General features: G+C 70.1%; 37 protein-coding genes, 6 pseudogenes and 2 CRISPR repeat arrays. Of the genes and pseudogenes, 12 read left to right on the forward strand and 31 right to left on the reverse strand.

Going from position 1 to position 42,199, the window contains the following annotated elements; all coding sequences use genetic code 11:
- Nucleotides 1–205 (reverse strand): annotated as a pseudogene (locus ABZ117_RS32360) (hypothetical protein); the annotation flags it as partial.
- Nucleotides 206–432: 227 nt separating this feature from the next.
- Entirely contained in the window at nt 433–666 is a 234-nt protein-coding gene (locus tag ABZ117_RS32365) for a hypothetical protein (protein WP_356826026.1), read from the reverse strand.
- Nucleotides 667–974: 308 nt separating this feature from the next.
- Between ABZ117_RS32365 and ABZ117_RS32370 the strand changes: the two genes are divergently transcribed.
- The 3 genes from ABZ117_RS32370 to ABZ117_RS32380 all read left to right on the forward strand — a co-directional run bounded on the left by ABZ117_RS32370 (nt 975) and on the right by ABZ117_RS32380 (nt 2,771).
- Complete coding sequence (locus ABZ117_RS32370) at nt 975–1,142, forward strand: hypothetical protein (protein ID WP_356826028.1); 168 nt, start codon at nt 975–977, stop codon at nt 1,140–1,142.
- Between the two features lie 373 nt (nt 1,143–1,515).
- Nucleotides 1,516–1,650 (forward strand): hypothetical protein, encoded by a 135-nt coding sequence (locus ABZ117_RS32375; RefSeq protein ID WP_356826030.1) that lies wholly within the window; start codon nt 1,516–1,518, stop codon nt 1,648–1,650.
- A gap of 368 nt (nt 1,651–2,018) precedes the next feature.
- The gene (locus ABZ117_RS32380; protein WP_356826032.1) at nt 2,019–2,771 is read left to right on the forward strand and encodes a hypothetical protein; all 753 of its coding nucleotides are present in this window, start codon (nt 2,019–2,021) and stop codon (nt 2,769–2,771) included.
- Between the two features lie 265 nt (nt 2,772–3,036).
- Nucleotides 3,037–3,431: direct repeats of the CRISPR family, unit length 29 nt; unit sequence GGGACCATCCCCGCGGGCGCGGGGAGCAC.
- Between the two features lie 97 nt (nt 3,432–3,528).
- Here the strand turns inward: ABZ117_RS32380 and cas2e are convergent.
- The 12 genes and pseudogenes from cas2e to ABZ117_RS32440 form a co-directional block, all read right to left on the reverse strand.
- Nucleotides 3,529–3,879, reverse strand: coding sequence for a type I-E CRISPR-associated endoribonuclease Cas2e (gene cas2e, locus ABZ117_RS32385; protein ID WP_356826034.1), 351 nt, complete (start codon nt 3,877–3,879; stop codon nt 3,529–3,531).
- On the reverse strand, nt 3,876–4,862 hold the full coding sequence (gene cas1e, locus ABZ117_RS32390; RefSeq protein ID WP_356826036.1) for a type I-E CRISPR-associated endonuclease Cas1e: 987 nt from the start codon (nt 4,860–4,862) through the stop codon (nt 3,876–3,878). Before cas1e ends, cas2e begins: the two co-directional genes overlap by 4 nt.
- Nucleotides 4,863–4,866: 4 nt before the next feature.
- Nucleotides 4,867–5,643: a type I-E CRISPR-associated protein Cas6/Cse3/CasE gene (gene cas6e, locus ABZ117_RS32395; RefSeq protein ID WP_356826038.1), complete on the reverse strand. Its 777-nt coding sequence runs from the start codon at nt 5,641–5,643 to the stop codon at nt 4,867–4,869.
- A complete protein-coding gene (gene cas5e / locus ABZ117_RS32400; protein WP_356826040.1) occupies nt 5,643–6,368 on the reverse strand; it encodes a type I-E CRISPR-associated protein Cas5/CasD in 726 nt (241 codons plus the stop codon). The genes cas6e and cas5e overlap by 1 nt, the downstream gene beginning before the upstream one ends.
- Nucleotides 6,365–7,557, reverse strand: a pseudogene (gene cas7e, locus ABZ117_RS32405) (type I-E CRISPR-associated protein Cas7/Cse4/CasC). Before cas7e ends, cas5e begins: the two are co-directional and overlap by 4 nt.
- Nucleotides 7,554–8,078 (reverse strand): type I-E CRISPR-associated protein Cse2/CasB, encoded by a 525-nt coding sequence (gene casB, locus ABZ117_RS32410; RefSeq protein ID WP_356826042.1) that lies wholly within the window; start codon nt 8,076–8,078, stop codon nt 7,554–7,556. The pseudogene cas7e and the gene casB overlap by 4 nt, the downstream one beginning before the upstream one ends.
- 172 nt (nt 8,079–8,250) lie before the next feature.
- Nucleotides 8,251–9,954, reverse strand: coding sequence for a type I-E CRISPR-associated protein Cse1/CasA (gene casA, locus ABZ117_RS32415; protein ID WP_356826044.1), 1,704 nt, complete (start codon nt 9,952–9,954; stop codon nt 8,251–8,253).
- Nucleotides 9,947–12,760, reverse strand: a complete 2,814-nt coding sequence (gene cas3 / locus ABZ117_RS32420; protein WP_356826098.1) for a CRISPR-associated helicase Cas3' — start codon at nt 12,758–12,760, stop codon at nt 9,947–9,949. The genes casA and cas3 overlap by 8 nt, the downstream gene beginning before the upstream one ends.
- 337 nt (nt 12,761–13,097) lie before the next feature.
- Nucleotides 13,098–13,611: a CRISPR direct-repeat array (repeat unit 29 nt; unit sequence GTGCTCCCCGCACCCGCGGGGATGGTCCC).
- Nucleotides 13,612–13,916: 305 nt separating this feature from the next.
- Nucleotides 13,917–14,078: pseudogene (locus ABZ117_RS32425) on the reverse strand (sigma-70 family RNA polymerase sigma factor); the annotation flags it as partial.
- Between the two features lie 644 nt (nt 14,079–14,722).
- Nucleotides 14,723–14,815, reverse strand: a pseudogene (locus tag ABZ117_RS32430) (IS5/IS1182 family transposase); the annotation flags it as partial.
- A 281-nt stretch (nt 14,816–15,096) separates the two neighbouring features.
- Nucleotides 15,097–15,600, reverse strand: a complete 504-nt coding sequence (locus tag ABZ117_RS32435; RefSeq protein ID WP_356826046.1) for a hypothetical protein — start codon at nt 15,598–15,600, stop codon at nt 15,097–15,099.
- A 27-nt stretch (nt 15,601–15,627) separates the two neighbouring features.
- Nucleotides 15,628–15,897 carry a NucA/NucB deoxyribonuclease domain-containing protein gene (locus tag ABZ117_RS32440; RefSeq protein ID WP_356826048.1) on the reverse strand — a complete coding sequence of 90 codons (270 nt, stop codon included), beginning with the start codon at nt 15,895–15,897 and terminating at the stop codon, nt 15,628–15,630.
- A 415-nt stretch (nt 15,898–16,312) separates the two neighbouring features.
- Between ABZ117_RS32440 and ABZ117_RS32445 the strand changes: the two genes are divergently transcribed.
- Nucleotides 16,313–17,065 carry an ASCH domain-containing protein gene (locus tag ABZ117_RS32445; RefSeq protein WP_356826050.1) on the forward strand — a complete coding sequence of 251 codons (753 nt, stop codon included), beginning with the start codon at nt 16,313–16,315 and terminating at the stop codon, nt 17,063–17,065.
- Between the two features lie 395 nt (nt 17,066–17,460).
- Here the strand turns inward: ABZ117_RS32445 and ABZ117_RS32450 are convergent, their stop codons facing one another.
- From ABZ117_RS32450 to ABZ117_RS32485, 8 genes and pseudogenes are all read right to left on the reverse strand, one after another.
- Nucleotides 17,461–17,841, reverse strand: coding sequence for a recombinase family protein (locus ABZ117_RS32450; protein WP_356826052.1), 381 nt, complete (start codon nt 17,839–17,841; stop codon nt 17,461–17,463).
- A 681-nt stretch (nt 17,842–18,522) separates the two neighbouring features.
- Nucleotides 18,523–18,794: pseudogene (locus ABZ117_RS32455) on the reverse strand (hypothetical protein).
- On the reverse strand, nt 18,794–19,024 hold the full coding sequence (locus ABZ117_RS32460; protein ID WP_356826054.1) for a hypothetical protein: 231 nt from the start codon (nt 19,022–19,024) through the stop codon (nt 18,794–18,796). The pseudogene ABZ117_RS32455 and the gene ABZ117_RS32460 overlap by 1 nt, the downstream one beginning before the upstream one ends.
- A gap of 114 nt (nt 19,025–19,138) precedes the next feature.
- The gene (locus ABZ117_RS32465) at nt 19,139–20,206 is read right to left on the reverse strand and encodes a cation diffusion facilitator family transporter (protein ID WP_356826056.1); all 1,068 of its coding nucleotides are present in this window, start codon (nt 20,204–20,206) and stop codon (nt 19,139–19,141) included.
- 141 nt (nt 20,207–20,347) lie between these two features.
- The gene (locus ABZ117_RS32470) at nt 20,348–20,608 is read right to left on the reverse strand and encodes a hypothetical protein (RefSeq protein ID WP_356826058.1); all 261 of its coding nucleotides are present in this window, start codon (nt 20,606–20,608) and stop codon (nt 20,348–20,350) included.
- A 249-nt stretch (nt 20,609–20,857) separates the two neighbouring features.
- The gene (locus ABZ117_RS32475) at nt 20,858–21,226 is read right to left on the reverse strand and encodes an STAS domain-containing protein (protein ID WP_356826060.1); all 369 of its coding nucleotides are present in this window, start codon (nt 21,224–21,226) and stop codon (nt 20,858–20,860) included.
- Nucleotides 21,223–22,647, reverse strand: coding sequence for a SpoIIE family protein phosphatase (locus tag ABZ117_RS32480; RefSeq protein ID WP_356826062.1), 1,425 nt, complete (start codon nt 22,645–22,647; stop codon nt 21,223–21,225). Before ABZ117_RS32480 ends, ABZ117_RS32475 begins: the two co-directional genes overlap by 4 nt.
- A gap of 275 nt (nt 22,648–22,922) precedes the next feature.
- Complete coding sequence (locus ABZ117_RS32485; RefSeq protein ID WP_356826064.1) at nt 22,923–23,570, reverse strand: hypothetical protein; 648 nt, start codon at nt 23,568–23,570, stop codon at nt 22,923–22,925.
- 157 nt (nt 23,571–23,727) lie between these two features.
- Between ABZ117_RS32485 and ABZ117_RS32490 the strand changes: the two genes are divergently transcribed.
- From ABZ117_RS32490 to ABZ117_RS32505, 4 genes and pseudogenes are all read left to right on the forward strand, one after another.
- Nucleotides 23,728–24,132 carry an ATP-binding protein gene (locus ABZ117_RS32490; RefSeq protein WP_356826066.1) on the forward strand — a complete coding sequence of 135 codons (405 nt, stop codon included), beginning with the start codon at nt 23,728–23,730 and terminating at the stop codon, nt 24,130–24,132.
- Between the two features lie 559 nt (nt 24,133–24,691).
- Nucleotides 24,692–25,426 (forward strand): dienelactone hydrolase family protein, encoded by a 735-nt coding sequence (locus ABZ117_RS32495; RefSeq protein ID WP_356826068.1) that lies wholly within the window; start codon nt 24,692–24,694, stop codon nt 25,424–25,426.
- Between the two features lie 545 nt (nt 25,427–25,971).
- Nucleotides 25,972–26,693: pseudogene (locus tag ABZ117_RS32500) on the forward strand (IS6 family transposase).
- Between the two features lie 114 nt (nt 26,694–26,807).
- Nucleotides 26,808–27,068: a hypothetical protein gene (locus tag ABZ117_RS32505; RefSeq protein WP_356826070.1), complete on the forward strand. Its 261-nt coding sequence runs from the start codon at nt 26,808–26,810 to the stop codon at nt 27,066–27,068.
- A 48-nt stretch (nt 27,069–27,116) separates the two neighbouring features.
- On the opposite strand, the gene ABZ117_RS32510 is transcribed toward ABZ117_RS32505, so the two are convergent.
- Nucleotides 27,117–28,298 carry an MFS transporter gene (locus ABZ117_RS32510; protein ID WP_356826072.1) on the reverse strand — a complete coding sequence of 394 codons (1,182 nt, stop codon included), beginning with the start codon at nt 28,296–28,298 and terminating at the stop codon, nt 27,117–27,119.
- Nucleotides 28,299–28,726: 428 nt separating this feature from the next.
- Here ABZ117_RS32510 and ABZ117_RS32515 point away from each other — a divergent pair, with 428 nt between their 5' ends.
- Nucleotides 28,727–29,557 carry a helix-turn-helix transcriptional regulator gene (locus ABZ117_RS32515; protein ID WP_356826074.1) on the forward strand — a complete coding sequence of 277 codons (831 nt, stop codon included), beginning with the start codon at nt 28,727–28,729 and terminating at the stop codon, nt 29,555–29,557.
- Nucleotides 29,558–29,672: 115 nt separating this feature from the next.
- Here the strand turns inward: ABZ117_RS32515 and ABZ117_RS32520 are convergent, their stop codons facing one another.
- On the reverse strand, nt 29,673–30,527 hold the full coding sequence (locus tag ABZ117_RS32520; RefSeq protein WP_356826076.1) for a zinc-binding dehydrogenase: 855 nt from the start codon (nt 30,525–30,527) through the stop codon (nt 29,673–29,675).
- 118 nt (nt 30,528–30,645) lie between these two features.
- On the opposite strand from ABZ117_RS32520, the gene ABZ117_RS32525 reads away from it, so the two are divergent.
- Complete coding sequence (locus ABZ117_RS32525; RefSeq protein WP_356826078.1) at nt 30,646–30,900, forward strand: hypothetical protein; 255 nt, start codon at nt 30,646–30,648, stop codon at nt 30,898–30,900.
- Nucleotides 30,901–31,018: 118 nt separating this feature from the next.
- Here the strand turns inward: ABZ117_RS32525 and ABZ117_RS32530 are convergent, their stop codons facing one another.
- The 4 genes from ABZ117_RS32530 to ABZ117_RS32545 form a co-directional block, all read right to left on the reverse strand.
- Entirely contained in the window at nt 31,019–31,396 is a 378-nt protein-coding gene (locus ABZ117_RS32530) for a fic family toxin-antitoxin system, toxin component (protein WP_356826080.1), read from the reverse strand.
- Complete coding sequence (locus ABZ117_RS32535; protein ID WP_356826082.1) at nt 31,396–31,635, reverse strand: hypothetical protein; 240 nt, start codon at nt 31,633–31,635, stop codon at nt 31,396–31,398. Before ABZ117_RS32535 ends, ABZ117_RS32530 begins: the two co-directional genes overlap by 1 nt.
- An 856-nt stretch (nt 31,636–32,491) precedes the next feature.
- Complete coding sequence (locus ABZ117_RS32540; RefSeq protein WP_356826084.1) at nt 32,492–32,983, reverse strand: DUF6174 domain-containing protein; 492 nt, start codon at nt 32,981–32,983, stop codon at nt 32,492–32,494.
- A 159-nt stretch (nt 32,984–33,142) separates the two neighbouring features.
- Nucleotides 33,143–34,549 (reverse strand): ankyrin repeat domain-containing protein, encoded by a 1,407-nt coding sequence (locus tag ABZ117_RS32545; protein WP_356826086.1) that lies wholly within the window; start codon nt 34,547–34,549, stop codon nt 33,143–33,145.
- 599 nt (nt 34,550–35,148) lie between these two features.
- Here ABZ117_RS32545 and ABZ117_RS32550 point away from each other — a divergent pair.
- Nucleotides 35,149–37,731 carry a matrixin family metalloprotease gene (locus ABZ117_RS32550; RefSeq protein WP_356826088.1) on the forward strand — a complete coding sequence of 861 codons (2,583 nt, stop codon included), beginning with the start codon at nt 35,149–35,151 and terminating at the stop codon, nt 37,729–37,731.
- A 611-nt stretch (nt 37,732–38,342) separates the two neighbouring features.
- Here the strand turns inward: ABZ117_RS32550 and ABZ117_RS32555 are convergent.
- The 3 genes from ABZ117_RS32555 to ABZ117_RS32565 form a co-directional block, all read right to left on the reverse strand.
- Entirely contained in the window at nt 38,343–38,747 is a 405-nt protein-coding gene (locus ABZ117_RS32555; protein WP_356826090.1) for an SMI1/KNR4 family protein, read from the reverse strand.
- 362 nt (nt 38,748–39,109) lie between these two features.
- Nucleotides 39,110–39,865, reverse strand: a complete 756-nt coding sequence (locus ABZ117_RS32560) for a leucine zipper domain-containing protein (RefSeq protein WP_356826092.1) — start codon at nt 39,863–39,865, stop codon at nt 39,110–39,112.
- Between the two features lie 370 nt (nt 39,866–40,235).
- On the reverse strand, nt 40,236–41,096 hold the full coding sequence (locus ABZ117_RS32565) for an SDR family oxidoreductase (RefSeq protein WP_356826094.1): 861 nt from the start codon (nt 41,094–41,096) through the stop codon (nt 40,236–40,238).
- A gap of 89 nt (nt 41,097–41,185) precedes the next feature.
- On the opposite strand from ABZ117_RS32565, the gene ABZ117_RS32570 reads away from it, so the two are divergent.
- The gene (locus ABZ117_RS32570) at nt 41,186–41,908 is read left to right on the forward strand and encodes a TetR/AcrR family transcriptional regulator (protein WP_356826096.1); all 723 of its coding nucleotides are present in this window, start codon (nt 41,186–41,188) and stop codon (nt 41,906–41,908) included.
- The last annotated feature ends 291 nt before the right edge of the window (nt 41,909–42,199 follow it).

Raw genomic sequence — 42,199 nt, forward strand, 5'->3', positions numbered from 1 at the left:
GGTCCTTGTACGACTCGCCCTCCTCGCTCAGCCCGAGCTTCACGGCGGCGGCGCTCATCAGGTTGACGGCGACCGTCACGATCACCTCGACGGCGTCGCCCGGCTCAGCGCCTGGATCGCGGACGGGGCGAGCAAGGCTCAGATCAGTCCCGAGCGCGCCGCGGACCTCCTCCTGGACGCCCTCACCGACGACACCTTCCAGCACTGGATCGCCGCCCGCCCGCGCCTGGACGTAGCGCCGACGCCCGCTACGGCTTCTCCAGGTCGCACCTCTGGTCGCGGCTCTGGTCGCAGCTCTGCTCGCGCCTCACGTCGCGCTCCTGGTCGCGGCTCTGGTCGCACCGACCCCCAGGCGCGGTGAGGGGAAAACAGCAGGCCGCAGGGCCCGTCACGCGCCGGGTGGCACGCCGACTACTTCCTGGGCAGGGGTTGTCAGGGCTGCTGGCGCACATGGCCGGTCCCCCGGTCGGGGCCGGCACCCGCCGAGCCGGCACCGACCGCGACGACAACGGCGAGGACTGCGGCGACCGCGGCGACCGTGGCGATGCCGGCCGTGACCGGGGTGCTGAGAGCTGGGCGGCGGTGAACCGCGTAGACCACGGCCCCGACGATGAGCGTGACGACCAGGACCAGGAGCACGACGACCAGCAGAGCGAGCGTGGACATGGTTTCCCCCTAGGGATCAGCACGCGGACGGTCCGCGTGGACGGGTGAAGGGCGAGCCCTCTTTGCCCTTGGGTCACGGGACGGCTCCCGGACAGGGCGGCCTCAGAGTCAGGGATGCGGGGGTTAGCCCCGCAAGGCCCTCTGACCAACTCCTGGACACCCCGTGTGCCTCGTCACGTGGTAGGCGTGGGGATGGGTGACGGCGCTGCGACGGATCCGACTCTGCCAGCACGCCTCGGGTCCCGTAAGAGGCCTCATGGGCCGAATGGGGAAACTGAGGAGTAACCACCACACGCGATGATCGGGCGATGACCGACCGCCGCCCGCTGGGCACCGGACCCGACCGCGCCACCACGTCCCGCACGCGAGACACCCATCCGGTGCTGGCGCCGCGCGCCCAGCTCGCCGCCGAACGCCTGCCCACCGCCCCAGCCGTCGCCGACCCGTGGAGCCGGCCCCACCGCACCCGGCAGTGACCGCGACGGCCAACCGGGCAGCAAGGACTCGGCACACCAACAAACCCCCCTCCAAGCATTATTCGCCTTGTGTCGGGTTTGGGGCCCGGGGGTGGCCACACCAAGCTGAGGGTGGAAGAGCATAAATCTGCTCAGTCACCCAGAAAGCTTAACTGAAATGGCGAGGCGAATGAAGCGTTGCTAGCTTCATCTCAAAATGGTCCGGATGGAAACAGCTGGATGCGGAGATCGCGCAGGCTCTCGACTTCGCCGACCACTTGGCGAGTGGTTCACGAGTTAGGTCACAACGCACCACCGCATCGCCTCGACGGGACGCCCGCAACCACGGGGGCAGCCTCGAATCAATCTAACGGACCGAATTAGGGAGACCGAGATGGTGATGAAGAAGATCGGCGAAGTGGGCGGATTCGCGAACAGCATGATTTCCCTTGACGATAAGTCGGATGCGGAGGTCGCCCAAGCTCTGGGGTTCGCTAACGACTGGGCGACGAGAGCGGGCAGCAGCTAGGCCGTCTGAGAGCGGCGCCCTGCCGCGCTGTCATGTGGCTGCGCCGGTACTTGGTGGGGGCCGGAGGCCCGGCAGACACGACGAGGCCCCAGGGGCCATCCTGAATCGGCGCATGCGGGGGCTGTCAGCCGGTGCTGTCGCGGCGTTGACGAGCGGCCGGCCGGCGCAGGGAAGGCCTCGCTCAGCTCCACAGCCCAAGGTCGCGGTACGGCAGCCGCTCCGGGCACAGCGGGAACGGGGAACCCTCAGGCGCTCCGCAGCTTCCGCTAATGCCTGGGCGATGTCAGTCTTCGGGCACCTTCGCCGCCGACCGAACACAATCAGTGCATCCGTACCTGCCGAACGTGTCCGAAAGAGAAGGAACGGAAATGACGGATTCTGAAAACTCCGCATCGGTGGTCGCGAACAAGAAGGGGAGCGAAGGGTCGGGAATCGTCTGGTGTTACGGAGAGGGAACTCGGTGCAGCGCACACGTCACTGACAAGGCGGAGCATCCGAGGTTCCTGTTCAACCGCAGGTCTCGGACCTTGCCGGAGTTCGACGCCGCTCTGGACGAACTCTCCGTCAGTCTCAATCGTGTGGCGGACGACACCCAGGTCACCGGACGGCAGAACCACGGCCGGGACGACATCCAGATCGGTCTCCTTCGGACCGGGTCCGGGTTCCTGCCAGTTTGGAAAAGAGACGTGCTCGACACCGAACGGCTCGAAGAACTGGTGGACGTCAACACCTTGACCGACCTGGACGTGATGTCGGACGACGAGCTCGGTTCGCACCTTCGCATCAATGAGGACGCGGGCGAGTGGCGGGCTTATACCACGTCGGGTGGCGTCTACGACTGCACTGGCGCGGGCATGGGCTGCTTCGTCACAGCCGTGGACGCCAAGGCGGGTGGCTCAGGCGGCTACTTCGCCACGGTCCAGGAGGAATCCCCCGTCTTTGATCCCGCTCTCCACGAGTTGGCCGGCAGATTGAACACCCTCGTCAGCGACACAGAGTCGCGGGAGAAGCAGAAGGGGACCAGAGATCCTCAGCAAAGGATCGGTATCGCAGTCACCAAGGACGGGTTGATCCCCGTGTGGAAGATCGTGGCGGCCCACGGGGGGCCGTCTGAGTCGTGAATATCCGCAGTCGCCGAAGAAGAGTGCCGTCGACCGACCGCCAGCCCGGCCCTGGTGGTCGGCCGACGCCCGGTCTGAGAACTCTCGGATCTGAGACAACATCAGCCGCCATGCAATAAAGCCCCACGACAGCGATCCCACCCCTCAACCTCTCACCTCATACAGCGGCCCACCCACCCACAAACACCCACTGAGCAGCCCCGTAACACGAACCCCTGGACCAGCGCGACCGACTCTCACCACCACTGACACCAACCCGAGAGATCGCACCATCCCCGCGGGCGCGGGGAGCACGTCTCGGAGTTCTCGGCCCTGCCGGACAGGACGGGACCATCCCCGCGGGCGCGGGAGGCACATGGTCGTCGGGATGCCGCCGGGCGTGGGCCCGGGACCATCCCCGCGGGCGCGGGGAGCACATCCTGGGGCAGCGCGAGGATCTCCAGCGCCAGGGACCATCCCCGCGGGCGCGGGGAGCACGACTCGACCACGCCGTCCCCGTCGCGGTCGTAGGGACCATCCCCGCGGGCGCGGGGAGCACTCGGTGACGCGGCTGTGGGTGCGGATGGTGGGGGGACCATCCCCGCGGGCGCGGGGAGCACTACCGGTGGATCGCGGACCCCCAGGCGCCCACGGGACCATCCCCGCGGGCGCGGGGAGCACTCTTCTTGACCTGCGGGTTTGTCACGGAGACAGGCCGTTGTGAGCCAGTTTCACCGATTCCGGCGAAGCTCCGTAAAAAGTAATAATGGGGACACTTCTACCTGCCGTATCGACGTCGTTTGGAGGCGTTGCTCCAGCCTTTCCGGGGAGCAGTCGTGGTGCTCGATGGAGTTTGGGTGTTGGGGCGGCGGATCAGGGTGAGGCCTTCTTGGTCGACTGGATGCCAGGCATGATCGTGGGTGCGGAAGGTGAAGCCCTGTTCGTTGTTGGTGGTGTGGGCAAGAAGGGCGCGGCCTTGGCCGGCGTACTGCTGGACTTCGTTCCAGAGCAGGTCGCGGATGCGTGCGGAGGGGTTGCCGATGAAGACGCCGGCGGAGATTTCGAGGAGCCATCGGGTGAGGAAGCCTCGTAGGCCGGGTGGGCAGTTGGTGAGGACGAGGACGGTCACCAGGTGATGTCCGTGTAGTCGTTGGCGTCGTGAGGGTCGGTTCCGTCGCCGTAGTTGCGGCCGGCGGGGACGGTGCGGCCGCCGTCGGTGTGGAGGGTGACGACGTCGTGGTCGTCGTTCGTGGCCTCGGTCGGGGGTGTTTCTGGTAGCAGAAGGCGTTTGATGTCGTTGACGCAGCGGTCGAGCAGGGATGTGTCGTTGATGCGGTCCCGCAGGGCGCGGCGGGTGCGGGGGCCGATGTCCTGTTCGTCCTGGGCGGCGATGTCGAAGGCGAGGGGGATGCCGATTTCGGTTTTGTACAGGTCGGCGATGTCGAGGACGAAGGAGAGTTCGTGGCCGGAGTGGACGAAGCCGAGGGCGGGGCTGCAGCCGAGGGAGGCGACGACGGCGTGGGCGATGCCGTACATGCATTGGGCGGCGGCGGTGATGGCCTGGTTGACCGGGTCGCCGCTGGTGAAGTCGCCGGGTGTGTAGCGGCGGCCGCGCCAGGGGACTCCGGTGCGGGCGGACTGGGCGCGGTAGCAGTCTTTGAGGCGGCTGCCTTCGCGGCCGAGGAGTTCTTTGCGGGTGAGGCCGGCGGGGTCCTCGTCGGGGAAGCGCAGCCGGTACATGGCGCGGGCGACGGCGAGGCGGTTGCGGGGGTTGGCCCATTGCACGGCTTGTGCTTCGGCGAGTGCGGAGGAGCGGGTCAGGGCGCGGCCGCCGGCGTAGTAGCGCACGCCTTGTTCTCCCACCCAGCAGACGGCGGCGCCGGTTTCACCGAGGACGCTCATGGCCTGGTGGGTGATGCGGGTGCCGGGGCCGAGGAGGAGGGTGCTGATGGTTGCTGAGGGGATGTGGGTGGTGCCGTCGGCGTCTTCGGCGGTGATGGCGTTGGCGTCGCGGTGGACGGTGCAGCGTTCGAGGTAGATGAAGGAGAGCCGTTCGCCGGTGCGGGTGAGGTGGCGTGGGGTGAGTGCGGGGCGTCGGGAGACGGTGGTCACCGGTTCACCTCGCCGTGGGCAGCGGGGCGAGGGTGAGCAGGCCGCAGCCGTAGGCCTTGGCTTTGCCGATGCCTTGGGTCAGGGCGCGGCGCAGCAGGTGGGGGTCGGTGATTTCGAGGCGGCCGTCGAAGGTGACGGTGACGAGGCTGACGGGCGGCCGGCGGCCGCCCTGGGGATGGGGGTGTTTGTCGAAGGCGAGGGTGCGTTTGTCGTGGACGGTGAGTTCGTAGCGGTCGCCGTGGTGGGGCTGGTTGGTGTGGGTGGTGCCGCGGGGGAGGAGGCGGGTGGCGTGTGTTTTCTCCAGTACGCGGAAGCCGCAGGTGTCCTGGCGTTTGAGGAGCCAGCCCATCTGGTGGGTGCCGGTGAGGTGGGCGGTGCGTTTGGTGGGTTCGTCGTCCTTGCGGCGGGCGTGGTGGACGGGGTTGGCGGTGAGGCGGAACGCCCAGCGCTGTCCGGTGGTGAGCCGGTCGAGGAGTGGGGCGTAGGGGCGGCTCTGCCAGCCCGGCTGGTTGGGGTCGGCGGCGGCTGCTGCGGGCCAGCCGGCCTGTTCGACGAGGTGGGTGAGGTCGGGCCGGTCGGGGCTGACGATGTGGAGCATGACTTCGGCGCGGGTGGTGTGGTCCAGCCGCCACAGCACGCGCGGGCCGTCTGGTGGGGGGGTGTCGGTGGGCAGCAGGGCCGGGAAGGACGACATGACGGCGGCGTGCATGGCCTGGGGGGAGGAGAGCAGGCGGCGGGCGCCGGAGCGCGCGGTGTTCACGCGGAAGCGGGTGAGGTGCATCAGGCGCTCTCTTCGTCCAGGGCGTCGAAGGGGTCGTGGCGGGGCAGGTGCCGGGTGGAGGAAGGGTGGGGGATGCGCACGCTGGAGGCGATCTGGGTGCGCAGGGCGTGGCGCCGGTGTTCGGGGGTGAAGCTGAGCGGCTGGTCGCGCAGCATGTCGGCCTTGTGCTGGTCGTGCTTGTCCGCTTCGTGCAGGACGGTCAGTTCGACCTCCTCGTGGCCGCGGTGGTGTCTGCGGTACCAGGGCGAGGCCTGCCAGGGTTCTCGCTGCAGTGCGTCGAGCACCCCGTCGTCCTCGTGCAGGCCGAGTTCGACGGGGTGGGAGGGCGGGCAGGAGCGGCGGCCGAGGAACGGCGGGTAGACGGGGTTGCGCAGTGCTTGGTGCAAGGCCGTGAGTAGTTGGTGGTCGCCTTCGAGGGCGGCGACGAAGGCGGCGTCGGCGAGGTAGAAGCGTTCGGACAGCGGCATGGATTTGCCGGTGACACCGTGGTGGGCGGTGTGGAAGTCGCGGATGCGGGTGCCGGGCTGGTCGATGCGGACGCCGAAGCGCAGGGCGGCCAGCGGCGCCAGTTTGTCGTCGTCGCCGCGTTCGATGCCGGCCGCGGCGGCGAGCAGGCCGATGACGCCGCTCTTGGTGGGGGCGGACTCGGTGGTGCGGCGGGTGAAGCGGGCCGAGGCCCCCCAGGCTTGCAGGGGGCCTGCCAGGAGGAGGGTCAGCACGCTCATGCGGGCTTCTCCAGGCGTTCGGCGACGGCCTGGCCCACGGAGGTGACGAGTTCGGTGAGATTCGTCGCCTCGGTGCCCAGTCCGGCGAGTTTGTGGGTGTTGGGGCCGACGCGGAGCACCCAGGTGAGGGTGGAGTCTTCGTCGCCGTAGGCGCGTTCGATGTCGGGGATGTACTGGGCCAGGCGCTCGGAGGCCTCGCGGACGTAGCCGCCCGTCTCGCCGCGTACCGGGTCTTCGAAGGCGGCGACGAAGCTGACGGGCCGGGTGGTGCGCAGTTTGACGATCACGGCGTCGGGCAGCGTGTGGTGCCCGAAGGTGTTGATCTTGCCGGTGGGCAGGGAGGCGACGAAGCCGTGGACGAAGGCCTCCACGGCCCGGCGGACCGGGTCGGTCCGCGGCTCGTTCTCGCGCAGGCCCTGTCCGAGGTTGGCGGCGAGCTGGTGTACGCCGAGGGCGGCATAGCGGTAGAGGGTGGCGGAGTTGAAGTCGACGGTGCCGATCATGCCGGCGCCGGTCTCCTCCTCGGTGTTCTGGTCGTCGACGGCCGTGTAGTAGTCGGACTCGTTGTCCACGCGGTGGACGCTGAGGGCGTGGGCGACCTGGACGGCGGCGTCGACGTTGATGTCGGCGGCGTCGGCGACCATGCGGCCGAACAGGGCGATGTCGACCGAGTGGTGGCTGTCGGCGAGCTGCTTGGCCTTGCCCTTGTTCTCCTTGTTCCCCAGGTAGGCCGTGATGTCGGTGGCGCCGTCGACGGCGAGGCGGGCCAGGGCGTCGAGCTGGCGGGCGCTGAGGAACACCAGGTACTTCGACTGCGGCGCCGGTTTTGGCTCACCGTCCTCGTAGCGCTCGCCCTGCGCTTGGGGACCTCGGTCTTCAGGCCGGCGGCCTTGACCGTCTCGTCCGCGATGCGCAGCGCGTCCTCGTTGGAGAGGGAGGCATCCAGGTCGGTGATCCGGGCGGCGACCGCCTCCACGATCTTCTTGGTGCGCACACCGAGCTCGCTCGCGTCCAGCAGGTGCTCGTCCTTGAAGTAGGTGCGGGTGGCCCGCTTCCACGCCTGGCTGGAGACGCGGGCGCGCGGCACTCCCCCGTACACCGCGCTCTTGGGAGCGCCGGTGTCGTCGCGGTTGAGGTTGCTGGGCGGGACGGTCTGCAGGGCGTGCACGTCGAGGAAGATGCGGTTCACGAGGCGTCCTTGTCGGTGTCCGTGGTGCGGGCGGTGGTGTCGCGGTCGACGGGGGCCGGGTCTGGGGGCGCGTCGTTGATGCTGTTGTGCCAGGCGTGGAAGGAGCGGCCCCACTCCCTGCGGACGGTGTCCGCGCCGCCGGGCCCCTGCCAGGTGTAGAGCTGTCCGGCGAGCAGCGCGTGGTCGAGCGCGATGTCCCTCTGGCGCAGCAGGACGACGATGTCGCGCAGCCGCTGGGCGCAGATGGCCAGGTCGGCGGCGGTGCCTGCGCGGACCAGGCGCTTGTGCACGGGCGTGTCGATCTCGCCGGGTTTCATCATCCGCCGCACAGCAGCCCCCAACCCTTGGCGGCTGTCGGGCCGGTCGGGCTGGTACATGCCGGTGCGGCGGGACTGCTGGTGCAGCGCGTACAGGGTGAGGGCGACGTGCAGGGCGTCCTCGGCTGCTCCAGTTCCCGCTCGCTCAGGGGCCGGGCGCCGTCGGGGGTGTGGTGCAGCGGGCCGGTGTCGATCAGCGTCCACAGATCGGGCAGCTGTCCGGCCTGCCGTCCGGCGCCGCGCCGGAGCCGGGCGAGGGATGCGACAGCATGGGAGTCGTCGGCGAGATAGCCGCGTTGCCAGGCGGTGATGTGGTCGGCGGCGAGCCGGGTCACCCGTTCGCGGGCGGTGACAGTGGCGGGTGCGGATTCGGTGGTCATGCGGGTGCCTTCACGGTGGTGGGTGCCGGGCTTGCGTCCGTCTCACGCAGCTGGTCATCCAGGCCGGGGCGTCCCAGGCCTTTGTGCAGGGCGGCGCGGAACCACTTGCCGGCGAGGGAGGAGTTCAGCCACTCGGTGCCGTGTTTGAGCTGGACGATCCGGCCCTGCCAGGCCGCGTTTCCGGCCGCGGCCATCAGCTGGTCGCCGGTGCGGCCGGCGATGGCGTACACCTGCTGCTGCCAGGCGGTGCGCTGCGCGTAGGGGTCGTCGGTGTCGGCGAGATGGGCTAGCCAGGTGCGGTAAGGGGCCTCGAGGAGGCCGTAGGCGAGATCGCGGGCGGTGGAACGGGGCCCCTCAGTGTCCGCGCCGGCCGCCCAGGCCAGATCGGCGGCCAGGTCGCCCAGCGCGTTGACCGCGAGATTGGCGTCACCGACGGCGGCGACGGCCTGCTCGGCGTAACGCCGGTCCCGCTCGTGCAGCAGAACGACGGCCATGGCCACGTGATCGTCGACGATCTCGTCGATCACGGACTGCTGGGTGCCGTAGCGTGCGCCGACGATCCGGGCCCGGATCATGAAGCCTGAGTCCAGTTCGCCTTCCGTCACCAGGCGAGCCACCCACTCCAGGATTCCCGGCCGCAGGTAGTCGGCAGGCTCCGGACCCTGGGCGGTTGCGGCTTGGTCGGCGACCAGCGCGCCGATCCCGCGCCAGGCGGAACGCTCGGGCGCGTGCTCGCGCGGCAGATAGATCGGCGTCTTCTTCAGCTTCTTCTCCTGCGCCCGGCTGCGCCGCCAGGCGCTCATCGGCTCCCGGTGCTGACGGTCCCGCGGGCCCAGCGGGTCACCGTAGCCGAGAACGACGCCGTGCACGCCCGAGGCGTCGAAGTGCAGGCGCAGGCGCCGCGACTGCCACGTGTACAGGTCACGCACGCCCGTCGGGGCGCGCTCGGCGCCACCCGGGGCGCACGGCGGCCTGCACCACGCGGGAGCGTCCGCGTCGTCGATCTCAAGGTTGGCGGTGTCGGCCGCGACCAGGTTCAGCAGCAGCGTCTCGCGCAGGGTGCGGCCCTCGACGAACACCCCGCCGAGGTTGCCGGCCCAGCCGACACCGAGCGGATAGACCTTGCCTCCCCTGGCACGCGCATCGCCTTCCACACCGGTCTTGATGCCGGAGGTGTCATAGGCGTGGGCGTGAACGAGCCACCGGGCCGCCTCGGCGAAGGTGAGCCGCTCGACGGTGGGCATGCGGGCGGTGAAGAACGGCTCCCCGTTGGGGACATCGGCCACGATCCGGTTGAGGGAGAACACCTCGCCTTGCGCCGTGCGCAGACCGGCGGTCTGGAAGAACGGCGCGCCGGCATCCAGCAGGTCGAACCGTGCCCGGTGCTGTTCGAGATACGCCCCGACCGGCGTGAAGCAGGCCTCATCCGCCCATAAGTCGGCCCAGTCGTCGATGTCGCGGGGCCCGTCGAGCGCGTCATGCGCGACGGCCAGCAGCAGCCGGACCAAGGCGAACTCCTGGGTGGGCAGGTCACCGACGACGCGCCGCAGACCATGCGCCTGTTCGAACACCTCGCGCAGCGACACCTCCCGCTGACTGCCGTCCCGACCAAGTACGGGAATCCACGGGCGGCCGGTGAGGTCGAACGACAGCACTCCCCCACCACCACTGCTGCTGCTGTTCGGTTCCGTTTCAGGCACGGGTCACCTCAAGACCGTCACTGGGGCTGTACCGGAGAAAGAAGCCTGCCAGGCGGGTCTGACAGTCCTCGTCGAGCGGCAGGATCAGCTGGCCGGCGAGCCAGGGACTGTTCTTCGCCTGCCAGGCGGGAATGTGGAGTTCCTCGAGTTCGTCGATCGCTTGGTCCATCACGTCGGCGTAGCTGAACTGGATGGGCAGTCGCAGCCCGCAGCTGGCCGCGGTGCGGGCGGCGAGCGTGGTCGGTACCTGGTCGGTGGGCAGGGGCAGCCCGGCCAGCAGGCGGCCCTTGCGGTCCGGCTCGAGCCACGGCAGCGTCGCGAGTGTGCCGTCGGCGCGCCGCTGGACGACCACGACTTCCAGGCTCTCGCGGCTGTCGCGTACCTGGGCCCGTCCCTGGCGGGTGTCGTCCGCGTCACCGACGCCGGCTGCGACCCAGCCGAACACCGGCCGGCCGGGCCGGCCCTCAGCGTCGAGGCGGAACGTCGCAGCCCGCTCGGCCTGGTCCGCGCGATGCTGATCGTGGCGTGTGCGGGCGGCTTCGAGCGCCTCCTCCCAGCCGGCCGGACCGTGAAAAGTGTCGGCGTAGGCGTGCTGCACCAGGGGGCTGATGTCCGTCGGCAGCCGTACCGGGTGCTGCCGGCCGCCGTCGAGGTGGGGCAGCAGGGCGGCGGCGGAGCGCAGCAGCGCGTGCGCCCCGTACACGGCGAGCGAACCGCGTACCGGTGCGGGTACGGGGGCGGTCCAGTCGACGCCGGTGACCAGGCAGCGTGCCTGGCGCAGCCGCTCGGGCCGCTCGGTCTGCTCCTGGCCGCCGCGCAGGTGCCGGTGCAGGCGTCCCATGCGCTGCAGCAGGAGATCGACCGGGGCAAGGTCGGTGACCAGCAGGTCGAAGTCGACGTCCAGGGACTGCTCAGCAACCTGGCTGGCGACGACGATGTGGGCCCTCTGCGGCCGGTCCGTCTTCGCTGTCGGCGGCCCGAACCGGCTGAGGAGCGCGGCGTCCTTCGCGGCACGGTCGACGTCGACGAAGCACGAGTGGGCGACGGTGACGTTGTCGGTCCCGAAGCGCTGTCGCAGCACAGCAGCTGCCTGAAGGACCCGGCGCACGGTGTTGCGCACGACCAGAACGCAGCCGCCCTGGACGAGTTCCCTCTCCAGCCGGTCCGCCAGGACGTGCACGTCGTCATCGAGCCGTTCCACTTCGACGTCCGTGCCGCGGCCCGAGCCGGCGGGGTACCGCATCAGCGGCGTGCCGCCGGGGATGACCGCCGTCAGCAGCGGATAGTCGCCGGCCCAGGCGACAGCATGGAAGGGGGCTTGGTCCGCGACGGCTGTCTTGCCCGCGTATGCCTCGGCCAGCTGCCTGCGGCGGCCGGCGGGCAGCGTCGCGGACAGCACCACCACCGGCACCCGGTAGGCGCCCAGCCAGGACAGCACTCGGTCGAGATAGACGCTCATATAGGTGTCGTAGGCGTGGGCCTCGTCGATGACGACGACCTTCCCCGCGATCGCCAGGTGCCGCAATGCCAGATGCCGGCTCTTGAGCCCGGCGAACAGCAGCTGGTCGATAGTGCCCGCCACGAACGACGACAGCATGGCCTTCTTCCGCCCCCGCAGCCAGGCATGAGCGACAAGTTCGCCCGCAGCGGCACGGCTGGAATCCGACGGCCGCCACTGCTGCGTGCCGTAACCGTCCACGTCGATGGCGGCGATCCGCCGGCCGCCGCCCATCAGGTCGACGAAGTCGTCGTTGAGGGCAGCCTTGGAGTGGGCGAGCAGCACCGAGTAGCGCGTTGCGGGCGGGGCCGGCAGACGGTCGAGCCAGCGCAGCAGGCGGGGGAACATCGCGTTGCCGGTGGCCATCGTCGGCAGCGCGAAGAACACACCGCCCGCCCCCGACCGCGCGGCGAAAATCTCCGCCACCGCGAGCGCCGCTTCCGTCTTCCCCTCCCCCATCGGCGCCTCGATCACCATCAGCCCCGGCTCGTCCATCTCCCTCGCCAGTGCGACAGCCGCTTCCTGCACCGGGCGAACCCGCGCGCCCGCCGGCAGGTCGAACCGGGAGGTGAACAACCCGTCCACGTCCCCGGCCGGCTCCTCGGCCCGCCAGGGACCGGGCAGGTCCAGTCCGCGCCAGGCAGCCGCGACACGCTCCGTGCCCGTGCGGGGCACGTCCTGGGGGAAGTAGGGGAACAGGTCGCTGTTACTGGCGATCCAGTCGCAGACGATGACCACAGCGGACAGCAGCACCTGCACCGGCTGCGACAGTTTCACCGTCTTCCAGGCCGCCAAGCGCTCACCGACACCGAACTCCTGCGCGCAGGCCTCGAGCAGCTCGTCCTGCACCTGCTTCCACAGCGACCGGCTCGCACCCTGCGTGCGCAGCAGATCCGGATGACGCTCCAACACCTGGATCTGACCATGCTCGGGCGGCACCCCGTGATGCCCGCCCACCACCACCGTGAACTGCCCGGTCTGCTTCACCGTCCAGCCATGGCACTCCTCCAGCCACCACCCCAGCAGCACCTGCCCGGCCAGCCCGTGCGGCGCGAGCCTGCGGTCCGCACCCATCGCCTCCCGCGAGCGCATCTCCAACCCATGCCCGCGCATCACCTGCGCCAACGCATCCACCTGACAGGCGAACGCCGGCGTCGCCTTCCCGATGTCATGCACACCAGCCAGCCACACGACCAGCCGGCGGGCATCCGCCTGCCCGTCCGGCAGCCCACCGGCGATCAGCCTGCGCACCGACAACGGCAGCCACTCATCCCACAACCGCCCGGCCACAGCGGCGCAGTCCTCCATATGCCGCCACAACGGCAGCCAACCATCCCCCTCACGGTCGTGCTTGGCCCACACACTCAGCACCGGCCCGCCCAACCGGGCACGAAGCCCCGCCCGGGCGCCCCCCTCACCTGTCATGCCAGATGAATACAACACCCACAGCCAGCGCGAAGCCCGTTGAAGAAAACGAACAGGAACTGCCGGCAGAACTGATCGACCAGCAGACACCCCTACCGCAGCGACCCTAAAATCGGACCGCCGACCACCACAACAAATGCCCTATATGCACAATTAGCCGGAAACTATGAAAGTTGCCCAAACCACCACCCCCACCGCGTAAACCCACAGGCCACGAAGAGTGCTCCCCGCACCCGCGGGGATGGTCCCCCCCTTGCGACCGGGCCCCTTCCTCCCCAGGGTGCTCCCCGCACCCGCGGGGATGGTCCCGCCCACTCTCCAGCCTCGTCCAGCGCGCGCTGGTGCTCCCCGCACCCGCGGGGATGGTCCCCTCGCGGCGGACCGCCTGCCCATTCCCGGGCTGTGCTCCCCGCACCCGCGGGGATGGTCCCGACGGGGAACCGCTCCTCGAAGGGCCGGATGGGTGCTCCCCGCATCCGCGGGGATGGTCCCTTGTCGATCGCCGCCTGAAGTTCGCAGAGCGCGTGCTCCCCGCACCCGCGGGGATGGTCCCCAGGGCGATGACCGCGGCGAGCCCGGTGAGCAGTGCTCCCCGCACTCGCGGGGATGGTCCCCCGGTCAGCTTCTTCGTGTCCAGGATGACCCGGTGCTCCCCGCACCAGCGGGGATGGTCCCGCCGTCACCCTGCTCGTGTTCACGGGTCAAGTGCTCCCCGCACCTGCGTGGATGGTCCCGTCATCGAGGTCGCCTCAAGAGGAGATGCGTGCTGCTGGCGGTTACTTTCCTGGTTGCCCATCACTTCGGCGGCTTCGGCGGCGGTGAAGCCCATGCCGTAGTGCAGCAGGATTGCGTCGCGCTGGCGTTCGCTGGGGGCGCTGACTGCGGCGTAGAGGGTGATGGCGTCGGTGAGCGTGTCGTAGGGGTAGTCGACATGGTCGGCGAGCGCGGCCTCGAAGGCGGCGGTCTCCATCAGCTCCGGGCGGCGCCGGCGCTTGCGGTGCATGTCGATGATGCGGCGCTTGAGGATCGTCCACGCGTAGCCCTCCAGGCTCTCCATCTGAAGCATGCGAAGCCAGTGGTCCATGATCCGGTCGAAGGCCAGGTCGACGGCCTCCTCGGCGTCGGCGTCGGAGCCGAGCTGGAGGTAGGCGTAGCGCATGTAGTCCACGCGGCGCTGCTGGTGGAACCCCCAGTACGACATCTGCGCGGCGACGGCCACTGGTCGATCGATACCGCACGCGGGGTACCGACCACGCCGCCGGTGTCCTCCGTGCCCTGCTCGCTGCTCACGATGCCTCCCGGTCCGGCTCGCCGGGACGGACCGCAGTGCGGGCACCGGTCAGCTGAGTGATACCGATACGGACGCCGGCGGTCAGCAGCCGACGGCAACCGCGGACCACGTCCGGGCCGAACACCCTGAGGGCGAGCGCGATTTCGAACAACCACGCGGCAGCAGTGTGCTGCACGGGTCCTCCCCATATACCTGTTCCATTTCCAGGTGCCGCACCCTCCCCCACCCCCCGGCACCAGAGGTGACAACCACCTCCACCCCATCAGCGCCTCAGCGGGCCGAAACGTGCAAGCCAACCCCCAAAAAAATAACGTTCAGTATCGGAACGATTGCGCCAAGTTCCATCATCAAACGGTTACGGAGCCAGCGACGACCACGCAGCGCTGTGCCTCAGGTGTGGGCGCCGGCTCGAGGAGGCCCGTGGCGCGGGGTGCTGAGTGCGTCGTGCGTCTGCGACGCACGGGAAGGTGCACTGCGTTCGCAGCCGCGGGTCAGCGGGCCGGGGTGACGGGGACGGGCGCGTCCGGGCATCGGCTGAGAACGTCCGTGAGCGCGGCCTGCACCGGCGTGAGGGGGAAGGCACGCGGCCGACAGCGGTTGTCCGCGGCGAGGTGGATCTTCGTGGTCAGCCCACCGCAGGACTGTCCGAAGGCGTGGTCGGCCATCTCGCCGGCCGGGGCCCCGTTTGCCGGGCCCCGACGGCACGCCGGTGGGCACGGACGAAGTGCCTGCACCCTCTGCCGGCCCGACACCGATCTCGGGATCGCCGGCTTATCCCTGTCCCTCCCCCGAGCGGCAGGCGATCAGTCCCGGCACGGGATGCGGGCAGCAGTTGGGCCACGTGACGGCGCCATGGAGCGAGGTGGGCCCCTGATGGCATCCGGGGCCCACCTCGCTCATGGCCGAACAACCGCCTCCCCACCCGCGATCACTCTGATCGGATAGACGCGCCGTAGTTGTCGGTCCGGCGCAGCGCCGCGGCCTCCTGGGGCGGTGCGGGCCATACCTGGATGAGGTACCACTCGGTGACGTCATCCGGAGCAAGGTCGATGGCGGTGTCCCGGCCGCGCGCGTGGACGCGCAGCCGGTAGTCGCCGGGGCCGTCGAAGGACAGCGCGGGCAGTTCCTCGTCGAGGTCGGCCATCAGGCCCCGCACCATCAGTCCACCCGATACCGAGTGCAGCGAGACCTCGACGACCTCCTCCCACTCGGCGTCCCCTGGCTGGGGTGCGTCGGTGTGGAAGGTGTCGGTGACGTCGACGTCGCCGGTGTGGATGCCGGTGAGGACGGTGGCGATGCCGTCCTCCACCTCGACCAGGCCGTTGTGCCGGCGGGGCAGGTCGGGGCCGGCGGGGCCGTCCTCATCACTGATCCTGAACTGGTGGTAGTGCACAGGCACGAGTTGCTGCCCGTGCACGGCCTGCTCGGTCATGGCACGTCCCGGATGCTCGGCGGGTGACTAGTTCTTGATCCAGACGAGGAACTTATCCTTCTCCAGGATCCGGTTGTAGAGGTAGAAGTTGGCGAGAGCCTTGCCGCCGCCCTGGTTCTGCGCTTTGGGGATCATGCGCCAGTTGAACTTGCCGCCGCCGGTGGACGCGCCCTGCCACGTGGAGGCGAAGGGGTACTCGTCGCACTCCTTGCCCGCGGGCCGGTGCCGGCTGCCCGGCCAAGGGGCGGCCACCGAACGACGTGGCCGGGTGCGCGAGCAGTTCGGGTGACCGCTCACGCCATGCCCTCTTCCCCGCGACCTACGTCAAGATCAACAGTCGCATCCCGAGCGCAACCCCAGGCGTCCGGGGGCCCGACGGCCGCTGGAACCTCGCAGCGCCCTCCCACGCCGCGCGCCCGGCCCCTCCTCACCGCGAGCGCGGCAGTGGCCGGACACGCGAGCGGATCGGCCCGTGATCAGCCGAACGCGACGTCGGCGACCAGGGCCGCCAACAGTAGCGACCAGCCTCAGCCAGGGCGCTCCATCCCTGCCACGGGACCACCATAGGGGCGCAGCGAAGGCAAGCCGAAATCCCGTGGAGCCCACCTGCGTGGCGTGGAATGCTCTTCGGCGACTACTGACGGAAGGGAAGGCTGAAAAGGTGTACGTACCGTCGTCTGCACGAGCTCTCGATGATGACGAGCGTGAGCTCGTGGAGCTGGCACGCCGCATCATAGACGCGCATACCGACGCCGGGCCCGACGAAGACGGGATCCACACGATGGGCGCCGCAGTCATGGCCGCCGACTACCGGATGTTCGCCGGCGTGAACCTCTACCACTTCACCGGCGGACCCTGCGCCGAACTCGTGGCTCTGGGAGCCGCACGAGCCCAGGGCGCCCGCCAGATGCGCTGCATCGTTGCCGTGGGAAACCACGGGCGTGGGGTCATCGGCCCGTGCGGGCGCGATCGGCAGGTCTTCGTGGACTACTACCCCACCATGCGTGTCATCGTGCCCACGCCCGCGGGGCCCAGGTCCGTTCTCGCCGCCGACCTGATGCCGCTGACTCAGCGATGGACCCCGGCAGGCATGGACAGTCTCGACCCATCGCTCTACCAAGACCCCGAGACGGCCGGCCCCCCGATCATCCGGTTCCACCCCCGCTACCTCGAAGACGTTCGCTCCGGCACCAAGACCAAGACCACCCGCTTCCGGGACCCGGCCCAGCTCGGGCCGGCACGGCTCGTGTTCGAGAGCGACCCCGAAGTCGTCCTGCCGGCAGAGGTGACCGGCGTCAGGCACTGCCTGGTCAGCGACCTCACCGACCAGGACGCCCAGGGCGAGGGGCTGACGACAGCAACCGAACTCCGGGAACGCCTCAAGGGCCACTACCCAGATCTGGCGGGAACCGACGAAGTCGACCTGATCACCTTCCAGATCAACGACAAGACGGGCGCCGCTTGAACCGCGGAGGCACCAGCGACGACTGGGGCGCAGGGTGGTGACAAGCCTCTGACCAAACAGAGTTCATATATCGAACCTGTCCCAGCCAGGCGGGTTCCGACGAGTCGACCCGCCCCACCACGACGTCCACCGGCACAGCAGCGTCCAGTTCGATGTCGGCATCGACCTCGATCGCGTAGGAGCCGACCCCCGTCCGTTCCACTCAGGTCACACCGTGGGACACGGCACACTGTGCCGTTCCCCCTCAGCACGGCCGCGCCTGGGCGTAGGGGGCGATGGCGACGTTCGACATACCGGAACTCATCCGACTCCTGGTGGACACCGGCCGCGTTGATGCGCAGCCGGCGCGTAACGGCCCTGGAGTCCTATCTCAGACACCAGCCGCAAAGTAGCGATCAAGACTTCGTGACCGCGGTCTTCTTGGGTTGGCGGGGCACGGTCTTGGTCTTGTCGAGGTGCCCGTACATCGTCGACCGCGGCACGCCGAACATGTCGGTGATTTGCTTGACCGCCTTCTCCCGCTCGTCGTAGAGCCGTTGGGCGAGCGCGGCCTGGTCCTCGGTGAGCTTCGGCCGGCGTCCGCCAACCCGGCCCCGAGCGCGGGCGGAGGCGAGCCCGTCGTTGGTGTTCGCCACGATCAGTTCGCGCTGGAGCCCGGCCAGCACGGATAGCATCCCGAACATCGCCCGTTCCTCCATCGTGGACGTGTCGATGCCCTGCTCGATCACGTGCAGCCCGACGCCGCGCTCGCGCAGGTCAGCGCCGAGCGTCACCATGTGGAGCACGGAGCGGGAGAGCCGGTGACCTTCAACGTGTCGCCCTCGCGCAACAACTGCAGCACGAGGTCAAGCTTCGGCCGCGACGCTTTCGCACCGCTCACGGTGTCGACGTCGGATCAGCCTGGATGTGTTCGGCGGTTGCTCAACTGTTTGTGTGTCGAGCGGGTGCCGCTTGTGGTGTTGGTGATTGCGCCGGGCGTGAGGCGGTCGTGTCGTCTCCTTCCTGGTGAACCGGCCGCCGGGGCAGCCGCGACGCGGGCAGCAGGCCGAGAGCGGCGAGTGAGGCCAGGATCAGCAGAGTAGAGCTCATGGTTGAAACCGCCGAGCCGGTTGCGCTGGCCGCGACGGCGATGCCGAAGGTCGGCCCGATGTGCTGGTGCCCGTGCCGAGTGGCAGACGACGGCCGGCACCGCGCGCCGCCCCCATCACCCCGGAAAAGGCTCTGCTACGCCTTCGAGCGCTCGCCGCGCCCCGGGCGGGGATGAGGGGAAGGGCGCCGGAGGGCGCCCGGGGCCTTCAGCGCGGCGCAGGCGTTCTCACGGGGCGGCCTCTGCCGGTCGGTACCCCGCACCACCCGCCCCGGCGGACCGGGAGACGCGGGGGCCCTTTCGGTGTGCGGCACCCGGTCGATCGCTCCGTGTCCTTGGCCACTGAACCGGACCGGGGCTCCCTCGGCGGTCAGACCTCGAGGTACGCGACGACGACCACGGTCCGCAGAGCCGTCACCCAGTACAGGAACCGTACGCGCTCGACTTCGTCGACGTACTCCCGCAGCGGGGGCCAGCGGTGTCGCCGGGGATCGGCTCGCCGACCTCGGGGTCCACCGCGACGACGACCAGGGCGCGGTCCAGGGCGTGGATCTGAGCCTCGCTGGTCAGGATCTCCAGCTGCTTCGCGGCGGAGGTCGAGAAAACGGTCCGGGCGCGACGCGGGCCGTGATGTGCGGGCATCAGGCGACGGCCGGGCGCTGAGCGGCGAGGCGGGCGAGGTGGGCCTCGCGCAGCTCCTCCCACGGAGTGCACTGCTCGGGGTCGGGCAGGCCGCTGGTGGCGATGTCCTCCAGGACGGCGGCGAACCGGTCGGCGTTCTCGCGAGTCCTGGCCGCGTACGCGCGCACCGCTTCAGCAACCGCGGGCTCCAGCTGCCGGGCGGTGTCGGCGGAGGCCGGCTGTTCGCTCATCAAGAGCTCCAGGGGGCAGAATTGGCGTCTCACCGCGGTATCGCCGGGCAACCCGGCCTGGGAGCACTCCGGAGGAAACCGTCTCGCTGTCCGATGAGCGGAGGCTTGCTGTGTTCAGCCGGTGTGGTGGGCCAGGGGGGCGTGGGGGTCGCTGCCGTGGGTGATGTGGTCGGTGTGGACGGTGGCGGCGGTCAGGCGGGGGATGGTGTGGATGAGGGCATGCTCGGCGTTCACGGCCACCGCATGGGCCTGGACGACGGTCTGGTGCGGGTCGACGACGATGTCGGCTTCGGCACGCAGGGAGTGGCCGATCCAGCGCATCCGGACCTGTCCGACGTCCAGCACGCCGTCGACCTCGCGCAGCGCCGTCTCGGCAGCGACCACCAGTTCGGGGTCGACGGAGTCCATCAGCCGTCGGTAGACCTCGCGGGCGGCGTCCTTGAGGACCGCGAGGATCGCGAGGGTGATGAGCAGGCCGACCACGGGATCCGCCCAGCGCCAACCGATCGCGGCGCCGCCGGCACCGAGCAGCACCGCCAGTGAGGTGAAGCCGTCGGTGCGGGCGTGCAGGCCGTCGGCGACCAGGGCGGCGGACCCGATGCGGCGGCCAGTGCGGATCCGGTAGCGGGCCACCCACTCGTTGCCGATGAACCCCGCCACCGCGGCGACGGCCACCGCCCACAGGTGGGTGACGTCGCGGGGATTCAGGAGTCGGTCGATGGCTTGGTAGGCGGCCGCTGCGGACGACGCGGCGATGGTGAGCACGATGGCGATGCCGGCCAGGTCTTCGGCGCGGCCGTAGCCGTAGGTGTAGCGGCGGTTCGCCGCGCGCCGCCCGAGAACGAACGCGATCCCGAGCGGGACGGCGGTCAGCGCGTCCGCGAAGTTGTGGATCGTGTCGCCCAGCAGCGCCACCGATCCCGACAGCGCCACGATCACGGCCTGGACGACCGCGGTCGCCCCGAGGACGGCCAGCGACAGCCACAGGGTGCGCATGCCTTCACGGGAGGTCTCCATCGCGGAGTCCACCTTGTCCCTGGCCTCATGACTGTGCGGGGTGACCATGTGCCCGAACTGGTGGCGAAGCCGCGACCAGCGCGAACCACCGTGTCCGTGCTCCTCGCGATGCAGCCCGTGCTCGTGATCGTGGCCGTGCCCGTGGGAGTGCTCGCCGCTGTCCATGACACCTACCGTGTCAGGTTCACCCGATTGCAGCCATCACCGTAATACGTGCCCTGACCAGGTGCGATTCCCTCGCAACTACACGCTGGACGTGAGCAGCGCATCCGCTGTCCGGCCTACAGCGGCAGAACGACCCGCAGGTCAATTTCCATGGCAAACAGTCAAGTCCAGTGGCTGTGAGCAGCCACTCTCACGGCAGCCGGTCAGATCGAGCGCAATCTCGCCTGAACTGCCGCGGTACGCGGCGGCGGCCTCGGCGCGGTCGTAGTGGCCCAGCGCCTGGTGGGTGATCAGTTCGGCCGCGTCCTGCATGTGCTGTACCTGGCGAGCGGGAAGGTACTCGCCCCCGGTGGACACGCCGAGCCCGACCGACGACGACACCGCCAGCCGCTCCACCTTCACCGGACACGTCACCTGCGGCGCGATCGGTCGAGGGCCTCCAGGAGGGCGCCGAGCTGTTCGCGCTCTTGAGGGTGGCGGCCGAGCGTGTTCGACGCGATCGACGTCGACAGGTCCGCCTCGGTCGACCGGGAGCGCGTCGCAACGAGTACGTTGGTCGCGGCGCGCCTTTGGCCATGCCCGGGCGCCGGCCGCGTGAGAAAGGCCGGGCTGTGGAGTGCTAGCCAGCTATTGACTGGCGAGCGAGGGGTTTCAGGCGGTGGTGCGGTTGCCTTGGCGTGCGGCGAGCGCGGCGTCGGCGCTGGAGTAGGCGGGCAGGAAGGTGTCCATCCCGGTGACGCTGAGCAGGCGGCTCAGCCGGTCGGGGATGGCCGCCAGGGTCAGGGAGCCGTCGGCGTTCTTGGCGCAGCGCCAGATGCCGACGAGGGCGCCCAGTCCTGAGGAGTCGCAGAAGGTGACGCCTGCGAGGTCGGCGACCAGGTCAGGGTGGCCGTTGGCGATGAGTTCCAGGGCGCGGGCCCGTACGGCGGGTGCGGCGGCGATGTCGAACTCGCCGGACAGGGCGATCACGGCCAGGGCACCGTCGGTGTGCGGGACGTCGATGTGGAATGCGTCGGTCATGGGCGTGGGTTCTCCTGCCCGACGGAGACGTCGGCGGTCGGGGCGGCGGCGCTGTGGGCGGTGGTGGTGATGCCGGCGGGAGCAGCATCGGGGGTGGGGACGGACAGGGCCAGCAGGGCCACGTCGTCGCGTTCGGTGTCGGGGAGGGTGTCCAGGAGTGCGACGGTGTCGTCGATCAGGGCGCGGGCTCTGACCGGCGCCGGGCGCCGGGCCAGGAAGTCGGTCAGTCCCGTGTCGGCGAGCATGCGGCCATCGGCGGTGCGGGCCTCGGTCAGCCCGTCGGTGTACAGCAGCAGTCCCTCGCCGGGTGCCAGGCGCAGGGTGCGTGAGGCGAAGGCGGCTTCGGCCAACGCGCCGACCAGCATGCCCCCCTTGGCGCGGACCGCCTCCACCCGCACGCCGCCGCCCTCGAGGGGGCTCAGGTGGTAGGCGGGCGGGTGACCGCCGGTGGCCAGCGTGACCGTGAAACCGCCGTCCCGGGCCGGATCGAGCATGCCGAAGACGGCTGTGCAAAAGCGGGTGCCGACCGCCGGGTCCAGCAGCAGCGCGGTGTTCAGGGCCTTGAGCGCAGCCGTGGGGTCCGCGTCGACGAGGGCTGCGGCCCGCAGCGTGTAGCGGGTCAGTGAGGTGATCGAGGCGGCTTCGGCGCCCTTGCCGCACACATCGCCCAGGAAGAACGCCCACCGGCCCCCGCCCACGGGGAAGACGTCGTAGAAGTCACCGCCCACTTCCTGCGGGGAGGCGGTCTTGTAATGGCAGGCCAGCTCCAGGCCCGGTACCGCGGGCAGTGCCGGGGGCACCAGGGTGCGCTGCAGGGTGGAGGCGAACGCGGCGATGGCCGCCTTGTCCCGCTCCGCACGCTGGCGGGCCTCTTCCTCCGCCTGGCGCTTCTCCTGCTCGATCTTGCGGCGCTCCTGCTCGGCGCGTACCGCGTTCAGTGCCGACAGCCGCAGCTCAAGCTGGTCACGTACTACCGCGGCCAGGTCTTCGAGGGTGGAGGCATCGGCCTCGCTGATCTCGCGGGGGCGGGTGTCGAGGATGTTGACCGTGCCCAGCCGGTACCCGTCGGCGGTGATGATCGGAGCGGCGGCGTAGAACCGTACTCCCATCGGTCCGGCGACCAGCGGGTTGGAGCAGGCGACCGGGTCCAGCAGAGTGTCGGGGATGACGGTGGTGTCATCGGTGAGCACCGCCGAGGCACACAGGCCCGGATCGCGGCCGATCTCGCTGACGCCTTCCAGGCCGTGCGCGGCCTTGAACCAGATCCGGTCCTCGTCCACGATCGTCACCGTCGCCACCGGCACCTCGAACAACCGTGCCGCCAGCGCCGCGACTCTGTCGTAGGCGCCGTCCGGCGGAGTGTCGAGAATGTCGTAACGGCGCACCGCCGCCATCCGCGCCGCCTCGACCGGCGCGGCCACAGGCCCGCTCGGTGCTATCGCAGGCGGGCTCGCTTGCTCCGGCATGTTCCTCGTCTCGTCATCCCCCCCAGGAGGCACCGACCAGACAGCCAGCACCCCGGAACCTTACCGAACGCCCCCAGCGTCACCGTTCAGGAGGCGCCGCTGAGCGGCCGGTCCAGAAGCTTGCGGAAGAAGCCCGTGACCCACGGACGTACGCGCTCGCGGTCAGCCAACGTGACAGTGCCCACGCACTCCCCCGCGATGTCGTCCACTTCCGGCCGGTCCCGCAACGCCTAGGCACACCTGATCCCGTCTGCGCCGAACGGCGGCACCTGCGCCACGTCGATGTCCGTGCGGATGCGGTGTGGCCGGGCGGGGTGCCGCCACCGCCCCGAGGCGTCGCGGGCGACATCGACGGCGACCTCCAGGACGACGTCGGGTTGAACCAGGTGCACCCCGAGGGTCCGTTGCGCTCCCCACACTGCGGTGAGCGTCCGTCCCGCCCACGGATGCGTGCCCGTCGGTTGGGACAGCCGGTCGGGCAGGGCGTGGCCGGCGGCCTGGGACAGCGTGGTGCTGCGGCCGGCGTATCGCAGGCGGCCCGCGGTGTCGTAGCGGCCCAGCAGCACCGTCCGGGGAGCGGCGAGGGAGCCGGTGACGGCGCCGATGACGGCCTCCGTGGTGACCCGCACCTTGCACTTCCGCCAGGAGCGCGCCGCGGGCCGGTAGGGCTCGTCGAGCCGCTTGAAGCACAAGCCCTCCAGCCCGGCCGTAGTCCATGTCAGCCACTGTTGCGCCACGGCCGGGTCGGTGGTCGACGGGCACAGCGTCAACGGCGCGGCCAGGCCGTGGTCCTCGAACAGCGTCTCCAACGCCGAGCGCCGCCGCACGTACGGCCAGCCGGTCAGGTCTGCTCCCGCGTGCACCAGGTCGAAGACCACGTAGTGCGCCGATCAACCCTTCACAGGATCAGCCCGTCACCCGACGGACACAAATGGTTCACCAGGCAGGCAGGGGTAACCCGACAGACGACTGCGACCGGTTGTACACAACCAGCCGGCGGCAGAGCAGGGCCGCCACCCAGGCTGGAGGAACCTCGTGAACGGCGAACCGACCACCCCATCCTGCGAGTCGCGCTTCCCCTCTGTGACGGCGAGCATCGCGGCTGCCCGGCACTGGGTCCGCGACTGCGTGGAAGGTTTTGGCGGCCCATTGCACCAGCACCGGGTGGTCCAGACCGCCGAACTCCTCGTCTCCGAACTGGTCACCAACGCCATCCGCCACGGCGCCAGCCCACCGCTGATCCGACTCTCCTGGAACGGCCGGATGCTACGCATCGCGGTCAGCGATGACAGCGACCGCTGGCCGTGCATGCGTGTCACCAGGAACACGGAGCCCGGCGGGTTCGGCATGCTGCTCCTCGAACGGCTCGCGCACCGCTGGGGCGTCACCGCGCGCCAGCCCGGCAAAACAGTCTGGGCCGAACTCAGCATCGCTCCGTGAGGACGTCCTCCCTCTGGGCGTGGATCGGCATGGTTGCCACTACGGGAGGACGCGACTTGGCGCATGAGCTGACACCAGCTCGCCTCATCCGGGCCCCGTGCCGGCTGGGGCCGTGCCCTGCGGCCTGTTCACCTTCGACCAGGAGCCCTCACCGGAGTGAGAGACGCGGGCCGTCAGACCTGAGGTGCCTGTTTTCGATCCCGTTGCCCAGCTCGGAATTCGAACAGGGCCTTCGATGTGTGGTGAGGGCCGAGCAGACACAAGATCGGTATCGCTGTCATGGGCAGCGCGTCGACAGGGGCTAACCAAGATCATTTTCATGAACAGTGCTGTGGACTGGGGAGGACTGGCATCGATCCTGTCCAGTGGGCTACGTTGTGCGGCGATGACTACCGGGACGGCATTGCGCCACACACGGATTGGTGACCCGGCGCTCCTCTGAGCGCCGTACGGGCCGGAGCCGGCCCGCTGTTGGATCGAGGATCCGGCGCTGCTGCGCGGGCTCCGCCTCCTGTCGTGTTGATCACAGCTCGACACGTCAACCACGACAGGAGAACTCATGCCCACCAAGATGCTGCACATCCCCACCGCGGACGGCCAGGCCGACGCTTTCGCCGCCTTCCCCGACAACGGCGAGCGGCACCCAGCCGTCCTGATGTACCCGGACGGCTTCGGCATCCGGCCCGTGCTGCGGGAGATGGCCCGCGAACTGGCCGCGCACGGGTACTACGTGCTCGTCCCCAACCTCTTCTACCGGCACGGCCCGGCACCTGTGATCGCACTTCCCGAGCACATCGGAGAAGAGGCCCGCCCCGCGGTCTTCGCCCAGTTGATGCCCTTGATCGAGGCGCACACCGCCGAACGTGTCCTGCGCGACGCCGACGCCTACCTCAGGTTCCTCACCACCCAGCCCGAGGTCGGCGCCGGACCGGTCGCGGTGACCGGCTACTGCATAGGCGGCCTCCTGGCGGTGCGCACCGCCGTGGCCCATCCCGACCAGGTGGCCGCCGTCGCCGCATTCCACGGTCCCGTGGGCGCGGACGGACCCGACAGCCTCGCCAAGCTCACCGCCCAGGTCCACCTCGGCCACGCCGAGGGCGACCTGACGCCCGAGGCCCTGGGCGAGCTCAACCAGGCCCTGGACGCCGCGGGGGTCGGCTACACCTCCGAGATCTACCCCGGCACCACCCACGGCTTCACCATGTCCGACACCGACGCCTTCAACGCCGCCGCACTGCAGCGCCACTGGGACCGCCTGCTGCCCCTCCTCGACCGCACCCTGGCCAACTTCTGAGGTTCCGGCTCGGAAACTAACCCGAAGCACATGGCTCCCCAGTCCTAGCGATGTTTCAAAGCCGGTGTGGGGGCGGGCGCAGCCCGACACGCCCCCACCAACTAGGGAGCCATTGCTTGACGGCAGTGGGAGGATCGGCACCGCTCCGCGCATTCGGGGTCTCCCAGTGACGGTGGTGACCGCCAATGCCAAGACGATCAGTCCCGTTGCGCCTCGCGGGAGGTCGGCTGTCCGCTTCTGCGGGAGCTCCTTCGCCGGGTCACTGCGGACGTCGTCGCCAACCTGTCACCCACGGCCAGAGCGGGCTGGACGGCTCATTCCAAAATTTTGGAATGGACGGCACCCCCGGCCCCGGCCCGGCCGGGGATCCGGGGCAGTGGGCGCTGAGCGCTGAGCACGTCGCCCGGCTCAGCGCCTGGATCGAGGGCGGGGCGAACCAGGCCCGGATCAGTCCCGAGCGCGCTGCGGACCTCCTCGTGGGGCGCTGTCACGTTGGCTGACCGGTGGGATGATCTTCTGGTTCTTCGCGCTGGAGGTGGCTGTCCGTGGGGGCCGTGTCGCTGTCGTACAAGGGGCACCGGTACCCGGTCGAGGTCATCTCCCACTGTGTGTGGCTGTACTTCCGCTTCCCGCAGTCGTTCCGCGAGGTCGAGGAGCTGATGCTCGAGCGCAGCGTGACCGTCTCCTACGAGACGGTGCGCCGCTGGTGCGCCAAGTTCGGGCAGGCCTATGCCAACGCGCTGCGCCGCCGACAGCCTAGGCCTGGGGACAAGTGGCACCTGGACGAGGTCTTCATCAAGATCAATGGGGAACAGAAGTACCTGTGGCGGGCCGTCGACCAGGACGGCAACACGTCCTGGACCTCCTGGTGCAGAACCGGCGGGACAAGGCCGCGGCCAGGCGTTTCTTCCGCAGGCTGATGAAGAAGAGCCGAATGGTGCCGCGGGTGGTCGTCACCGACAAGCTCCGCTCCTACGGCGCGGCCCACCGCGAGGTCATGCCCTCCGTCGAGCACCGCTCACACAAGGGCCTGAACAACAGAGCGGAGAACAGCCACCAGCCCACCAGGCAGCGCGAACGCGCGATGAAGGGCTTTCGCGGCGTTGGTGCAGCCCAGCGGTTCCTGTCCGCGTTCAGCGGCATCTCGCCCCACTTCCGGCCCCGCCGACACCTGATGCCCGCACACAACTACCGCGCCGAGATGAGCATCCGCTTCTCGCTCTGGAAGCAGATCACCGGCATCGCCGGCCTCGCCACCGCGGCCTGAGCACAGGCCCGGCTCCCAAGCCCACCCTGCCCCGACGCGCCCTCAGGCAGTTACACAGCCAACAACGTGACAACACCCTGCCGGCGCTTCGAAGTGGGGCCGGGTGCCGCGAAGATGTCGTACACCGACGTCGCACCCACCAGCGCTCCCGCGCAGGGCGATGAGAGGGTCGCCTTCCGTCTCAACTGGGTCGTCTCGCCCGAGGGCGACGACCTGAAAGCCCCCATCAGCGTGGCCGTCATCCGTCACGGGCCCAACTTGGCTATCTACAAAGCCATTTCCGCCAGTCCGCCGGCCTGGGACGTCATCCCGAGCGATCTCGTCAACGCCCAGTCGAAAGTGCTGGACGCTGCCGGCCGAAGCGCGGCGGACTAGCGGGCCGGCGAAGCAGGGGCGCCGACCGCCACCGAAACGGCGCGGGCGTCAGCCCCGGTCCGGACGCGTCACCCGGTCATAGCGCGCCCGCCCCACCCCCGCCGCGACCGTCAGCGGGATCGCGAGGAGGGCGGCCGTCAGGAACAGGCCCCTGTACGCGTGGCGTTCCGCGGGGCCGGCGGCGATGGCGCTCGCCAGGGCGCTGCCGACGTACAGGGCCAGGCCGAACATCGCCACACCGGTGGCCCGGGCCGCCGGGGACAGGCCGGTGGCCCAGGACTGGATCGTGGAGTGCATGAACGACCAACCGCCGCCGAGCAGCAGCGTGCACACCACCAGCGCGGGCACCGACCGGCTGGCCGCCGCGAGGCCGAAGGCCAGGGCCATCTGCACCCCGCCGACCACCATCAGCCGCACCGGCGTCCAGCGCCCCACCAGCCGCTTCACCGTCTGGGCCGCGGCCATCGAGCCCACCCCGTACAGCGCGGACACCGCGCCGGCCAGCGTCGCCGACGCCCCCTGGGCCTCCAGGGCGGGCGCGATGTACGTCAAGAAGCCCAGCAGGACCGCTCCTTCGAGCATGGCCACCGCCATCACGTACCACTGCCAGCGCGAGCGCAGGACGACCTTGAACGGGGCGAGCAGCGCCCCCGGCGCCGCACGCGGCGGCTCCGGCAGGCGGCGCAGGGCGACGGCCAGGTAGGCGGCGATCACGCCGGGCAGCGCGAAGACGAGACGCCAGCTCACGAAGTGCGCCAGGGCGCCGGCGACGACGGTCGCCACGGCCGTGCCCAGGGCGAACGCGGTCATCAGCTCGCTCAGCGGGCGCTGGCGGACCGCCGCGGGCACGGTGTCCCCGATGTAGGTGATGGACGCGGCGATGGACGCCGCGAAGAACGCGCCGGCCGCGGCCCGCGCCACGATCAGCACCGTCGCGTCGGGCGCGAGCACCGAGCAGAGCGCGGCGACCGCGGCGCCGGCCAGGGAGATCCGCATGACGCGCACCCGGCCGAGCCGGTCGCTGGCCAGTCCCCACACCGGCTGCATCAGACCGTAGGCGAGGAAGTAGCCGCTGGCCGCGAGCATCACCGTCGGCAGCGGAACGCCCAGCTGGGCGCGGATGAGCAGCAGCATCGGGGTGATGCAGAAGCGGTCGAAGTTGCTGACGAACCCGGCGGCCCGCAGCAGCCGTAACGAGGCGGCGGGCAGGGCCGGCAACGCGGGCGGCAAGGGCAGCGCGGGTGCCTCCGGCGGCGATACGGGAGCCTCCCCCGGCGCAGGGGCTGCCGCACCACGCGCCGCCGAAGGGGCGGCGGCGTGCCCGGCTCCCTCGGCGGACCCGGACGGGACGGCGGACCCGGACGGGACGGCGGACCCGGCCGAGTCCGCGGGCCTCGCCGGGCCGGCGGGCCCCGCTGAGTCGGTGGTTTCCGTATGGGCGTCCATGACGGCTCTCCTTGTGGCAATCCTGCGGTGGTCGCTCGGTCCCGCACCAGACCCGGCCTGGCCCGGCCGGACCGCGTGGGGCCGGTCCGGCCGGGCCGGGGCCGCGGGCCCGGCCGGGCTGGTGGTTCCAGCTCATCACCGCCGGTGAGCGGCGCGACCCCGCAGCCGATTACCCTTGCTCACACCCTGGGAGCGCGGGGCGAGGGGGGATCATGAACGGCGGCGCGGGCAGCGTCCGGTACCGGGAACTGGGCGCGTTCCTGCGCTCGCGGCGTGAGCGGCTGACGCCCGCCGAGGTGGGGCTGCAGGGGTCCGCGCGGCGGCGCACCCCGGGGCTGCGGCGCGAGGAGGTCGCGGAGCTCGCCGGGATCAGCAGCTCCTGGTACGCGTGGCTGGAGCAGGGCCGGGTGCGCACGTCGGAACAGGTGCTCCGGTCGGTGGCGCGGGCGCTGCGCCTGGACGCGGACGAGACCGCGCATGTGCTGTCGTTCCTGGAGCACGCCGCGCCGGACGAACACCCGCCGGGATGGGTCTCGCGCAACCTGCTGACCCTGGTGGAGGCGCTGACGCCCAACCCGGCCGTGGTGCTGGACCCACACTGGGACCTGCTGGCCTGGAACTCGGGGTACGCGGCCCTGCTCACCGATCCGGCCAGGCTCGCGCCCAAGCAGCGCAACCTGCTGTGGCTGGTGTTCCGCTGGGCGCCCGCCCGTACGCTGCTGGCCAGTTGGGAGCCCGAGGCGCGGAGCCTGCTGGGCCAGTTCCGGGCGAAGGCGGCCCGACATCCCGAGGACGGCCGGTACGCCGAGATCACCGCTGAACTGCTCGCCGACCCGGACGCGGCGCGCTGGTACGGCCGCCGGGAGACCTCGGCGTTCCATCCCGCCGTACGCCACTTCCGGCATCCGGCCGCCGGCGATCTGCGGCTGCGCTACGTCAAGCTCGCCGCCGTCGACGAGCCGGGCCACCATCTGCTCGCCTACCTGCCCGACGACCCGGCGACGCAACAGGCCCTGGGAACGCTGGGGGCGCCGGGCCGCTGAGCGGGGTGCGGCGCCGTCCCGCGTACCGACGGCACGCGGGGCGGCGGGGCCAGGAGCGGCGGGCCCCGGCGACCGCCCCAACCCCCGCCCCGGCGCCCTCAGGTGCGCGACCCGCTCAGGAGGTGAGCACCGCCTTCATCACCGACCCGTCCGCGACCGCCCCGAGCGCGTCGGCGTGCCGCTCCAGCGGGAACGGCGTGACCAGGCTCGCCAGGTCGAAGCGGGCGGTGAGCGCGGGCAACAGGCGTACGTACTCGACGAGATGCGCTCCGGTGAAGGCCCAGGAGCCGATGACGTCCAGCTGCCGGTGCACGATCTGGTGCGGGTTGATCAGGGTGTCGCCGGCGTCGGAGTACTGGCCGACGATCAGGTAGCTGCCGCCCCGGCGGGGCAGGCTCAGCCCCTGGCCGACCGCGGCCGGGACCCCGGCGCACTCGATGACCAGGTCGGCTCCGTCTCCCCCGGTGGCGTCCTTGACCTGGCGCAGGACGTCCGCGGGGTCGGCCGCCCCGGCGATGTCCAGGTGGACGTCACCGATGCCGGCCGCCGCCGCCCGTTCGAGCCGCGAGGCCGGGCCGCCCACGACAACAACCCTGGCCGCACCGGCAAGTTGGGCGAACGCCGCCGCCGCGAGACCGACCGGGCCGCTGCCCTGCACCACCACGGTCTCACCCAGACGCACCGGCCGCCGCTCGTACAGGGCGTGCGCCACCGTGGGCCCGGCGCAGGCCAGCGACATGGCGGCGAGCGGATCGATGCCCTCGGGCACCTTGATGACGGCGGTGCCGGGCTGCAGCACGATGTGGTCGGCCCAGGCGCCGGAGAGCTCGGGGCCGCTGTCCAGGGCACGGTTGACGCCGTAGGTGCGGCGCTGCTCGCACAGGGTCGGTTCGCGGTGCAGCCGGCAGGGCGGGCAGACGCCGCAGGCGATGGAGGCCAACATCACCGTGTCACCGGTCGCGAGCGGCACCCCGGTGGCGTCGCGGTGCGTCCCGCCCCCCTTACGGTGCCCTACGCGTCATTGCGGCCGAGCGGCAGTCGGCGGCACGCGGTGGCGGGCCACGGTGAGTGCCGAATACCGTTTCCAGATGGAGCAGATGCTCGGCGAGGCGCGAGAGCAGCTGGTGCGGCTGCAGGGCGTGCACAGCGGTACCACCGCCGAGGTGGCATGCACGCTGCTCCAGCACCTCAGCCACAGTGCCACCCCGATCGACCAGGCCCTAGTGGACACCGCCGCCGCAGATGTCGCCGCGGGGGTGGCGATGGAGGACGTGGCGGCGTGGTCACGCCTGCCTGCCCAGGAGCTGGCGGAGCTCGTTACAGCAGGCCAGGATCAAGGCTGACGCCCAGAGGACGCCTCGGCCCGCAGCCGGGCGGATAAGGGCAAAGCCACTCACCGCCCTGCGCGAGCGGCCTGCTCGCGCAGGGCGGCCTCGGAGGGCGGTTGCGGGCCTGCGGGCGTCAGGTGGTGGTGGGCCAGGTCCGCAGCAGAGCGGCGATCTTCCCTGCGGTGCAGGCGGGGTCAAGGAGCAGGTCCTTCAGGGCGATGGCGTCCTCACGGCCGGGCTTGACGGAGATCCCGGCGGCTTCGAGGTACATGACGCCGGACGCGGCGGCGACGGCCATGTTGGAGCGCTCCAACCAGGGGCACCGGCCCAGTGTGTGCACCAGGGCGGCGGCTTTGGCGTAGGGGCCGCCGTAGACGGGCTGCTCGAACAGTTCGGCGCGGTGGCGGGCGACCGCGGAGATGGGAACGCCGTAGTCGTCGGGGGCCGGATCGTGCGCCCCGGCGGCCTCGGCGACTTGGAGGATCCAGGGAACGTCGATGTGCAGGTCCATCAGGCCGCGCGTGCTCCCCTGGGCGTTCGCTGGGCTTGTTCGGCCTCGTCGAAGACCGCCTGGTGTTCGGCCAGGAAGCGGGCGGCCGCGTCCACCGCTCGGGCACGCAGGCCGCTGGCATCGTCCTGTACCAGCCTGGCGAGGTAGTCCCCGATGCTCAGTCCCAGGTCGGCGGCGCGTTTCTTCGCGAGTTCCGCAACGTCCTCATCCACGCGCGCGCCCAGCTGTGTCTTCGCCATACCAGCATGGTAACAGATGTTACCGAGATAGGGGGGCTGCCGCTGGCCCGGTGATCTCCTCCGTCCAGTCCCCGTCGAAGCGGGCGGGTAACCCCCCACAACCAGCGTCCAGTCGGCCGGCCCGCCGCCCGCGGCGCGCCCTCGGTACTGGCCGTGTCACCGCTTGCCCGGGTGGTCGCACAAGCGGCGGGAACGCACAGCCTGCATGGTGCTCCTAAGGTCGGCGCGCGCACGCCCCGTCCCATTCAGGGGAACGAGGCCCTTCGGAAGCGCTGACCCCCGGCGTGTCGACAGCATGCGTGGCGCCCCGCCACAGGCGGCGCGGAGGGAACGCCACGAACGCTGTGGATACGCCACCCCACCAGCCGGACCAGGAGCCACACAACTCCCCTAAGGGGCGCGCCGGTTGGCGGCGAGCCAGTTGGAGGGTTGGAGGGTAGGACTGGCGCCCTGCCCGACCCGCAGCTGTTGGGCTCGGCCGGGACCATAGGTCGGTTGGTGGACGCGGTCGACACCGTGGTGATCGAGAGTACGGCGGCACTCGCGCGGCCCCTTCGGCAAGAGCGGACCGGCGGCCGGCCGTGCTGGAATGTTCGCCGAGGCCGGCATGCCGGTGCGCCCGGGAGGCAGCCAGTGCCGGAGGCGCTCCGTCAGTACTGGAGGTGCTCCGTCACGGGCGGGCCGGGAGGATCACCCGGCGCAGCGGCGCCGGGGTCTGGTCGCCGGTCGCCGTGGAGCGGAGTCCGGCAGGTCGTGCCAGCCCGAGCCGCGAAAACGTCCACACTCCTACCTCAAGTGCACATCCTGCGTACCAATCGCGTCCAGGCCGCGCGGCAGGGGGCGTCTCAGGGCCGCTTCACCCGGTGGGGGCGGGGGTGTAGGCGCTGACGAGGTAGAGCGCCTCGTCGTCGACGGCGTTGCGGCTCCAGTCGAGGGCGATGCGCACGGGGTGCCCGTCGGCGGCGTACCGCGCCTGCGCCGTCTCGGCGTGCTCCTTGCGGGCTTGTTCCAGCCGCCGCAACAGCCCGCCGAGCGTTGGCACCTCGGCGTGTTCGCGGACCTGGCGCCGGCTGTCCTCGTCCAGCCCGGCCACCTCGGTCACCTTGCCGTCGTGCACCTGGACCCGGAACCGCCCGGCCAGCGCCTCCGTCGTCGACGTCAACGTGTAGCCGTAGGCGGCGGGTTCCCGCCACGCGGTCGTCCCGCCTGCGGCGGTGTGCCGGGGCCCACCGGCCGCGTGGCTCCATACGGACTCGGCGGTGCCGCCGCACGCGGCCACGAGGCACAGCGCGGCGCCCGTCAGCGCGACGGCGGACAGCGGGCGGGCGGGGAAACGTCCAGCACGCATGGGACTCCTCCGGTTCGGTTACCGCAACGACGCGGAAGGACCCCGGTTCGTTCACCGCCCGCCCCGTGCACGGCCCGCCGCACCCGGGGACGGCGGGCAGGCAGCGGCTTGCGCGCACCTGTCGGCCCGACGCGGGGGCGCCCTCGCAAGTGGTACCGGTCAGTGCCGCCAGTAGTCGCGCTCGGGGAGTTCCACCCACAGGTCGGGGGGCCCGGTGAAGGGCCGCGGGTCGGCGGGGAAGAGGCCCGCGTGGGCGCAGCATTCGGCGATCGCGTGGGAGCCGTAGATGTACGCGGTGAGGACCTCCTCGGGAGGCGTACCGGTGCACGGGCCCCCGCCGGGGTGCAGGTCCCAGCCCTCGACGACACCGTCGCGCACGAGGCTGCCCTGGTTGCCGCTCTTGGGGTTGGCGTACATGCCGTAGCAGACGGTACCGGCGGAGAGCAGGGCCTGTACGCCCGGCATCTGCGGCCCGTATCCCCAGGCCTGGGTGACGACGCAACCGCCCGGTACGGTCGTCACCCCGACGATGCGCAGGCTGTCATCCGTGTCGACGCCGTACGGGTCGTCCAGGAGCTCGGCGAGCAGCCCGGCGTCCGGCGGCACCGCTGCCAGGCGCCGTACGGCCTCCTGCGCGTCGATGCCGGCCACGCAGGCCAGTCCCGTGCCGTCGTAGTAGCCGACGTCGGCCAGGGCCGCGATGCGCCGCCGGCCTGCCCGCGCCGCCGCTGACTCCGCCTCGCTGAGCCCCGGTTCGCCCTCAGGCAGCGGGAACAGCTCCGGTGTGGGACCGGCCAGGCTCAGCCGTCCCGGTGACCAGCCGGCCAGCACCGGCCGCCACGGGTCGGCTCCCGCGGCGACGAGGACGCGTGCGATCTCCGGCCGGTGCCCGACCACCGCCTCCCACAGCGCGGTCGTACCGTCCTCCAGGGCGTCGGCGTCGGCGACGCGCCCGGCCAACTCCGCGACGACCTCGGGCGAGCCGAACGCCACGGCCCGGTGCAGGGGCCGTTCCCCGCACGCCAGCGCCTCCGGATCGGCGCCCTGGTCGAGCCGTCGCCGGATGTCCCGGTGGTCGCGCCAGCCCTCCCAGTCGACGCCGCCCTCCCAGCCGTCCCCCGGTCCCGTCCCCATGTCGCCTCCCGCGCCCCGCCCGACGGCACCCTGCCGCACACCGACCACCCTTGCAGACGGGTCCGACACGCCGCCGGGGACATGAGAGCTGGCCGGGGCAGGCAGGGCACAGCTCAGCGTGAGAGCGGCGAGAACGGCCTCGGCCGGGCCGGCGGGGAAGGCGTCAGGGCGGCGCGCGACGGTCGCGGTGGCGGCGAGGCAGAACGCGCCGAGCTCCGGCCGGGCCAGGGCGGCGAGCACCGCGGGAACGTCGGCGGTCCAGGCGGCCGGATCCGCGCCGACGAGGCGCTGCAGTACAGCGGCGTAGCCCTCGGCGCCTGCGTCCGGGGCGTCGGCGAGGGCCGCGGCGGCCGCGGCCGCCAGCTCCCGCAGCTCCTGAAAGGGCGGCTCAAAGTGCTGAACAAGACACCAAACTACGTCTACGACTACCACGTCACCAGCGCGGACATGTATGGGCAGACGGGCACGCGCCGCTTGCTTCCGGCGCTTTCGTGCCCTTCAGCCACGGTGCCCGCACGGTCGCTGCTCGGTCGCCGCCAGCCGCCGCGCTGGCCCCGGGGCCGGGGCCGGCCGCGCGCGTTCGTCCGCCGGGGCCGGGCGACGTTGTCCGCACTGCCACCTCCGCCGCGTCGGGGCTGCTGTTGTCCGTCCGGCCCCCGACGCGGCATGCGTCGGGGGCCGGGGCCTGGTCCGCAGCCGCCTGGCCCGCGCTCCCGCCCGCGGCCCGACGGCCTGCCGTGCTGTCCACCCCGGGCCGTGCCGTATGTCTGCCCCCGCGTCCGCCCGTGTTGCGGTGGTCGCGGCTTCGGTTCGGTGGTCCGAGGCGCGTAGCGCATGAACTGTCAGGTGACTAGCATGGACACGTGGCCAGCGGACATGTGCCGCGCGGATCTTAAGGCGCCGGCTGAGGGGATGGTGCTCCGGCTGAGCTTCACGAAGCCATTCCCTCTCTGGCACAGCCCAACAGCAGCGCCTTCCGCTACGCCGGTGTTCTGCTGGAGCGCCGCCCCATTCAATTGAGGTGGATCGCCATGACCGACATTCCAGTTCCCGGCGATTACGACGGAGACGGCGCGCTGGACACCGCATTCTGGAGCCCGGCTGAAGGAAATTGGTTCATCCAGCCCGGCTCCGGCGGTCAGCAGCGCGTGATTCAGTTCGGCCGGGAGGGCGATATTCCGGTGCCGAACGATTTCGACCGCGACGGCAAGAAAGACCTCGGCATATGGCGTCCCGGTGACCATACACTGCGGGTGCGTCCGTCCTCCGGCCTGCCGGACTGGACTCTGTTGATCCCTCAGGACGATGACCGTCTGAGCCCTGCCGACTATCCCGCGCTCACCTTGTTCGCTTATGCGCTTTTCACTCTTGTCCCACGGCTGGAGGATGTCGACCGGCCGAGCGAGGCGTACGTGGCGGCCCGCGAGAGTATCCGGGTCTTCCTTCGACTGGCGGCGAGCCCTGGTGACCTGGTCCCGCCGGCGTATCTCGCGCGCGTGGTGGGGCTCGCCGAGCATCTCCCCGCATCCGAGGCCGTGACGGCGACTGAGGACGTTGTGGCCATCCAGCGGCGCCTGGTCGCCGCTGATCCCGCCAACGTCGACTACCAGACCGCCCTTGCCTACGCGCTCTTTTGGCTGGCCTTGCGGCTGGAGGCTGTTGACCGGCCGGACAAGGCACACGTTGCGGCCCGTGAGAGTGTCGTTGCTTTTCTCCGGCTGGCGGCGAGCCCGGGCTACCTTTATGCGGCGGCAGCGCTGTCCCGCGTGGTGCAACTGGCTGGGCTTCTCCCGGCATCAGAGGCTGTGGCGCCGACCCGTGAGGCCGTCACGATGCTGCGGCGCCTGATCGACATCGACCCCGCCGACCTCGACCTCCAGATCCAGCTCGCCTCCTCGCTACATTCACTGACGCGGGTCCTTCAGGCCGCCGGCCGACAGTCCGAGGCCTTTACGGCCGCCTCGGACGCCGAGACGGCAGACCACCGAGTGGCCTCGCTCCGGACGGTGCCGTCTGCCCTGGAAAGGCTTGGGTATGGAGCCCCAGGCGGCACGTCGATCACGGATTTGCTGCGCCAATACGGCACCGTGTGGAACCTCGCACTCGATGGACTGCCCTTCCACGACCAGCTGGCCACGGTCGCAGAGCATCTGAAAGGTCGATTCTGCGGGGTACCCGACCGTCTGGACGGCCATGGTGGCCTGGCCACCCGGACTGCCGGCCCTGCCGGAGATGCGGGCCATTGGCAACATGGCGACCTCACCTGGTCGTCCGACAGCCACGGAGCAAACCTGGAAGAAACCGTGGTGCAGAGTAAATTCAGCGACGCGTTCGCCGAATGGGGGAAGGCCCTGCCCACGGGGTTTTTCAGCTTCCGCAAAGTGGAGAACGGCGGCGACATCAGGCTTCACTTCGGCGGGGAAGAGGCTTGTGAATACTTTACCGAGGCAAGTGGCGCCATCGGTTGCGGTGCGCCGCCTCCGTCAGGCGATGTCGTGTTCAGAAGTTCGAAGGCATGGGTCCAAACCGACCTGTTCAGGACGGCCCTCCATGAGATCGGCCACGCGCTTGGCCTGGAACATTCGAACAACTCGAGGTCCGTCATGTATCCGAGCGACGCCGGCCAGTACGTGATCGATGACGAGTCGAAGCGGAAACTCGCTGACCTCTACCAATGGACGGTCCAGGCTCTTACAGGGGGCCACACAGCAAACCGGCCCAGCCTCGCCGTGACGAAAAACTCTTATTCCGATGTCGGGAGCTTCATCACGGCCTGGCGCGGAAGTAACGAAGACAGTCTTTGGTGGTCCGAGTTCCTCGGGAACCGTTGGGCGCCCCAGGAGCATGCCCCAGACTTCGGCTCCACCCATGGTCCAGCCCTCACAGCCTTCCCTTACACGGACAACTTCGGAGGGTTCTACATGGCCTGGAAGGGGGGGAAGAACGACACAGGAATCTGGTACGCCTCCAAACTCCCTCATGACTCCGAGTGGGGGAGCCAGATTCGTGTGCCGGATGTCGGTACCAGTTGCGGTCCTGCCATCGCCTGGTTCAACGGCCGTCTCCACCTGGCGTGGAAAGGGCGCGACGAGGACAAGACCATCTGGCACTCCTCGCTCGGCTCGCGCTGGGAGCCCCAGGAAATAGTATCGACAGCAACGACGCCGACACTGTGGACCACGCACAGTCCCTGCCTGGTCGTGTTCGACCAGCGCCTGTACCTCTTCTTCCGAAGCGCCTTCAACAGTAACGTCGGCTACAGCTGGCTCGACAGCGCACCCGGAAGCGTCTGGCAGGATCCCCGGATCGTCCAGTACGCCACATTCGAGGACGGTACCGACGGGGACGTCACAAGAGCATGGCACGCCATCGGCACGAGCCACGGGCCGGCGGCCACCGTGCACGGCGACCTCATGGTCCTTGCATGGAAGGGAGTGGAGGGGGACAGTGGTCTGTGGTTCACCAACTTCGACGGCAATGAATTCTCCGGGCAAGTCCCTATCACGGACAGAGCAACCGCCGAAGGCCCGGCGATCGCCAGCTGGGCCGGCCGCCTCTACGTGACGTGGAAGGGCGGCCACGAGACCGACCTCTTCTACTCGACACTCTTCTGACCCAACCGGCCCTTCGTGGCACGGCTTGCCACCTCGGCGGCTGCGCCGCGAGCTGGGGCCGATCGACTCAAGCACGGCGCGCCTCGCGCGCGGGCGGACGCCGGTGGAGGAACGGTGTGCCCGGCGGTCCCGGAGCGGCCGCCCGACACACCGCCCCACACGTGAAGAGGTCCGGCCACGAAACTGCTCGACGACCCGCTGTTCCAGTCGGTCGCCAGCCTCGGCCATGCTGCCGCCTGGGAAGCGAGCTTCGAAGTTTTGGCCAACTGGGCCGTGGCGCACGACAATCGCAAGGTCCGCTTCGATGAGGCGATCGACGGCGTTGGTATCTGGCCTGTTCTGCTTGCTGAGCGACCCTTGCCACGGGCCCCGCTTTCATCGAGTGGACCAACAGTCTCGCCCGATTTTCCGATGTGGCGGGGATGCATCCGTGGATCCGTTACCAACTCTGCGAAGGTCTCGTGTGAGCGATGCAGCTCTTCGACTGCTGACTGTCTGTGGTATGGCTGGGGTGCCGGTGACGGCCGCCCGACGGGTGCCGTGGCCAGCTCGAGTGGAGCGGAGCTGAGAGTCTGGTCCACCCTGCATGGCTCGCAAGCCGCAGACACTGATCACGTGCAGCGATACCAGTCTTCACCGTTGCTGGCGAGCGTGCTGCGCAGGTATGCCTCCAGGGATGGCGCGATCCAGGTGCGGCTGTCTGTCTCGTGGTCCCAGACGAAGATCTCATCATGGGCCGGTGTGCACACGAAGGCGAACTGATCGCCGCCGCCGTTGTCACCGAAGAACATGAGGGCGTCGAACGGCATGTACAGGGTGCGGAACTGCTCGTTGCCGCGGAATGACAGGTTTTCTTCCAGGATCTTTTCTGCGGTCCAGATCACCTCGGTGCCGTAATTGGCTTCGATCCCGTCAGTCTCTGTCAGGAGTTCACGCAAAGGGGCGGGCAGCGGCTGCCCGAGCTGTTCTTCGATCGCGATCAGGGCGTCGGGGGTTGCGGGGTCTTGCAGCTGCACATCGGCATCGGGGAATTCTGAGGCGAGCTCTCGCCATATGAAGTGTTTTCTCCAATACTGGTGATATTACCTGATGCGGAGACTGAACCAGCGTCCCAGCATATCATCGACTTTGGTGACGTGATCGAGGATTTGCTGCCTCGTGGCGGTGGGGTGAGTTCTGTAGAACTCGTTCCAGGAGACACGTATTTCACTGAGGTGGATTCTGCTGTTGATGCCCTTGGGATGCCGCGCAGGTTTTCGAGGGAGTGCATTTCGTCCACCTTGAACGGGTGTGTACAGTAAACGGCTGATCTTGGTTGTTGAGGGTCAGTGGCTGGTGGCGGGGGTGAGGCGTCCTTCGAAGGCGATCTGGAAGGCGTTCAGGGGTGCCTTCCAGCGCATCGTCCAGCGCGCCGGCCCTTGCCGGTCGGATCGAGGCTCATCAGCGCCATGTAGACGCACTTCAACGCGGCGTTCTCCGACGGGAAGCGGCCCCGGGCCCTCACGGCCTTGCGGATGCGGGCGTTCACGCTCTCAATCGCGTCGCTGCAGGCGAGCCGGGAGTGGTCGTCGATGGCGGTGTGGATGAAGGCGTAGCCGATCACGGGACAGCCACTCTTACGAGCGTCGGTTGTGGCCTGCCGGTTGGCGGTGGCTTGCTGGCGGGGCATGACGCGGTGGCCGCCGCCGTCGGGGATGTTGCCGAGCTTCTTGATGTCGACGTGGATGAGTTGGCCGGGGCGTGAGCGTTCGTAGCGGCGGATGACCTGGCCGGTGGGCCGGTCCATCAAGTGCAGCCGGTTCAGTCCCTGGCGGGTCAGCACACGATGGACCGTGGAGGCAGGTATTCCGAGAATCGGGCCGATCCGGGCGGGGCCGAGTTTCCGCTCGCGCCGCAGCGCGCGGATGCGGTCCTCGATGTCGGCGCGGGTGCGGTGCGGGGTGGTTCGGGGCCTGCTCGTGCGGTCGTGCAGGTCCGCGTCGCCTTCCGCACGCCAGCGGCGGACCCACTTGTGGGCGGTGGTGCGAGAGATGCCCATTTCATCGGCGACGTGCGCGACGGGGCGGCCGGCCCGGACCCGGTCGATCAGGAGGCGTCTGCCATGAATGGTGAGCCGGGCGTTGGGGTGGGACACGAGGACCTCATCAGGTGCAGTAGGCGCAGCGATGGGCGGCGGGGCCCTGGGCGCGGCGAAGGCGGGGCCACGTCGTCGGGGCTGTCAGCGAGGTCGAGCAGCAGGGGCTGGCGTCGTCGCAGGTCACCGTTCCAGCGGCGGTGAGAATGAGCAGGTCCCTGACGTCCGGAGCGAAGGCCCCGGGCGTCAGGGACGCGTGTATCAAGAGACGATGATGGTGCGTTCGCCCGTGCGTCCTTGTGGGCCCACGCCTTCTTGACCGCGGCGAGATGCTGTCGATCTGACTCTGCACCCGGTCGAGCAGGCGGGCGTGCTGGCTACGGGGGCCGAGGACGGCGCACATGGCGGCGGGTGTGTGCCCCAACCGGGTCTATTCGGCCCAGGTGTGCTCCAGCAGCGTGCGGAAGGTGGCGGGCTCTCGACCGATCAATTCGGCCAGGGTCGGGTCGACGACGGTGAACTCACCATTCCGCGCCGCCGCGAAGATGCTCAGCATCAGGTCGGCGATCGGGGCGGGGGCACCGTGCGCCAGGGCCTGCTCGCGGAAGGCATCGCCAGGAACGACGGTACGGGTGAAGGGCCGCCCGGTGGCCTGGGCCGCTATCTCGGCGACGGCGTCGAAGTCGAGCGCCGCCGGACCAGTGAGGGGCGGGGTGGGCCCCTCGAAGCAGCCCTCGTCGGTAAGAATCGCCGCGGCGGCCTCGGCGAGATCGTCGTGGCCGGTCCAGGCTACGGGGCCGTCGGCGGGGAGGGCGATGTCGCCGGTGTGGCGGGCGGACTCCAGGAACTGCAGGGCGCTGGCGGCGTAGAAGCCGTTGCGCAGCGCGGTCCAGGGCAGGCTGGTGGCGCGCAGTAGGTCCTCGGTCTGGGCGTGGTCACGGCATGCCTGGAAGCCGGAGTCGTGGGAGGCACCCATCTGGCTGGTGTACAGGATGCGGCCGACTCCGACCTTCACGGCGGCGTCGATCGCGGCGCGGTGGCCGGTGACGCACTCCTCGCCCGTGCGGTCGAGGGAGACGAGCAGCAGTTGCTCGGCTCCCTCGAAGGCGTGGACGAGTGATGCGGGGTCGTCGAAGCTGCCCTGCCGGACGCGGACGCCGCGGTCGGCGAGGTCCTGGGCCTTGCGGGGGTCGCGGACGCTGACGGCGACGCGGTCTGCGGGGAGGCGCTGCAGGAGTCGCTCGACGGTGCGGCGGCCGAGTTTTCCGGTGGCTCCGGTGACGATGATCATGGGGTTCTCCAAGCGATGTTTCCAATGGAATCAATTCCACGATAACATCGAAACTAACGCTGGAAGCAACCTCCCGATATCATTGATACATGCCTATCCGCGACACCACCGACAACCCCCGCCAGCGCATCATCGAGGCAGCCATCGAGCTGCTGGAGAGCGGCGGCCCCGACGCAGTGAGCACCCGCGCGGTCGCCGCTGCGGCCGGGATGCAGCCGCCGGCCATCTACCGCCACTTCGGCGACAAGGACGGGCTGCTGGAGGCGGTCGCCGAGCACGGCTATGCGCAGTTCCTGGAGAGCAAGCGCGCACAGCTCGACCCCGCGCCGGAGGACCCGGTGGAGGAGCTGCGCCGCGGCTGGGACATGGTGGTCGAGTTCGGGATCTCGCGCCCCGAACTGTTCGCCGTGATGAACAGGGCCACCGGCTCGGCGTCGGACGCGGCGCACCGCGCGGGCCTGGAGGTCCTCCGCGGCCGGGTGCGCCGACTGGCGGCCGCGGGATGGCTGCGGGTCGACGAGGAACTGGCCGTCCAGATCATCCAGGCCACCGGCCAAGGCGCGGTCACCACCTGGCACTCCACCCCCGCAAAACGCCGCAATCGGGCGCTGCTGAGCATCCTTCGCGAGTCCATGGTCGCCGCCGTCACCCGCGCCGAACCGACGGTCCCCGCCGCGGAGTCCGGCCCCGCCCCAGCAGCCCGCGTGCTGCGCGCCGCTCTCCCCGACAACGCCGACGTACTAAGCGACGCCGAGCAGCGCCTGCTGCGCGAGTGGCTCACCCGCCTGGCGGCAGACGGCGGCATGCCGTAGGTAGGCCTGATCCTCCGTCAGCCGACCTCGTGCAGGTCGAGGGTCGCGAGCAGAGATCCTTCACCAAGCGGCGTCCGCCGAGATGGGGTCGTGGGCGACCACACAGCTCCAGCTGACATCCCCCTATCCACAACGCGCCGCTAACCTCGGCCACCTCTTCACCGCCCACTGTTGACAACGCTTGTGGTCAATGCAGCTAGGTTCTGTCCGGCGGATCACGGCCGGAGCCATAAGCGGACCGCTGCGACAGTGACGGTGCCGTGGAAGACGTAGGCCCTCTTGTCGTAGCGG

The organism is Streptomyces sp. NPDC006309 (genome assembly GCF_040613095.1).
GTDB lineage: Bacteria > Actinomycetota > Actinomycetes > Streptomycetales > Streptomycetaceae > Streptomyces.

Bases quoted from the DNA above. Each gene is read 5' to 3' on its own strand.
- ABZ117_RS32365 (WP_356826026.1), bottom strand. From the start codon at position 666: ATGTCCACGCTCGCTCTGCTGGTCGTCGTGCTCCTGGTCCTGGTCGTC.
- ABZ117_RS32370 (WP_356826028.1), top strand. From the start codon at position 975: ATGACCGACCGCCGCCCGCTGGGCACCGGACCCGACCGCGCCACCACG.
- ABZ117_RS32375 (WP_356826030.1), top strand. From the start codon at position 1,516: ATGGTGATGAAGAAGATCGGCGAAGTGGGCGGATTCGCGAACAGCATG.
- ABZ117_RS32380 (WP_356826032.1), top strand. From the start codon at position 2,019: ATGACGGATTCTGAAAACTCCGCATCGGTGGTCGCGAACAAGAAGGGG.
- cas6e (WP_356826038.1), bottom strand. From the start codon at position 5,643: ATGCACCTCACCCGCTTCCGCGTGAACACCGCGCGCTCCGGCGCCCGC.
- cas5e (WP_356826040.1), bottom strand. From the start codon at position 6,368: ATGAGCGTGCTGACCCTCCTCCTGGCAGGCCCCCTGCAAGCCTGGGGG.
- cas3 (WP_356826098.1), bottom strand. From the start codon at position 12,760: ATGGAGGACTGCGCCGCTGTGGCCGGGCGGTTGTGGGATGAGTGGCTG.
- ABZ117_RS32435 (WP_356826046.1), bottom strand. From the start codon at position 15,600: ATGACCGAGCAGGCCGTGCACGGGCAGCAACTCGTGCCTGTGCACTAC.
- ABZ117_RS32450 (WP_356826052.1), bottom strand. From the start codon at position 17,841: ATGGTGACGCTCGGCGCTGACCTGCGCGAGCGCGGCGTCGGGCTGCAC.
- ABZ117_RS32460 (WP_356826054.1), bottom strand. From the start codon at position 19,024: ATGAGCGAACAGCCGGCCTCCGCCGACACCGCCCGGCAGCTGGAGCCC.
- ABZ117_RS32465 (WP_356826056.1), bottom strand. From the start codon at position 20,206: ATGGACAGCGGCGAGCACTCCCACGGGCACGGCCACGATCACGAGCAC.
- ABZ117_RS32475 (WP_356826060.1), bottom strand. From the start codon at position 21,226: ATGACCGACGCATTCCACATCGACGTCCCGCACACCGACGGTGCCCTG.
- ABZ117_RS32495 (WP_356826068.1), top strand. From the start codon at position 24,692: ATGCCCACCAAGATGCTGCACATCCCCACCGCGGACGGCCAGGCCGAC.
- ABZ117_RS32505 (WP_356826070.1), top strand. From the start codon at position 26,808: ATGTCGTACACCGACGTCGCACCCACCAGCGCTCCCGCGCAGGGCGAT.
- ABZ117_RS32515 (WP_356826074.1), top strand. From the start codon at position 28,727: ATGAACGGCGGCGCGGGCAGCGTCCGGTACCGGGAACTGGGCGCGTTC.
- ABZ117_RS32525 (WP_356826078.1), top strand. From the start codon at position 30,646: ATGGAGCAGATGCTCGGCGAGGCGCGAGAGCAGCTGGTGCGGCTGCAG.
- ABZ117_RS32530 (WP_356826080.1), bottom strand. From the start codon at position 31,396: ATGGACCTGCACATCGACGTTCCCTGGATCCTCCAAGTCGCCGAGGCC.
- ABZ117_RS32535 (WP_356826082.1), bottom strand. From the start codon at position 31,635: ATGGCGAAGACACAGCTGGGCGCGCGCGTGGATGAGGACGTTGCGGAA.
- ABZ117_RS32540 (WP_356826084.1), bottom strand. From the start codon at position 32,983: ATGCGTGCTGGACGTTTCCCCGCCCGCCCGCTGTCCGCCGTCGCGCTG.
- ABZ117_RS32550 (WP_356826088.1), top strand. From the start codon at position 35,149: ATGACCGACATTCCAGTTCCCGGCGATTACGACGGAGACGGCGCGCTG.
- ABZ117_RS32565 (WP_356826094.1), bottom strand. From the start codon at position 41,096: ATGATCATCGTCACCGGAGCCACCGGAAAACTCGGCCGCCGCACCGTC.
- ABZ117_RS32570 (WP_356826096.1), top strand. From the start codon at position 41,186: ATGCCTATCCGCGACACCACCGACAACCCCCGCCAGCGCATCATCGAG.